At 52.3% G+C, this 56,608-nt stretch carries 63 protein-coding genes and 1 riboswitch (2 of these 64 only partly in view); of the genes, 3 read left to right on the forward strand and 60 right to left on the reverse strand.

Translation table 11 applies throughout. The annotated features are described in order from the left end of the window. From CTH_RS09920 to CTH_RS09950, 7 genes are all read right to left on the reverse strand, one after another. Window positions 1-159, reverse strand: the 5' portion of a protein-coding gene (locus CTH_RS09920) for a M50 family metallopeptidase (protein WP_079906127.1). The gene continues 711 nt to the left of window position 1, outside the view; only the first 159 of its 870 coding nucleotides appear in the window; the start codon lies at window positions 157-159; the stop codon falls past the left edge of the window. 15 nt (window positions 160-174) lie between these two features. After that, a complete protein-coding gene (locus CTH_RS09925) occupies window positions 175-999 on the reverse strand; it encodes a M23 family metallopeptidase (RefSeq protein WP_079932865.1) in 825 nt (274 codons plus the stop codon). A 58-nt stretch (window positions 1,000-1,057) separates the two neighbouring features. Next, complete coding sequence (locus tag CTH_RS09930; RefSeq protein WP_078666360.1) at window positions 1,058-1,969, reverse strand: FUSC family protein; 912 nt, start codon at window positions 1,967-1,969, stop codon at window positions 1,058-1,060. Beyond that, on the reverse strand, window positions 1,966-2,676 hold the full coding sequence (locus CTH_RS09935) for a c-type cytochrome (RefSeq protein WP_107753763.1): 711 nt from the start codon (window positions 2,674-2,676) through the stop codon (window positions 1,966-1,968). The genes CTH_RS09930 and CTH_RS09935 overlap by 4 nt, the downstream gene beginning before the upstream one ends. Continuing rightward, window positions 2,669-4,276 carry a sensor histidine kinase gene (locus CTH_RS09940; RefSeq protein ID WP_078666362.1) on the reverse strand — a complete coding sequence of 536 codons (1,608 nt, stop codon included), beginning with the start codon at window positions 4,274-4,276 and terminating at the stop codon, window positions 2,669-2,671. Before CTH_RS09940 ends, CTH_RS09935 begins: the two co-directional genes overlap by 8 nt. A gap of 91 nt (window positions 4,277-4,367) precedes the next feature. After that, on the reverse strand, window positions 4,368-4,787 hold the full coding sequence (locus CTH_RS09945) for a ferritin family protein (RefSeq protein WP_078666363.1): 420 nt from the start codon (window positions 4,785-4,787) through the stop codon (window positions 4,368-4,370). A gap of 102 nt (window positions 4,788-4,889) precedes the next feature. Beyond that, window positions 4,890-5,747 carry a nitrilase-related carbon-nitrogen hydrolase gene (locus CTH_RS09950; RefSeq protein ID WP_079932867.1) on the reverse strand — a complete coding sequence of 286 codons (858 nt, stop codon included), beginning with the start codon at window positions 5,745-5,747 and terminating at the stop codon, window positions 4,890-4,892. Between the two features lie 41 nt (window positions 5,748-5,788). Between CTH_RS09950 and CTH_RS09955 the strand changes: the two genes are divergently transcribed. Beyond that, on the forward strand, window positions 5,789-6,454 hold the full coding sequence (locus CTH_RS09955) for a GNAT family N-acetyltransferase (protein ID WP_078666365.1): 666 nt from the start codon (window positions 5,789-5,791) through the stop codon (window positions 6,452-6,454). On the opposite strand, the gene rodA is transcribed toward CTH_RS09955, so the two are convergent. The 27 genes from rodA to CTH_RS10090 all read right to left on the reverse strand — a co-directional run bounded on the left by rodA (window position 6,451) and on the right by CTH_RS10090 (window position 32,899). Beyond that, the gene (rodA, locus tag CTH_RS09960) at window positions 6,451-7,584 is read right to left on the reverse strand and encodes a rod shape-determining protein RodA (RefSeq protein ID WP_078666366.1); all 1,134 of its coding nucleotides are present in this window, start codon (window positions 7,582-7,584) and stop codon (window positions 6,451-6,453) included. The two genes, CTH_RS09955 and rodA, sit on opposite strands and share 4 nt — an antisense overlap. A 94-nt stretch (window positions 7,585-7,678) precedes the next feature. Continuing rightward, window positions 7,679-7,963: a cell division topological specificity factor MinE gene (gene minE, locus CTH_RS09965; protein ID WP_078666367.1), complete on the reverse strand. Its 285-nt coding sequence runs from the start codon at window positions 7,961-7,963 to the stop codon at window positions 7,679-7,681. Window positions 7,964-7,987: 24 nt separating this feature from the next. Continuing rightward, window positions 7,988-8,782 (reverse strand): septum site-determining protein MinD, encoded by a 795-nt coding sequence (minD, locus tag CTH_RS09970; protein ID WP_078666368.1) that lies wholly within the window; start codon window positions 8,780-8,782, stop codon window positions 7,988-7,990. 23 nt (window positions 8,783-8,805) lie between these two features. Beyond that, window positions 8,806-9,219 (reverse strand): septum site-determining protein MinC, encoded by a 414-nt coding sequence (minC, locus tag CTH_RS09975; protein ID WP_078666369.1) that lies wholly within the window; start codon window positions 9,217-9,219, stop codon window positions 8,806-8,808. A 94-nt stretch (window positions 9,220-9,313) separates the two neighbouring features. Then, on the reverse strand, window positions 9,314-11,326 hold the full coding sequence (gene mrdA / locus CTH_RS09980; protein WP_078666370.1) for a penicillin-binding protein 2: 2,013 nt from the start codon (window positions 11,324-11,326) through the stop codon (window positions 9,314-9,316). A gap of 18 nt (window positions 11,327-11,344) precedes the next feature. Then, on the reverse strand, window positions 11,345-11,854 hold the full coding sequence (gene mreD / locus CTH_RS09985; protein WP_078666371.1) for a rod shape-determining protein MreD: 510 nt from the start codon (window positions 11,852-11,854) through the stop codon (window positions 11,345-11,347). After that, entirely contained in the window at window positions 11,854-12,681 is an 828-nt protein-coding gene (gene mreC, locus CTH_RS09990) for a rod shape-determining protein MreC (protein WP_159071920.1), read from the reverse strand. Before mreC ends, mreD begins: the two co-directional genes overlap by 1 nt. A 24-nt stretch (window positions 12,682-12,705) precedes the next feature. Beyond that, entirely contained in the window at window positions 12,706-13,725 is a 1,020-nt protein-coding gene (locus CTH_RS09995; protein ID WP_078666373.1) for a rod shape-determining protein, read from the reverse strand. Between the two features lie 15 nt (window positions 13,726-13,740). After that, a complete protein-coding gene (radC, locus tag CTH_RS10000) occupies window positions 13,741-14,430 on the reverse strand; it encodes a RadC family protein (RefSeq protein WP_078666374.1) in 690 nt (229 codons plus the stop codon). Between the two features lie 48 nt (window positions 14,431-14,478). Then, a complete protein-coding gene (locus tag CTH_RS10005) occupies window positions 14,479-15,066 on the reverse strand; it encodes a Maf family protein (RefSeq protein ID WP_107753765.1) in 588 nt (195 codons plus the stop codon). 10 nt (window positions 15,067-15,076) lie between these two features. Further along, complete coding sequence (locus CTH_RS10010; protein WP_078666376.1) at window positions 15,077-15,334, reverse strand: DUF4321 domain-containing protein; 258 nt, start codon at window positions 15,332-15,334, stop codon at window positions 15,077-15,079. A gap of 80 nt (window positions 15,335-15,414) precedes the next feature. Then, complete coding sequence (gene aspA / locus CTH_RS10015) at window positions 15,415-16,824, reverse strand: aspartate ammonia-lyase (protein WP_107753767.1); 1,410 nt, start codon at window positions 16,822-16,824, stop codon at window positions 15,415-15,417. 100 nt (window positions 16,825-16,924) lie between these two features. Further along, entirely contained in the window at window positions 16,925-17,443 is a 519-nt protein-coding gene (locus tag CTH_RS10020) for a CGGC domain-containing protein (RefSeq protein WP_078666378.1), read from the reverse strand. Then, on the reverse strand, window positions 17,440-18,231 hold the full coding sequence (locus tag CTH_RS10025; RefSeq protein ID WP_107753769.1) for a class I SAM-dependent methyltransferase: 792 nt from the start codon (window positions 18,229-18,231) through the stop codon (window positions 17,440-17,442). The genes CTH_RS10020 and CTH_RS10025 overlap by 4 nt, the downstream gene beginning before the upstream one ends. Before the next feature lie 100 nt (window positions 18,232-18,331). Beyond that, window positions 18,332-18,973 (reverse strand): redox-sensing transcriptional repressor Rex, encoded by a 642-nt coding sequence (locus CTH_RS10030; RefSeq protein ID WP_078666380.1) that lies wholly within the window; start codon window positions 18,971-18,973, stop codon window positions 18,332-18,334. Beyond that, complete coding sequence (locus CTH_RS10035; protein WP_079932869.1) at window positions 18,960-20,285, reverse strand: bifunctional folylpolyglutamate synthase/dihydrofolate synthase; 1,326 nt, start codon at window positions 20,283-20,285, stop codon at window positions 18,960-18,962. The genes CTH_RS10030 and CTH_RS10035 overlap by 14 nt, the downstream gene beginning before the upstream one ends. A 59-nt stretch (window positions 20,286-20,344) precedes the next feature. Beyond that, a complete protein-coding gene (locus CTH_RS10040) occupies window positions 20,345-21,418 on the reverse strand; it encodes an ABC transporter ATP-binding protein (protein WP_107753771.1) in 1,074 nt (357 codons plus the stop codon). Beyond that, complete coding sequence (locus CTH_RS10045; RefSeq protein ID WP_159071921.1) at window positions 21,411-22,199, reverse strand: ABC transporter permease; 789 nt, start codon at window positions 22,197-22,199, stop codon at window positions 21,411-21,413. The genes CTH_RS10040 and CTH_RS10045 overlap by 8 nt, the downstream gene beginning before the upstream one ends. Continuing rightward, complete coding sequence (gene modA, locus CTH_RS10050) at window positions 22,196-22,990, reverse strand: molybdate ABC transporter substrate-binding protein (RefSeq protein WP_107753773.1); 795 nt, start codon at window positions 22,988-22,990, stop codon at window positions 22,196-22,198. Before modA ends, CTH_RS10045 begins: the two co-directional genes overlap by 4 nt. Window positions 22,991-23,052: 62 nt before the next feature. After that, window positions 23,053-23,186: riboswitch (molybdenum cofactor riboswitch) on the reverse strand. A 44-nt stretch (window positions 23,187-23,230) separates the two neighbouring features. Next, window positions 23,231-24,202 (reverse strand): 4Fe-4S binding protein, encoded by a 972-nt coding sequence (locus tag CTH_RS10055; protein WP_107753775.1) that lies wholly within the window; start codon window positions 24,200-24,202, stop codon window positions 23,231-23,233. 13 nt (window positions 24,203-24,215) lie between these two features. Continuing rightward, the gene (locus tag CTH_RS10060; protein ID WP_078665580.1) at window positions 24,216-24,854 is read right to left on the reverse strand and encodes a response regulator; all 639 of its coding nucleotides are present in this window, start codon (window positions 24,852-24,854) and stop codon (window positions 24,216-24,218) included. Beyond that, window positions 24,847-26,283: a HAMP domain-containing sensor histidine kinase gene (locus tag CTH_RS10065; RefSeq protein ID WP_078665581.1), complete on the reverse strand. Its 1,437-nt coding sequence runs from the start codon at window positions 26,281-26,283 to the stop codon at window positions 24,847-24,849. The genes CTH_RS10060 and CTH_RS10065 overlap by 8 nt, the downstream gene beginning before the upstream one ends. Next, window positions 26,273-27,205 carry a substrate-binding domain-containing protein gene (locus CTH_RS10070; RefSeq protein ID WP_078665582.1) on the reverse strand — a complete coding sequence of 311 codons (933 nt, stop codon included), beginning with the start codon at window positions 27,203-27,205 and terminating at the stop codon, window positions 26,273-26,275. Before CTH_RS10070 ends, CTH_RS10065 begins: the two co-directional genes overlap by 11 nt. A gap of 75 nt (window positions 27,206-27,280) precedes the next feature. Beyond that, on the reverse strand, window positions 27,281-28,501 hold the full coding sequence (locus tag CTH_RS10075; RefSeq protein ID WP_107753777.1) for a NapC/NirT family cytochrome c: 1,221 nt from the start codon (window positions 28,499-28,501) through the stop codon (window positions 27,281-27,283). Between the two features lie 29 nt (window positions 28,502-28,530). Beyond that, window positions 28,531-28,947, reverse strand: a complete 417-nt coding sequence (locus tag CTH_RS10080; protein WP_078665584.1) for a hypothetical protein — start codon at window positions 28,945-28,947, stop codon at window positions 28,531-28,533. 16 nt (window positions 28,948-28,963) lie between these two features. Further along, on the reverse strand, window positions 28,964-32,164 hold the full coding sequence (locus CTH_RS10085) for a molybdopterin-dependent oxidoreductase (RefSeq protein ID WP_107753779.1): 3,201 nt from the start codon (window positions 32,162-32,164) through the stop codon (window positions 28,964-28,966). A gap of 15 nt (window positions 32,165-32,179) precedes the next feature. Continuing rightward, window positions 32,180-32,899, reverse strand: coding sequence for a 4Fe-4S dicluster domain-containing protein (locus tag CTH_RS10090; RefSeq protein ID WP_078665586.1), 720 nt, complete (start codon window positions 32,897-32,899; stop codon window positions 32,180-32,182). Between the two features lie 206 nt (window positions 32,900-33,105). Here CTH_RS10090 and CTH_RS10095 point away from each other — a divergent pair, with 206 nt between their 5' ends. After that, on the forward strand, window positions 33,106-33,315 hold the full coding sequence (locus CTH_RS10095; RefSeq protein WP_078665587.1) for a helix-turn-helix transcriptional regulator: 210 nt from the start codon (window positions 33,106-33,108) through the stop codon (window positions 33,313-33,315). A gap of 24 nt (window positions 33,316-33,339) precedes the next feature. On the opposite strand, the gene CTH_RS10100 is transcribed toward CTH_RS10095, so the two are convergent. The 21 genes from CTH_RS10100 to CTH_RS10200 form a co-directional block, all read right to left on the reverse strand. Then, window positions 33,340-33,552, reverse strand: coding sequence for a hypothetical protein (locus CTH_RS10100; RefSeq protein WP_078665588.1), 213 nt, complete (start codon window positions 33,550-33,552; stop codon window positions 33,340-33,342). 96 nt (window positions 33,553-33,648) lie between these two features. Then, a complete protein-coding gene (locus CTH_RS10105; protein WP_078665589.1) occupies window positions 33,649-34,833 on the reverse strand; it encodes an MFS transporter in 1,185 nt (394 codons plus the stop codon). A gap of 77 nt (window positions 34,834-34,910) precedes the next feature. After that, window positions 34,911-35,201 carry a CC/Se motif family (seleno)protein gene (locus CTH_RS10110; protein WP_078665590.1) on the reverse strand — a complete coding sequence of 97 codons (291 nt, stop codon included), beginning with the start codon at window positions 35,199-35,201 and terminating at the stop codon, window positions 34,911-34,913. A gap of 11 nt (window positions 35,202-35,212) precedes the next feature. After that, window positions 35,213-35,878 carry a phosphate signaling complex protein PhoU gene (gene phoU / locus CTH_RS10115; protein WP_078665591.1) on the reverse strand — a complete coding sequence of 222 codons (666 nt, stop codon included), beginning with the start codon at window positions 35,876-35,878 and terminating at the stop codon, window positions 35,213-35,215. A 30-nt stretch (window positions 35,879-35,908) separates the two neighbouring features. Next, entirely contained in the window at window positions 35,909-36,667 is a 759-nt protein-coding gene (pstB, locus tag CTH_RS10120; protein ID WP_278308370.1) for a phosphate ABC transporter ATP-binding protein PstB, read from the reverse strand. A 17-nt stretch (window positions 36,668-36,684) separates the two neighbouring features. Further along, window positions 36,685-37,524: a phosphate ABC transporter permease PstA gene (gene pstA / locus CTH_RS10125; RefSeq protein ID WP_078665593.1), complete on the reverse strand. Its 840-nt coding sequence runs from the start codon at window positions 37,522-37,524 to the stop codon at window positions 36,685-36,687. Continuing rightward, a complete protein-coding gene (pstC, locus tag CTH_RS10130; RefSeq protein WP_078665594.1) occupies window positions 37,525-38,385 on the reverse strand; it encodes a phosphate ABC transporter permease subunit PstC in 861 nt (286 codons plus the stop codon). It abuts the gene before it with no gap. A gap of 70 nt (window positions 38,386-38,455) precedes the next feature. Beyond that, window positions 38,456-39,337: a phosphate ABC transporter substrate-binding protein gene (locus tag CTH_RS10135; protein WP_079906110.1), complete on the reverse strand. Its 882-nt coding sequence runs from the start codon at window positions 39,335-39,337 to the stop codon at window positions 38,456-38,458. A gap of 92 nt (window positions 39,338-39,429) precedes the next feature. Further along, window positions 39,430-41,082 (reverse strand): peptidoglycan D,D-transpeptidase FtsI family protein, encoded by a 1,653-nt coding sequence (locus CTH_RS10140; RefSeq protein ID WP_107753781.1) that lies wholly within the window; start codon window positions 41,080-41,082, stop codon window positions 39,430-39,432. A 30-nt stretch (window positions 41,083-41,112) separates the two neighbouring features. Further along, window positions 41,113-41,373 (reverse strand): DUF4911 domain-containing protein, encoded by a 261-nt coding sequence (locus CTH_RS10145; protein ID WP_079906108.1) that lies wholly within the window; start codon window positions 41,371-41,373, stop codon window positions 41,113-41,115. Between the two features lie 19 nt (window positions 41,374-41,392). Further along, a complete protein-coding gene (locus tag CTH_RS10150; protein WP_079906107.1) occupies window positions 41,393-42,610 on the reverse strand; it encodes a peptidase U32 family protein in 1,218 nt (405 codons plus the stop codon). A gap of 2 nt (window positions 42,611-42,612) precedes the next feature. Next, window positions 42,613-43,680 carry an endolytic transglycosylase MltG gene (gene mltG, locus CTH_RS10155; RefSeq protein WP_159073859.1) on the reverse strand — a complete coding sequence of 356 codons (1,068 nt, stop codon included), beginning with the start codon at window positions 43,678-43,680 and terminating at the stop codon, window positions 42,613-42,615. Window positions 43,681-43,783: 103 nt separating this feature from the next. Continuing rightward, window positions 43,784-44,524, reverse strand: a complete 741-nt coding sequence (locus CTH_RS10160) for a hypothetical protein (protein WP_078665600.1) — start codon at window positions 44,522-44,524, stop codon at window positions 43,784-43,786. Window positions 44,525-44,592: 68 nt separating this feature from the next. Beyond that, window positions 44,593-45,963, reverse strand: a complete 1,371-nt coding sequence (locus tag CTH_RS10165) for a VanW family protein (protein WP_159073860.1) — start codon at window positions 45,961-45,963, stop codon at window positions 44,593-44,595. A gap of 72 nt (window positions 45,964-46,035) precedes the next feature. Beyond that, the gene (locus CTH_RS10170; protein WP_078665602.1) at window positions 46,036-46,299 is read right to left on the reverse strand and encodes a DUF1292 domain-containing protein; all 264 of its coding nucleotides are present in this window, start codon (window positions 46,297-46,299) and stop codon (window positions 46,036-46,038) included. 56 nt (window positions 46,300-46,355) lie between these two features. After that, window positions 46,356-46,769: a Holliday junction resolvase RuvX gene (ruvX, locus tag CTH_RS10175; protein WP_078665603.1), complete on the reverse strand. Its 414-nt coding sequence runs from the start codon at window positions 46,767-46,769 to the stop codon at window positions 46,356-46,358. Between the two features lie 14 nt (window positions 46,770-46,783). Beyond that, window positions 46,784-47,731 (reverse strand): aldo/keto reductase, encoded by a 948-nt coding sequence (locus CTH_RS10180; RefSeq protein ID WP_107753787.1) that lies wholly within the window; start codon window positions 47,729-47,731, stop codon window positions 46,784-46,786. Window positions 47,732-47,743: 12 nt separating this feature from the next. Then, window positions 47,744-47,998 carry an IreB family regulatory phosphoprotein gene (locus tag CTH_RS10185; protein WP_079906105.1) on the reverse strand — a complete coding sequence of 85 codons (255 nt, stop codon included), beginning with the start codon at window positions 47,996-47,998 and terminating at the stop codon, window positions 47,744-47,746. After that, on the reverse strand, window positions 47,991-48,527 hold the full coding sequence (locus CTH_RS10190) for a ferritin-like domain-containing protein (RefSeq protein ID WP_107753789.1): 537 nt from the start codon (window positions 48,525-48,527) through the stop codon (window positions 47,991-47,993). The genes CTH_RS10185 and CTH_RS10190 overlap by 8 nt, the downstream gene beginning before the upstream one ends. Beyond that, on the reverse strand, window positions 48,524-48,775 hold the full coding sequence (locus CTH_RS10195; protein WP_078665607.1) for a ferredoxin family protein: 252 nt from the start codon (window positions 48,773-48,775) through the stop codon (window positions 48,524-48,526). The genes CTH_RS10190 and CTH_RS10195 overlap by 4 nt, the downstream gene beginning before the upstream one ends. After that, entirely contained in the window at window positions 48,775-50,067 is a 1,293-nt protein-coding gene (locus CTH_RS10200) for an FAD-dependent oxidoreductase (RefSeq protein WP_078665608.1), read from the reverse strand. The genes CTH_RS10195 and CTH_RS10200 overlap by 1 nt, the downstream gene beginning before the upstream one ends. A gap of 43 nt (window positions 50,068-50,110) precedes the next feature. Between CTH_RS10200 and CTH_RS10205 the strand changes: the two genes are divergently transcribed. Next, complete coding sequence (locus CTH_RS10205) at window positions 50,111-50,338, forward strand: CLC_0170 family protein (protein ID WP_078665609.1); 228 nt, start codon at window positions 50,111-50,113, stop codon at window positions 50,336-50,338. On the opposite strand, the gene CTH_RS10210 is transcribed toward CTH_RS10205, so the two are convergent. From CTH_RS10210 to alaS, 5 genes are all read right to left on the reverse strand, one after another. Beyond that, window positions 50,339-51,475, reverse strand: a complete 1,137-nt coding sequence (locus CTH_RS10210; RefSeq protein ID WP_107753791.1) for a Ger(x)C family spore germination protein — start codon at window positions 51,473-51,475, stop codon at window positions 50,339-50,341. It lies immediately after the preceding gene. Then, window positions 51,472-52,572: a GerAB/ArcD/ProY family transporter gene (locus CTH_RS10215; protein ID WP_107753793.1), complete on the reverse strand. Its 1,101-nt coding sequence runs from the start codon at window positions 52,570-52,572 to the stop codon at window positions 51,472-51,474. Before CTH_RS10215 ends, CTH_RS10210 begins: the two co-directional genes overlap by 4 nt. After that, a complete protein-coding gene (locus CTH_RS10220; protein ID WP_078665612.1) occupies window positions 52,569-54,062 on the reverse strand; it encodes a spore germination protein in 1,494 nt (497 codons plus the stop codon). Before CTH_RS10220 ends, CTH_RS10215 begins: the two co-directional genes overlap by 4 nt. 178 nt (window positions 54,063-54,240) lie before the next feature. Further along, window positions 54,241-54,426 carry a hypothetical protein gene (locus CTH_RS10225; protein ID WP_078665613.1) on the reverse strand — a complete coding sequence of 62 codons (186 nt, stop codon included), beginning with the start codon at window positions 54,424-54,426 and terminating at the stop codon, window positions 54,241-54,243. Between the two features lie 74 nt (window positions 54,427-54,500). Further along, window positions 54,501-56,608: the 3' portion of an alanine--tRNA ligase gene (gene alaS / locus CTH_RS10230; RefSeq protein ID WP_107753795.1), read on the reverse strand. The gene runs 556 nt beyond the window's last position; only the last 2,108 of its 2,664 coding nucleotides appear in the window; the start codon falls outside the window, past its right edge; its stop codon occupies window positions 54,501-54,503.

Raw genomic sequence — 56,608 nt, forward strand, 5'->3', positions numbered from 1 at the left:
TATCTCTCTGACTCGAATCCCCAGCAGCCTTGCTACGAGAGCATGGGCCAGCTCATGGCCTGTTACCAGCAAAAAAACCAGCAAAGCCTTGTACAACAGCCCGGTAAAAAAATAGAAGGCCAGGAGGGCCAGAAACCAGGGATTGATCCTGAAGCGCATCTGTATCCCTCCCGGCTAGATGTTGTCTTTCCCCAGTTTCTCCAGGGGGTCAATTACCTGCCCTTTCTCAGAAAGCTCAAAATGCAAATGGGGCGTATCGGCCACCCCGCTTTGACCCACTGTGCCGATGACCTGGCCTGCCTCTACCCTGTCTCCCATTTTTACCTTGATTTCATCCAGATGGGCATAATAACTGCTCCAGATCTCATCGTGTTTGATCATTACATATTTGCCATAAACCCTGTCCTCGCCGGTTTTAGTGACAGTACCGGCCAGAACAGACTTCACTTCCGTCCCTGTCGGAGCCAGAATATCTATCCCCTGGTGGAATCTGGGATAATCACTGTTGGGCTCCATCACCCAGCCAAATTTTTTGCTGATCTGACCGGAAAGGGGAAGCACAAAGGTTTGGTTGCTTACGGCCGGTTTAGTCTCCTCAGGTTTGGTAGTTAGGGCAGTTAATGCCGGCCATTCGTTAAATTCACCGCTTAGCACCACCTTGACGATGCGCCCCAGTACTGGTTCCAGTTCAGTATCAGTGTTAAGCAGATACCTGATAGCTGCACTAGCACTCTGACTGAGGGGATCCTGCCGGTCATTAACTCCGATGGCTACAGCAAAAATCAGGAGGGCCAGTATCGATTGAATTAAAAGCCTGTTGGCCAGCAAACGCTGGTACCAGGGACGCTGCGGACCAAAACCGCCGCTCCAGGTGAAAATACCAGAGCTTCTGCGCCCTGGCGGTTGCCGGTAATAGCGTTCCTCCGGGCGGGCCCAGTAGAACTTTTCCCTTTCCTCTATTTCTTCCTGCCAGCCCTGTTCATTGCGTTTATAGCGCATAAACAAGCACCCCCATCTTCATTTCACAATAATGAATATGGGGGCCAGTCCTGTTTTATTACAATTTTTGCAGGTCACGGGCAATTTGCAGTAAAGTCTGCCAGCCCAGGGTCGTTGTAGTCCCATCAGCCTGTGCCGCTTGTTCCGCCAAATAGCGAAGATCTATTGACTTGAGACCGGGGCGCTGGTTTACGGCAATGGCCCTGGCAGCCTGCCTGAGTTCTTCTCCGACTGCCCTGAGAATAACTTGCCCTTCCGGCCACAGGCCAATCCGTTGCAAAATGAGCAAATTATGATAGATGCTTTCCACGGTATCAAACCAGAGCTGCCAGTGGTCATCTCCCAGCAGTTTTTGTTCCATTTCCCGCCGGTTTTCCTGCCAGAAACGCCAGGTGCTGCTGATTTTCTCCCCCAGCTGGCGCCATTGTTTCCACCCGGCTTCTTCTCCTTGCCCTGTAGTAGTTGCCAGCTGCTGCACAAGTTCTGCCATCTCCAGTAATACTTCACTCAACCGGGTGCGTACCACTTTCTCCAGGCGTGGTGGCCATAACAGGGCATTGACCAGCCAGGCTACAAAAATGCCCATCATAGTATCGAGAAATCTTCCCCAGGCAAAAACCCAGGGGTGGGTAGCCTGTTCCAGCACTACTGCTGTTAGAACTATCCCGGCTATGCTGATGGATTCCACCAGCCCCAGGAGATTACAGAGATAAATGGTCACCAGCAGCCCCAGGCCCAGGGCCCAGGGAGTGCTGCCCAGGCTGATGGCAGCCAGCGCCCCCGTAATGGCACCTACCACTGTTCCCAGCAGGCGGTTGATGCCCGCATCCAGGGAACTGCCCAGAGTTGATTGCATGACGACAATAACAGCGATTACCGCATAAAAAGGATAATCCAGATGAAAAATTCGGGCTATAACCATCGTCAGCGCTGCAGCTATTGCTGTTTTAATAATCCGTTTACCGATCACTGTTTCGCCTCCAGGTACTTGATCATTACTGCCATTTCCTTTTCCGTTAGCGGGATGACAGGCATCATTCCCTGGGACTGCCCGCTCCCGGAAAGTTTAGCTTTCAGCCCGGCAGCACCATTGCGCTGATAGGCTTCTCGCAAATCAGGGCCAATTTCCCCTCCTGTCCCGTCCAAACGATGGCAGAGTAAACATTGCTTATCGCGAAAAATAGCAGGTATTTGCTGGTTTTCCATCTCAGCCGTCCTATCTTTGCCCTGCAGCAGCCCTTGCTCCAGGAAGTACTCCATCAGCCTCTGGGTCTCTTCTTCCCCCAGGGGTACACTCACCATCAGCTGGTTGGCTGGCCTTTTCAACAGTTGCTTGAGCCGCTGCGGTGTGTAATCCCGCAAAAGCTGGGAAAGATCGGGAGCTATCTCTCCCCACTGACCCTGCCAGCGATGGCAGTTCAGGCAAAAGTGTTCCAGCACCTCTCTGCCATCCTTGAAGGAAGGAGTCCGGGGCCGGACCATGGCTTTCAGCTCCAATCCCTGGTACAGCTGCCAGCCAATAGCCCCCAGGGGCAAGAGGGACAGAATCAGCATGGCCAGACCGAAGATCTGTTTTCTATCTTTCCCGAACAAAGCAAATCCAAGAAAAACCAGGCTGTTTAATAGTACAATGGCCAGGGAAAGCAGGGCCAGTTGCAGAAAAAGGGTATTACTCATGTTCCCACCTCCCGGCCAGGCGTATTACAGTCCCCTGTCCTGGTTCACTTTCAATGGTAAATTCCAGTCCGGCTTCTGCTGCCCGCTCTGCCATAATGGAAAGCCCGTAGGAGTTGGCTCCGGTCTGCTCCAGGTCAAAGCCCTGGCCATTATCAGCCAGCATCAACCACCAGCGCTGTTCCGCACAGCCCAGGCTGATATCCACCCGGCTGGCCCGGGCATGTTTGGCCACGTTATGCAGGGCTTCCTGCACAATCCGTACCACCTGTTGATAGGCTTTCGCCGGCAGCCGGGGTTCCTGGCCGGAATGATGGAGCTCCACTTGCAGGCCGTGGCGGCGGCCAAATTCCTGCCCATAGGAACGGAGAAAGGTCAAAAGTCCCTGGGTTGCATTAGTTGCTTTTAAGCTCCAGATAAAACTGCGCACTTCCTGCCAGAGGTCTTCTACTACCCCTACCAGTTCCGCAATCTCTGCCGCCGCCTCCTGGTGCCCCTCTAGAGGCAGGCATCGTCCCAGCTGATTCAACCTGATTTTGATATAAGCCAGTCCCTGCGCAATGCCATCGTGCATCTCCCTGGCTATTCGCAATCTTTCCCCGGCCAGGGCATTTGCTTCCTCATCCTGCCGCAGGCGCAGGTTATCCAGCAACAGGGCCAGGTTTCCTGACAGGGCCTGGATCACATAGGAACTTTCCCGTCCCGGCATCTGCTGCCAGCGGGCCACCAGCACCCCCTGTACTTTACCCCGGCTGAACAGGGGAAACAGTTCATATGTTGCTTCCTCAGCCGGCCACTGCCGGACCTGATTGGTTTCCGCTGCCCGCCAGACCTGAGGCCAGAGGCTGTCCCAGCTCTGCCAGCTATCCTGTTCAGGCAGCACCAGCCAGTTCCAGTTATCATCTTCCATTTTACCAGCTACCGCCAGCCCGGAGCAACCGGCCAGGGCCGCAAAATCCGCCAGCAGGCCGGCCAGCTGCTGATTTAGCTGACTATAGGTCAAGAGCTGCTGGCTTAAGGAGGCCAGCTGTGCTGTCAGTCGGTTTTTTTCCTCCAGCCGCTTTAAAAACCAGGCAATCAAGGCCAGCACCATCAGAGAGGAAACTAATCCCAGAACAGCTAGAACCAGGAGGCGTTCCCGGCGGTTTTTACTTGCCTGGCTGGCATCCAGCTGGATTTTGAGAGCAGCAATGGGAAAATGCCCCACATGCAGAGGGGCAATCAGCTCCTGCTGTCTCCAGGTGCTGCTGCCAGATTTCAAATCCATCAGTTCCAAAGTTGATACCGGCCGGCCGATCTGAGTGCGGTCCGTCGCCGCCACCACAAAATATTTTCCGTGAATGGGTGCCAGGAGCTGGATCTCCCTCAGTTCCGGATTCAGCTCCTGCAGGGAACGGAACAGCTGGTTATAACGGACTGTTTCCCGTAAATCCGCTTCCGTATTAACCTCAGCATCAATGGCCCGTACCAGGCCCAGCAGCTGGCTTTCCCGCTGCTTGCTTTCCCCTTCACCCCAGAGAATATTGATGAGGGCAAGAATAGTCCCCTGTATAATCAGAATACCAGCAGCTGTCAATAGTAATATGCGTTTCTTAGTAGTCATAAAAAACCCCCCTCAGGCAGTAATTCCTGCCCAGGGGGAAAAATCCTTTTGCCAGATTGAGAATAGTCCAAAAATAGTCCAATCGGACCGGTTAGAAGGTCAGCAGATAAATGAGGCGCAGGGCATGTTCAATTTCATCATTCATAATCCGGAAGAAAATATCCCGCAAATAATAGTTATGAGTTGCGAGATACAGTTCCCGATAAAATTCCACTGCGTCCGTTTCCGCTTTCAGGCGCTGCCGCAGGGCTTCCGTATATTCCCCTACCTGGGGCGGCTGGGGTTCAGGGGGTGGATTCATTCCCGTCAGTTCTTTGTAAACCATTTCCAGAGTGTGAGCGTGACAGTGCTCATCCCTGGCCATGTTTTTAATAATCTGTCTGGCCTCATCGGTAGGAGCTTTTTCTGCCAGCTGGTCATAGTACATGCCATCGGTGTGTTCCATTTTTATGGCTTCATAAATTTTTGTTGCCAGTTCATGGTATTCATGACAACCCATTGCAGGATACATAGGATAAGCCTCCTCTCAAAATCTTCGGCTAATCCAGTGTATCCCTTTTGGTTTTCTTGCGTGTCACCCTTTTAAAAAATAGGCAAAAGCCCAGGTATCATGTTATAATTTCCTTACTGGTAGCTGCATTAAATCCTGGCGCCGCACATCCCAGGGCCTGACACTGCCCTGCTGGCGACTGGCCCGAATTTGAGCTAGAGGCAGTTCCGCGATCAGGATCTGTTCCAGGCCAGGCTGACCTTCAGCCTGGATGCCCCGGGGTGGAAAACCGAGATCACAGGGGGTAAGCAGAGCCGCCCGGCCATGATGCTGTTCCAAACCCGGCACTTCCGGTAAAAAACCAATGGTAGGGCTGGCCACCACCCCTAGCTGCAATTCCACTGCCCTGGCCTGCAGACAGTAGCGCACGCGCCAGAAACCGGCCTCATCTTCCGTACAGTAGGGGCAACAGAGCAAGTCGGCCCCGGCCTCAGCCAGCGCTGCTGCAACTGTGGGAAACTCACTGTCATAACAAATCATCACTCCCACGGTGGCGTCTGGCAGGCTGGCCAGTACCAGCTCCTCTCCCGCAGTCAATTGCCAGTATTCCTGCTCCCAGGGAGTCAGGTGCAGTTTGGCCTGGGTCAATAGCCCTTTACCGGGTACAGCCAAATGGCAGACATTATAAAAGGCCTGTCCCTGGCGTTCTATCTGGCTGCCGGAAATGATCGCAATCTGATAAGCCTCGGCCAGTGTTTGCACCAGCTGACGAAAGGGTTGGCTGTATTCTGCCCAGTGAAAGGGCAGGTCCCGTTCCTGTTTCAGGTTATGCCGGGCCAGTAAGCCCCCGGTTACATATTCCGGAAACACCACCAGCCGGGCCCCGCTCTGGGCAGCAAAAGCTATCGTCTGACTATACTTTTTCTCAAACTCAGCCCAGGTTAATGGCTGCATCAACCACTGTACTGCTGCGATTTTCACCGTTCTTTCCCCTTTACTTTAAAACTAAGGAGGCAGGTAGCATGAAACTAACCCGTCTGGTCCCTACTGACCAGGGCTTTCGCCCGCTCGTGATTCGCAATTACACCCTGGCTGATATTCCCCAGCTGATCGACATCCAGCGGGAGTGTTTCCCGCCCCCTTTTCCCTCGGAACTGTGGTGGAATGAAGAGCAATTGACCAATCATGTCACTATCTTTCCCGCAGGCGCCCTCTGTGCGGAAATCGATGGCCAGCTGGTAGGGTCCATGACCGCCGTTCGCACCATGTTTGATCCCGACCAGCCGGAAAACTGGGCCACTGCTACTGACCAGGGCTATATCAAAGGCGCCTTTCATCCCCAGGGTAACGCCCTGTATGTAGTGGATATCAGTGTCCGCCCCGGCTGGCGCAAAGCGGGAATTGGCCGGGCCCTGATGGAAGCCATGTATGCCACCGTGGTTCACCTTGGGGTAGAGAGGCTGGTGGGAGGTGGCCGCCTGCCTGGTTATCATCACTACCAGGACCAGCTTAGTGCCCGGGAGTATATCGACCAGGTGCTGGCAGGAAAAATTGCCGACCCGGTCATCACTTTTCTCCTTAAATGTGGCCGTACTCCCCTGGCCCTGGTCCCCGACTATCTGGAAGATGATGAATCAGGCAATTACGGCCTGTTAATGGAATGGCGTAACCCCTTCCTCCAGACCTAAAACAGGATTTTCTGCCGGCGCATATAAATACTCTGCAAAATTCCTATACCCAGCATATTGGCCAGGAGATTGCTGCCCCCATAGCTGAAAAAGGGCAGCGGTATACCGGTGATGGGCATGATGGAAATAGTCATGCCCACATTTTCCAGAATATGAAAGAGGTACATGGATACGACCCCGGCTGCCATGGTCACTCCGTAAATATCCCGGGCCTGGGCAGCAATGCGCAGGCCCCGGAATACCAGTAAAAAGAGAAGGATCAACAACCCTGCTGCCCCGACAAAGCCCAGTTCTTCCCCCACCACAGAAAAAATGAAATCGGTGTGCTGTTCCGGCAGAAAATTGAGCTGGTTCTGGGTGCCCTGATAAAGCCCCTTGCCCCATAAACCGCCGGAGCCAATAGCGATCTGGCTCTGCCGTACATGGTAACCAGCTCCCACCGGGTCCAGGTCAGGATTGATGAATATAATCAAACGCTTGAGCTGGTAGTCTTTCAGCGGCAGGTGGATATAACCCTGCAGATGGGCCCACACTCCCCCGATAGCCAGAGTCAGACCGGTGATGATGATAATAACCAGCAGCAGCGGTCTGGTGCCGGCTGCATACAACATGCCCAGGGTAATGGCAATAAACACCAGGGCTGTTCCCAGGTCAGGCTGGGCCAGGATCAGCAACATGGGAATCCCGACATGGATAGCCACCGGCAACAGGTCCCGGAAGCTGTTGAGCTGCCCCTGTTTGCGCGCCAGCAAATTGGACAGAGTTATAATAATAAAGATTTTGGCAAATTCAGAAGGCTGAACGGCCACTGAACCAAACCCCAGCCAGGACTGGGCCCCGCCTCCCACTTTCCCGGCTATCTCCACCAGTAAAAGGAGAAGCAGGTTAAGACCATAAAGGTACTTGCTCATCCGCAGCAAATCCTCATAATGAATGGTCATCATCACCAGCAGGGCTACTGTACTGATAATCGCCCAGATCGCCTGTCTTTCCACATACAGATAGGGGTTATTACCCCCGCCCTGGGTGATATGGGTGGCGCTGGAAATGATAACCAGGCCATAAATGATAATAGCATAAACTACTGCCAGCAGCACAAAATCGACATTTTTCCACAACCGTCTATCCAAAGTTTTTTACCTCCAGCTTCACTACTATCCTGTATATTTATTCCCTGAATCCCAGTTTATCATTTTTTTTAGCCAAAAAAAAGAGAAAGAGCGCTTATTCAGCGCCCACTACAGCTCCCCGTTTCATTCTCTTGACCGGAATATTGGCCACCAGAGCCACTGTATTGTCCGGAGTGTTTTCAAAAGCCACTTCCAGGGCCTGTTCATCGATATCCACATACTTGGTGATCACCTGAATCAGGTCGGTTTTGAGGGCTTCCAGCATCTGAGGGGAAATGCTGGCCCGGTCATGTACCAGCACCAGTTGCAGGCGCTGCTTGGCAACATCCTTGCTGGCAGCGGTTTCCCTTCCAAACAGTTTATTGATAAAATCAAACACTCTCTTTCCCCCTCTCCGCCTGGCCTATTTCATCCCGATTAATTTCTTCAGTCTGCTCATCAAGCCTTCATTTTCTTCCAGATTCATCAATGGCACATCTTCACCCAGAATCCGCCTGACGATATTGCGATAGGCCTGTCCGGCCCTGGAATTGGGATCAGTTACGGCCGGTTCGCCCCGGTTGGTGGAAACAATGATGCTTTCATCATCAGGCACCACGCCCAGCAGCTTAATGGCCAGGATATCCAGCATATCTTCGATGGAAATCATGTCCCCGGCCTTGACCATTTTGGGCCGCATCCGGTTAATAATCAATTCCGGTTCCCGCAAATTATGAGCTTCCAGCATGCCAATAATGCGATCTGCATCCCGGACTGCCGAAACTTCAGGGTTTGTGACTACAATCGCTTTCTCAGCTCCGGCAATAGCGTTCTTGAAGCCTTGTTCAATTCCAGCCGGGCAGTCGATAATAACATAATCGAATTCCTCTTTCAGTTCTGCGGTCAGGGCCCGCATCTGCTGTTCATTAACAGCGGTCTTATCCTTGGTTTGAGCGGCAGGCAACAGATAGAGGTTCTCGAAGCGCTTGTCCTTGATCAGGGCCTGCTTTAACTTGCATTGGCCTGTTACCACATCGACAATATCATAAACGATGCGGTTTTCCAGGCCCATCACAACATCCAGGTTACGCAAACCGATATCGGTATCCACCAGTACCACCTTTTTGCCAACAGCTGCCAGTCCGGTACCGATATTGGCCGTTGTCGTAGTTTTCCCTACTCCGCCCTTACCGGAGGTGATGACTATTACTTCGCCCATCCCTGTTCCTCCTCATTGGTATTTTAGCGTTTGAATTCCCGATTTGGCTGGTACTGTTCAATCACAACCCGCCCATCCCTGATATAGGCCATTTCCGGGACTGTCGGTTCCGGATAGTTTTCATCAGGAGCACGGGTAATCTGATCAGCAATGCGCAACTGGGTAGGCATCAGTCGAAAGGCAGTAACCACTGCCGATTGATCCCCCCGGGACCCGGCATGGACCACTCCCCGCAGGGTGCCCATAACCGCTATATCACCAGTAGCGATGATTTCTGCTCCCGGGTTGACATCGCCGATTACCACCACATTGCCATCATAATTGATTTTCTGACCGGAACGCAAGGTGCGATGAATCAACATTGTCGGCCTGCTGGCTTCCGAACCCAGATTAATATTGGAATCAAGCCTGTTGTTCCGGAAATTGAATTCCCGCATGTGAACCGTCCTTCCCCAAGATGTTCCCTCCTGGACATAACTTAAATTCTCCAAATAGCTAATAATTCCTGCCAGTGGAAGCCAAAAAAATTTCTTACTCTTCCGCACTGGTTCCGCCTTTTTTCAACATTTCCTGCGGGACCTTGAAATAGGCTGCCAGTACATCCCGGGCCACCACCCCGGCAGAAGTACCGCCATGGCCGCCATGTTCAATTATAGCGGCAACAGCGATTTCCGGCTTGTCGTAAGGGGCAAAGCCAACAAAGAGGCCATGGTTGTCCTTGCCGAAAACCTGGGCGGTTCCGGTCTTACCAGCTACCTTCACCGGGAAACCGGCGAAGCGGCCAGCTGCCGTACCGCCAGGCTGGGTTACAGCCAGCATGCCCTGGCGCAACAGGGAAAGGGTTTTATCCGAGACATTGACTTTGCGAATCAGTTCCGGTTTAAATTCCTTGAGAGTGCGGCCGGAATGGTCAACTATTTTTTTGACCAGCTGCGGACGATAGAGATAACCGCCATTGGCAATGGCTGCTACATAATTGGCCAGCTGCAGGGGAGTATACTGGTTCGACCCCTGCCCGATAGCCATATTGAGAGTATCATAGGCATGCCAGGCGGTATTGTACTCCAGCTCTGCCTGGTAAGAGCGATCCAGCCGCTTTTTATCCTTTTCCTTCTGTTTCAGGATTTTGTCCTTTTCTTCCTCGGTTTTAGCCTGAGCCAGTTTGTTTTTGTACTTTTCCTCCAGTTCGGCATAGAGAGCATCATAACGCCATTTCAGCAAGCGAGTATTCAGAGCCTTTTTCCATTCCTCAGTAGGTACAGTCCCGCTGGATTCCCCCGGCAGAGTAATGCCTGTTTTTTCTCCCAGTCCGAATTCTTTGGCATAGCGGGCGATCTGGTCATTGCCCGCCGCCAGCCCCGCCGTAAAAAAGAAGGTATTGCAGGAAACCTGGATGGCCTTTTTCAAATCCACCCGGCCATGGCCGGAAATTTGCCAGCATTTGAATTTGCGATTGCCCAGCTGGTAATAGCCGGGGTCATAAACAGAAAAGCCGGGACCAATGCTGCCGGTTTCCAGGGCTGCAGCTGCAGTCACCATTTTAAAGGTAGAACCAGGAGCAAAAGGGGAAATGGCCCGGTTAAGCAAAGGCGGAAAAGGCAGTTTGTCGGAAAAGGTTGTTTCCCATTCCTCTTTGGAAATCGGCCGGTTAAAGCGATTGGGGTCAAAGGAAGGTTTGCTGGCCATAGCCAGCACTTCCCCGGTGCGAACATTCAGCACCACTACCGCCCCGCCTTTGGCATCAGGGAATTCCCGCTGCACCTGGGCCATGGTGCGGATCAGAGATTCTTCCGCTACCTTCTGCAACTGGCTGTCAATGGTGAGGATAAGGTTATTCCCTGGCACCGGCTCCACTACGCCCAGATCGCGGACGGGCCGCATACGGGCATCCACTTCCACCTGGCGGGCGCCATCCTTGCCATGTAATTCCGTTTCAAACCAGCGTTCAATACCGGTAATACCCAGTTTATCATTTAATTTATAGTCTTCTTCCGGATACTGTTCAATCATTTTTTGCAAAAATTCCTGACTGGGCTGGCGTACATAGCCCAGGACATGGGAAAGGAAATCCCCGTAAACATATTCCCGCTGGGGTTTGACCTCCACAATTACTCCCGGCAACTCCATGCGCCTTTCTTCAATTTTGGTGACTACTTCAAGGGGCACATCTTCTGCAATCGGGACCGGAACATATTTTTTCGGTTGTTGCTTGACCAGATTTTCGATATCTTCTGCTTTCCTGCCCAACAATGAAGCCAGCCGGCGAAAAACCTCTTCCTGGTCCTCTTTTTTCAAATCCACCAGGGCAACAGAAATATTAAAAGAAGGCCGGCTTCTGGCCAGAACTTTGCCATTACGGTCCATGATTTCCCCTCTGGCCGCCGTGACAGTGGCCAGCTGGATACGGTTGGACTGGGCCATCAAGGTGTATTTTTCCTGCTCGATCAATTGCATGTAGGCCAGCCGGGAAAGCAAAACCACAAAAATGATCCCGGCTATGGCCTGCATGACCCCCATCCGTTTTTCAATCCCTTTCATGGTCATGGCACCGTTCCTCCATCATCAATACTCCCTGGGCTTTAACCAGCCCGTACGGGCTGAACGGGCAAAGGGCCGATAAAAAAGCCAGGCAAAAAAGGCCGTATAGCTGGCCCTTAATAAACTATCAATGAGTGTACCTGTTCCCCAGGCATCCGCCGGATAAAAAGGGGAAACACCGATTAACAGAATCAGGTCATTGAAAAGGGCACCAAAAAAAACAAAAGTAGCCGGAATAAAGGAAATCTCTTTGTAAATTATTTGATCCAGCTCACCGACAAAATAGGCAGTCAGCCACTTGGCCAGAGCCGACAGACCGATAAAATAGCCAAAAAGCATATCCTGTAATAACCCGGCCAGCAGGCCAAACCAGGCCCCCCGCCGGCGGCCATGGTATAAGGCAACAAAAACCGTCAAAATCAGGACAAAATCAGGCCCGCTTCCATAAAAACCCAGAAAAGGCCAGAGGGATTTTTCCGCCAGCAATCCGGCCAGCAAGGACAAGAGCAGCACTAACCAGCCTGCCAACGCCATCAGCGCCGCCCCCTTACCACAAAGACCTCTTCCAGACGCAAAAAATCAGCATGGGGCTTGATCAGGGCATACTTGAAAAGCCCATCCCCGGCAGGTTTTACCTCGGTAATGGTACCAATAGGCAGCCCGGGGGGCAAATCACTGCCCAGGCCGGAAGTAATAACTTCCTGGCGGGGGAAAACAGGGGCATCTTTGGGCAGGTAAATCATGCGCAGCCAGTCAGAGCGTTCCCCTGCACCTTCTACCACACCAGGCACCCGGTTGCCCTGAATCAGGGCTCCGATAGCGCTGCGCCGGTCCAGCAGCAGCGTAACGGTAGCGGTATGTTCGGTAACCTCAGTGATTCTGCCTACCAGGCCATAGGTGCTGACTACGGCCATGCCCGGCTTGATACCATCTGCACTGCCCCGGTTGAGCATGGCCCAGCTGAACCAGCGATTGGGTTCGCGGGCAATGATATTGGCAGCCAGCAGGTCCAGGCTTTTTCCCTGCTGCCGGGCAAAACCCAGAGCTTCCCGCAAACGAACATTTTGATACTCCATTTCTCTCAGTTCCAGTACCTTTTTCTTCAATTCCGCATTTTCCTGTTTCAAACGGCGATTTTCCTCTACCAGCAGTTCCCAATCGGTAAACCGCTCACCAACAGAGACAGCCCCCCTGGTCAGGGAGGCAATGCCTGCTTGCAAAGGAGCCACCGCATCGCGCCACCAGCGTTCTAATGCCGTCAACTGGGTTCGATCGGTTGCCGTCCATTTATTCAGGAACAACAATGCCAGCACAAGCAACAGGGCCAGGAATCCCCATCCCCTTCGTCTATTCTGCCTCAAACCATTCACCTGCCTTGCCCAGCTTTAGCCACGATCCAGCACCCGGCGCCAGGTATCCAGATTTTCCAGACACTTACCTGTACCCATGGCAATAGCAGCCAGGGGCTCTTCGGCAATATGCACCGGCATGCCGGTCTGTTCGCTGACCAGCCGATCCAGCCCTTTGAGCAGCGCCCCGCCACCTGCCATCATAATACCCCGGTCCATGATATCCGCTGCCAGTTCGGGGGGAGTTTTTTCCAGGGTAAATTTAATAGCTTCCAGGATAGCTGTTACCGGCTCCGCCAGGGCCCGGGCTATTTCTTCAGAAGTAACCAGGACATTTTTGGGCAAACCGGTAACCAGGTCCCGGCCTCGCACTTCATAGGTCTCCGTCTTGCCTGTGGGATAGCAATTGCCGATATTGATCTTGATTTCTTCCGCTGTGCGTTCACCAATAGCCAGATTATAGGTGCGTTTGATGTGAGCCATGATAGCCTCATCCATCTCATCACCGCCAATGCGGATGGAGCGGCTGGTGACAATCCCTCCTAAGGAGATCACCGCCACATCAGTTGTCCCACCCCCGATATCCACCACCATATTGCCGGTAGGTTCTTCCACCGGCAAACCGGCCCCAATGGCCGCTGCCATGGGTTCTTCAATCAGGTAGGCCTCCCTGGCCCCGGCCTGCAGAGCCGCTTCTTTGACCGCCCTTCTCTCCACCGGTGTCACCCCGGAAGGGATACTGACCACAACCCGGGGGCGCACCAGGCTGGCTTTGCGCTTCAGCGCCTTGTTCATAAAATGGCGCAGCATCTCCCGGGTAATGTCATAATCGGCAATGACTCCGTCTTTCATGGGGCGAATAGCAACAATATTCCCCGGCGTCCGGCCAATCATCTGCTTGGCCTCTAAGCCCACAGCCAGAACTTTGCCTGTCTCCTTCTGGATGGCTACCACCGAAGGTTCCCGCAGCACAATCCCTTTGCCGCGCACATGCACCAGTGAGTTGGCAGTCCCCAAATCTATACCCATATCTCTGGAAAATAAGCCGAATACCATTTTTCCGTCTCCTTTCTAACTGCCTAGCAACCCTTCTTCTTTCAGGCTACAGTATTTATTATCCCCGATGATGATATGATCTAATATGACTATGTCCAGAAGCCGTCCCGCCTGCATCAATTGCCTGGTTAAATGGATGTCCTCTGTACTGGGCCGGGGGTCACCACTGGGGTGATTATGGACCAGGATTAAGGCCACGGCATTTTTGCGCAAAGCCTGTTTGAACAAGGCTCGCGGGTCTGCCAGGGCCCTGGTCATGCCACCAATGGACAATTCATCAATCCCCAGCACCCGGTTTCTCACATCCAGCAGGATCACCCGAAAATGTTCCTTTTCCAGGGCTGCCATCTCAGCCATAACCAGATCAGCGGCATCCTCAGGTCCGCTGATTACAGGTAAACGGCTGGAGGGAGCAGTAGCTACCCGGCGTCCCAGCTCAAAAGCAGCGCAAATCAGCGCCCCTTTGGCCGGGCCAATACCAGGTAAATGCAGAATGTCCTCCACCGTTTTTTTGGCCAGATTTTTTATCCCTCCGGCCTCAGCCAGCAGCCGGTGGGCCAGCTGCAAGGCCGACTCCCCTTCAACTCCGGTGCGCAAGAGAATAGCCAGCAGTTCCGCATCACTGAGGACCCGCGGACCTTGCTGGAGCAAACGCTCCCGCGGCCTTTGCTCCGGGGGTAAATGACGCATGGAAAGATTTTTCATGGCGGTCACCTCTTTTGTTTTTGTCCCGGCAACCCGGGCGGTGCCCGCTCAGCTCAAAATCCGCCAGCCTGCCTGCCGCAATAACTGCATGGTTTTGACCAGCGGCAAGCCGACTACATTGTAATAGCAACCATTGATTCTATCCACCAGTAAGCTGCCCAGACCCTGGATACCATAAGCACCGGCCTTGTCCAGCGGCTCGCCAGTGGCCACATAGGCCCTGATTTCGTTAGCAGTCAAAGGGCGAAAGGTAACCTCGGTAACGGCATAATCACTATAACAGCTCTCGCCATCAGCCCGTAACAGCACCACACCGGTCATAACCTGGTGAGGGCGGCCGGACAGGAACTGCAACATGGCCTCGGCCTCCCTGGCATTTGCGGGTTTGCCCAGAACCTGTCCCTCTAAAACTACCACTGTATCTGCCGCCAGTATGTACAGATCAGCAGGCCGCTCGGGCAATTGCTCTTGCACCGCCCGCGCCTTTCTCCTGGCCAGGTCCTGAATGGCACTGGCCAGAGGCTGAGCGGAATCCAGGGTTTCATCAATATCGGCAGTAAGGACCTGAAAATCCAGGCCCAATAGCTTTAGCAGCTGCTGTCTTCTGGGTGAAGCTGATGCCAGAACCAGTTTCACTGTATCCCTCCTACAGCTTGCGATAAGCCATATAGGCCAGAAGGGCTCCTAACAGGGTAGCGATGGAAATGCGCAATTGCAGGCCCAGGGTGATTCTAGCAAATGATAAATCCAGGGTAGTGGTGGGAAAACCGATGGATTGACTGATATTCAGGAATGAGAGATATTCCCCCAGAATGGCACCTAAAGCGGTGCCCAGCAGGGACCCGACGATTATCAATAAAAACAGCAGCCAGGGGCTGCCCGGGCCATTTCCCTTGTATCCCACTTGATCCCGCCTCCTCTGAACAAAAGTTTATCATTAAGTAAAAAAAAGAGCAAGGGACAGCCCCTTGCCTTTCTCACTTTTTATCCCAGCAGGTGTTTGGCCGGAATCCCGGGCCTGGTCATCTCATAGGGATTCAGAATTGCTTCCAGTTCTGCCTCCGTCAGCAATCCCTGTTCTAAAATCAGCTCCCTGACCGGCCGTCCGCTGTTAATGGCCTCCCGGGCCAGACGGCTGGCTACCTCATAGCCCAGGTGAGGATTGATAGCAGTAATAATGCCCACACTGTTTTCCACCAGCTGCCGGCAGCGCTCTTCATTGGCGGTAATGCCTGCTATACACTTGTCCCGGAACACCTGCATGCCATTGCGGAGAATATCCAGGCTTTGCAGAAGATTGAAAATCAGCACTGGTATCATTACATTCAGTTCCAGCTGACCCGCCTCCGCCGCCCGGGCAATGGTGACATCATTGCCATTGACCTGAAAAGCAATCTGGTTAATTACTTCGGCCATAACCGGATTGACTTTGCCCGGCATGATAGACGAACCGGGTTGTCGGGGAGGAAGATTGATTTCTCCCAGGCCGGCCCGCGGACCAGATGCCATCAGCCGCAGGTCATTGGCAATCTTGGAAAGATTGCCGGCCAGAGTCTTTAAGTCCCCGGATAGCTCTACATAAGCATCGGTGTTCTGGGTAGCATCCACCAGGTCTTCGGCATTGCGCAAGGGCAGGCCAGTGATTTCAGCCAGGATCTCCACTGAGCGCCGAATGTACTCCGGGTCAGCATTTAGCCCGGTGCCCACTGCAGTCGCTCCCAGATTCACTTCCAGCAGGTTCTCCAGGGCCCGTTCGATCCGGATTTGGTCCCGGCGCAACATACGGGCCCAGGCCCCAAACTCCTGACCCAGCCGGATGGGCACCGCATCCTGTAAATGGGTACGACCCATTTTCAGCACATGGTCAAACTCCCGGGCCTTGGCTGCGATGGCTTCTATCAGTTGCTCCAGGGCCTCCAGTGTCCCCTGGGCCAGCCGGTAGGCCGCAATGCGGAAGGCCGTAGGCACCACATCATTGGTGCTCTGGGCCATGTTAACATGGATATTGGGGTGAACCAGACTATACTGCCCCTTGTTACCGCCCAGGATTTCAATGGCCCGGTTGGCAATAACTTCATTGGCATTCATATTCAGAGATGTACCGGCTCCACCCTGAATCACATCCACCACGAACCATTCCTGCCACTGTCCGGCCCTGATTTCCCTGCAGGCCTGGCAGATGGCATCTGCTACCCTGCCAGGCAGGGCACCGATTTCGGCATTGGCTCTGGCGGCTGCCTCTTTTACCGCAGCCAGAGCCACGATCAGTTCCCGGTGAGGCCGATAGCCGGTAATAGGGAAGTTCTCCAGAGCCCGGGCTGTTTGCACTCCATAGTAAGCTTCAGCCGGGATTGCCATTTCTCCTAAAAAATCTTTTTCCATTCTGTATTGCATAATCACGCCTCCGCCCTGTCTATGTATTTTGTATACATATACAGGCATTCGACAAATTTAGGCTTTTTCCTGCCTACTGGTCTAATAATTTCCTTATTACTCAGTGATGGGTACCTTCCACAACCCTTACGCCCTGGCCCAGAATGCCTTCCTTGATAATCTGCTTGAAAGGGCATTTGGGATAATCGCCATCCATCAGCATACAGGAACTGAGGTGAACCACATCCAGGCCATAATCCTTGAGTTTCTTGACCAGACGATAAACCCGGCGGCCGGAACAACCGCCACAGGTAAAGACGCCAATCAATTCGGCCTCAGGCCCATATTGCTCAAAATGCACTTTCCGCTTATTCCAGGCATTCATGCAACCTACACCGGGACAGGTTTCGGAAACAATATCACAGCGTACGATCGCAACTTTAGTCGGTTTCGGCTCCCCGGGTTTGGGCTCTTCATCCACTCCCGCCAGGAACTTTTCCCGGGCCGCCTTAACTTCTGCTTCGGTAATAGTACCAATACCATGTTTCTTGCAATATTCCTCGACCGCCTTTCGGGCCATGGGGCGTACGAAAAAGGGCACTTTCTCCAGGGCTGCTTCTGCTTCTTTAGTCCAGTTCATTTTGTCATCTCCTCTCCATCTAGCTTGTAAGCTACAATAATCAAGTCTTTTGCTTTCAGCTCCTGATATGGTTTGCCCTGATAATCTCCATACAGCTCAATCCGGGTAAAACCCTGAGAACGAAAAACCGGTAGCAGTTCCCGGGCCAACCAGCCCCGCAGGCGGGTAGTCTCTACCTGTTGCTGCCAGGTCCCCCCCTGTTGCCTTAAGACCACCAAATTAAAATCCAGGTAGTTTTCCGGCAGGAAATCATAGAAGCGCAAAAAAAGCCTCTCTCCCTCCTGGGTTTTGCGGCTAACTGGAGCCAGAAAGCGCTCAGCCTCACTGAATATCCGCTGGTAGTTAAGCAGCTGGACCACCGCTACTCCTCCAGATTTTAATACCAGAGCGAAATCCCCGATAGTCTGTTCCAGCTGGAGGCGCTCCAGCACATGCGGCAGGCTGTTTCCCAGGCATAAAAGAGCATCAAACTTCTCTTCCCCGAACTGGCGTGCCAGCTCACCAAGGCGCAGCTGATAAAACTTCAGGTTGGGCCAGCGTTCAGCCCTGGTACTGGCAATGGCCACCATTTCCGGACTGGCATCAGTACCAGTAACCTCCCAGCCCAGTTCCGCCAGGGCCAGACCATGGTTACCTGTGCCACAGGCAGCATCGATGACCTTTTTGCCAGCCTGTTTTTGTAAAACGCCAGTAAGAAAAGGCAATTCCCAGGACAGCCGGGAAGGCCAGTCCACCATCAGATCATATTCCTCACTCAGGTTACGGTAGAAATCCTGCCGCTCTTGCATGGGCTTTCACTCCTATCCGGTTACTAAGTTCATTATACCGCTGTGGCTGTCATTAGTATGTGACCGCTCTCACAGAAAAAAAACCGGCTGAAGCCGGTTTCTATAACAAGCCATTTTCCCGCATACAGAGATTGAAGGTCAGAATCTCCAGGGTAACGGCCAGATCAATATTGCGAATTTCCACTGCATCCGGAACCATCAGCGCTTTCGGGGCGAAATTCATAATCGCCTTAATCCCTGCTTTTACCAGCAAGTCAGCCACATCCTGGGCGATGGTGGCCGGAACAGCAATAACACCAATGGCAGCATTTTTCTTAGCGATTGTCTCTGGCAATTCCTCCATGGACTGCACCACCATGTCGCCAATGGTTTTACCGATTTTGTTAGGGTCATTATCGAAGATACCGACAATTTTAAAGCCCCGTTCCCGAAAACCCCTGTAACTGACCAGAGCCGTACCCAGATTACCTGCCCCTACTACCACTACTGGCCATTCCCGGGACAAACCCAGGATTTTCAGGGTATGATGCAGGAGATCCTTGACATTATAGCCTACACCCCTGGTACCAAATTCCCCGAAATAGGCCAGGTCTTTCCGGACCTGGGCCGGGCTCACTCCTACCCCTTCTGCTATCTCCCCGGAAGAAATGGTGACAATCCCCTTTTTGTCCGCCTGTTCCAGAAAACGAGAATAAACCGACAAACGAATAATAGTAGCCTCTGGTATCTTAAATACTTTCAACCCCGGCGCCCCCCTTTGACAATTTTTTTAACAAATAGGAGCGAGCATCAGCTATCATATACAGAGAACCAGTGATTAGTAAAGCCTGTTGTGCATCAGTGATGGCCAACCCTCGCTCTATCGCCTTTTCCACCTGTTCATATAATTCCACTCGCTTGTCCGGCAGATACTGTCTGGCCACAGCAGCCAGTGCCTGCCAGTCCCCGGCCCGGTAGCTATTGGGCCGGGTGATGATGAGATGCTGGATACAGGGTGCCAGTAAAGCCAGCACTTTTTCCCTTTCCTTGTCAGCCAGCATCCCCAGAACCAGATTAAGCCTCCGCCCGGCAGTAACCAGCGGCAAGGCTTCCGCCAGCGCCTGAGCCCCGGCCAGGTTGTGGGCTCCGTCCAGAATCACCAGCGGTTGCTGGCTGATGATTTCCAGGCGGCCCGGCCAGCGGGTTTCCGCCAGGCCCGAGCGCAAATGTTCCCCCCGCCATTCTGCCCCCCGCTCCCGCAGGTGCAAGAGGGCCGCTACCGCCAGGGCAGCATTAGCAGCCTGATGGGCGCCCAGTAAAGGTACCTGGATGAAATATTCTCCCCGGGGTGTCTGTACCCGACAGGCTGTGCCGGTAGCACTCAGGTCAATGTCCCTGACCTGGATTTCCTGTCCCAGAGACCAGAGAGGAGCTGATAACTCCCGGGCCCTGGTCTGGATGATCTCCAGAGCCGTACCGCTGGCCCCTGTCACTACCGGGCACCCGGGCTTGATGATGCCCGCCTTGGCCCGGGCTATATCGGCAATGGTGGGCCCCAGATAATCCATGTGATCCATGCCCACATTGGTGATGACCACTACTTCCGGCCTAACCACATTGGTGGAGTCGATTTCTCCTCCCAGGCCTACTTCCAGTACCAGCCAGTCCACCTGCTGCCGGGCAAACCAGAGGAAGGCCAGCGCAGTGCTGACTTCAAACTCCGTGGGTGCTTCCATCCCATCTGCCACCATTTGCTCCAGCACAGGTCGTAGCCCGGTAATCAGCCGGGCTACCTCTTCTTCAGCAATAGCCTGGCCATTAATACGATAGCGCTCCGTATAGCTATGCAGGTGGGGACTGGTAAATAAGCCGGTTCTGTAACCTGCGGCCCGCAATACCGAGGCTATCATGGCTGCCGTTGAACCCTTCCCATTGGTACCACCGATATGGACTACCTTCAGGCCATCCTGGGGATTACCCAAACGGCGTAAAAGTTCCTGAATGCGCTCCAGCCCCAGATTGATGCCAAATTTTGTCTGTTGAGCCAGATAGTCCAAAGCCTCCTGATAGTTCATGCTTCTGCTCCTTGTATTTGAAATTCACATTCACTTACTTTAACATTAACTGAAAATTTTTAAAATGGCAAGAGGGGAAATATATGAATGTTATTTTTTTTCAAACTCAGCCGCTGCTGCCGCCGGGTAGCCAGTTCCAGGCGGTTATAAACATGGCGGGGTAAATCAATAAGCATCCTCTCTGTGGCCTGATTTGGACAACCAATTTCCACCCAGAGCAAATAGGTGGTACCCCGGGCCATCTCCTCCACAATGGTCCCTTCCACTATATTTTCCCCCAGATTGGCGGATAGCTGGCGTTCCGGCCGTACCAGCATCACATTTTCCGGCCTGATGCCGAATTTCAACATTTGACCTGCCGTCACCGGCCAATTTCCTGTCACCCGCAGTTGCCAGCCCTGCCAGTTAAGAACGGTCTCCGTTTCACTGTGGGCTTCAACCAGTGCCGGGAAGAGGTTGCTCATACCAACGAAGCGGGCAATCTCCTCTGTAACGGGATGCTGAAAGACTTCCTCCTTGCTGCCGACCTGAACCAGTTTGCCCTGGTTGATAATACCAATCCGCTCAGCCAGCACATAAGCCTCGGTGAAATCATGACAAACATGAATGACGGTCAGGTGCTGTTCCCGTTGCAACCTTTTCAGTAATAGCCAGAACTCGGCCCGGGTCTGGGGATCCAGTGCCGCCAGCGGTTCATCCAGCAGTAAAATCCGGCTACCCGCCGCCAGGGCACGGGCCAGGGCTACCCGCTGTCTTTCCCCTCCACTCAAGCGCAGGGGATAGCGGTCCAGCAAGCAGGTTATTCCCAGCCTTTCTGCCCAGTAATAGGCCTCCTCCCGGGATGCGGCAAAAGCGATATTTTCCCGACAGGTTAAATGGGGAAAAAGGGCATAATCCTGGGGTACATAGGCAATCTGTCGCTTCTCCGGTGGCAGGCCGCTGACATCCCGCTCCTGCAAAAAAACGCGCCCTGTTTCCGGCAACTGCAACCCGGCAATGGTTTCCAGCAAGACGGTTTTACCCTGTCCCGAGGGACCCAGCAAAACAAAATACTCGCCCCTGTGAACATGAAGTCCAGGCACTTCCAGGCGGAATTTGCCCCGGGTTACCCGGATATTTTCCAGTCTAATCACTGTTTTCCCTCCCTATCCCGGCTGCCAGTCGCAACAACCAGAGGGCCAGAAGCGCCAGGAAGATTAGAATCAGGGCCAGTGCCACTGTTTGATCTATATCCACTGAAGATAGACTGAGATAAATAGCGGTAGGCAAAACTTCCGTCTTAAACCGGGTAGCACCGGCAAAGGTAACAGTAGCCCCGAATTCCCCCAGGGCTCTGGCCCAGGTGATCACAGTGGTGGCCAGGATGCCCGGCCGGGCCAGGGGCAGGGTTACCCGCCGGAAAACCTGCCCGCTATTACAGCCCAGGGTACGGGCCACCTGTTCCAGACGAGGATCGATAGTCTCAAAGGTGGTTTTCAATAAGCGCAAGGCGTAGGTTGCTACCACCGTAAACTGGGCCAGAATGACACCTCCAGCAGTAAAAACCGGGGAAAGGCCCATGCCCTCCAGCCATCGCCCCAGGGGGCTACGGAAGAAGAGAAGCAGGGCAACACCTCCCACAATGGGAGGTAGTACCAGGGGCAGATCCAGAAATGTTTCCAGCAAGCTACGGCCGGGAAATTGCCGGCGAGCCAGAAAATAAGCTGCAGGCAAAGCCAGAACTAGGCTTATGATGGTGGTAGTTGTAGCTGTCAGCAAACTGAGGCGAACGGCGAACAGCACTTCAGGGGAAAGAAAAGCCTGAACCAGGGCTGCCGGCCGGATATTGAAGGCAATCGCCCCCAGCAAGGCAGCCACAAAAAAGAGGTAGAACAGCAGATTAATTCTGGCTACTCGCTCAAAGCTGTCTCTCAAAATTTCACTTCCTTCTCATCTACCGCATAACCATGTTTTCGGAAGATTTCCTTTCCCCGTTCTGAGGTGAGGAAATCAATAAATTTCTGTGCTGTTTCCGGCTGCTGGCTGAAGCGGCTGATAGCCACCGGAATATTGCCGATCTTGACCAGCTGTTCTTTTGGCAGGGGAATTACTTCCAGTTTCTCGGGATTCCAGTTATCAAATACCGTCCAGCCGATAACTGCATCTACCTGGTTTAAAGCAGCAACCGTTGCGGTATCCTCACAGCTTTTAGGAGTAACGACGATGTTTTTTTCGATGGCAGCCGTCAGCCCGTTTTTGGCAAAAATATCCTTAGCATACAGGCCTAAACAGACGGTTTTCGGTTCGGCAATGCCCACTTTCACACCCGGCCGCGCCAGGTCCGCCAGGGTCTTGATGCCTTTAGGGTTGCCTTTGGGCACTACAATGGCTGGAACCAGGTAGGCGACAATTTTTCTGCTTTCCGGTTTGACTGCCTGTTTGGTTTCTGCTATATCCATAAAATCATGGGAGCCCGGGATGTAAAGGTCACCCTTTTGGGCCAGCAACATCTGGGATAACATGGTACCAGAACCACCATAACTGGCCTGCACCGGGATACCGGTCCGGGCAGTAAAGGCCTGGATCACTTCTTCCAGGGGCGGTTTTACCGCTGAGCCGGCAAAAATGGTCAGGGGCTCTTTTGCCTTTTGAGCTGCGGTACAGCCAGTTAGGATGCCGGCCAGTAACATTAACACCAGGAGCAAAACGGTTTTTCTTGATTGCATACTCTAACCTCCTTGTCCTTTTGCGCTAAATAAAAAGACACTTTTCCCCCTGTTGAAAAGAAAAGTGTCCAAACGAAACTCCTTTCCAAACAGGGGAGGCAGTCAGGTTTCCCCGGCTACCCCGGACCGGCAAGCGGTCGTCCCGGCGCCATAGCTTTCAGCCTTAGGCTTTCCGGGCTCGGAGTTATTTATTTATTTTCTTTGCCTGTGTATTTTCGACAGAAAAACACATTTTCCTGCTTAAGCTGTGAAAGTGAAATTTATTTCTTGCAGCAGGTTCTGTTTTTTGATACAGGCAGGGCATTTTCCTTCCCTGGTCGAGGATATCACCTGGCCGCAAACCTGACAGTATATTACTGGTATTTCCTTTAATATTATCGGTTTTATTCTCTCCTTCCATGATCCGGGCTGCCAGCTTAACGCCCGCACAGGACAGAGACCGCTACATACATGACAATCCCGGCATTTACTCCCCTGCCACAATAGCCGTCTGGTTTTACCATCCACTTCACTAAAAAAGGCTTGCTGTGGACAGACCCGGATACAAACACCACACTGATCACATTTACCGGGATCAACTGCCAGTATCTCCGCACTGCGTTGCCAGGCCGCTTCCGGTAATCGGGGTAACAGGTTGGACCAGCTGGGACGGGGCTTGTTTTCCCCGGAGTCCTTCAGTACCTGTTCCACCTTTTCCAGCAGTTTCAGGCTAAGCCAAGAAAAAAGCGCCCGTCGACCCAGTTTTTTCTCTTTCGGTGAAATTTTAAACTGACACCGTTCCTGCCAGCCCGTAGCCCTTAACCAGTCTTTAACCTGCTGCCGGGTTTTCTCCGCATAGATACGCCAGTTGGAGCAGGCACAGCTTTCACAATCGCCGCAATGTATCTCCAGTCTTTCTTCTCCGTGTTTTTCCAGCCAGTCTAAAATTTCCTCGACAGTAAGCACTGCTAGACAGGGTATATTAATAGCCCCCTCGACAGGTCCCGTTTCCTGACAGGCCAACACCGGGGCCTGCAGCCAGGCTGAACCGCTGGCTGCAGCGGTGGGACACTGGGCCCGGCAGAAACCGCAATTTTGACAACCCTGCTTTTCGACCACCGGCAAGCCATTTACTAACTGAATCGCCTGACCAGGGCAGTTTTCCAGACACACCCGGCAAGCCTGATTGCGATATCGGCGCAAACATTTTCCTGAATCAATTTGTGCCGGCATACTCTCACTCCTATCAAGGGCTAATCCCCAGTTCCCGGGCTGCGCGAACCAGTTCAGACCGCCCTTTTGCCCGCAGTTTTTCTTTCAGTTTAGCTTTATATACTTCCACTGTTTTTACACTGATGAAAAGCTGGTCGGCAATTTCTTTGTTGGTATAGCCCCGGGCGATCAAAGCCAGGACTTCTCTTTCCCGTTCGGTTAAAAGAGGATCTTTCCGTTCTTTCTCCGGTTTGCGACCCGCTAGTTCTTTCAGCAAAAACCCAGCAATAGCCGGATCAACAAAAATTTTGCCTTCATAAACACTGCGAATAGCTGAAAGCAGCTCAATATCAGCTGCCTTTTTCAGCAGATAGCCATGAGCTCCGGCCTGTAACACCCTCTTTACATACCCTTCATCTTCATGCATAGTCAGGACAAGCACCCGGCACGCAGGATTCAACTTCGACAACTGCTCTACCAGCGCAATCCCGCCCATACCTGGCATGCTCAAATCAACCAGGGCTAGATCAAAATCCAGGGTTAAGGCCAAATCCAGAGCTTCTTCTGCCGTAGCTGCTTCACCAACTACTAGCATATCCTTTTGAGCTCCAATTAACATTTTTAAACCCGAGCGCAATACAGCATGATCATCTACCAGTAAAATTTTAATCATTTACCTCGCTCCCCTCCAACAGCGGCAAGCGGAGATATATACTACACCCCTGTCCCGGCTCAGTCTCAATTTGAAATTCTCCCCCCAGCAGTGTAGCTCTTTCCTGCATACCAAACAGCCCTAGTTTTTTCTTGAAGATATTGTTTTCCAGAGCTTCATCCAGACAAAAACCCTGGCCATCATCTTCGATTATTACTTTCAATTGTTTTTCTTCCCGCCTAACAACGATACTGACATTTTCAGCCTGTGCATGTTTGGCGATATTGGTCAGAGCTTCCTGGATAATTCTGTAAACAGCTGTTTCTATATGAATCGGTAGCCTTTTATCCAGCCCATCGATGAGCAGGTCAACATCAATCCGGTGTCTCTCCCCCCATTGTTTAAGATAAAATTTAAGCCCTTCCTCCAGTCCCAGATCATCCAGAACGCTGGGTCTCAATTCTAACGCCAGAGAGCGCAACTCGTCCAGGACATTATCAGTCATTCCCAGAATTTCCGCCAAATACTGAAGATGTTCCGGTTCTTTTTCCTGCTGATAAAAAGTGCGTAATGCTACTTTCAAGGATGTCAGGCTCTGACTGGCCTGATCATGTAACTCCCGGGCGATCCGTTTCCGCTCTTCTTCCTGAGCTGCAATTAGTTTGGCCAGTAATTGCTGACGGATAATTTCTTTTTGGCGCAATTCCTCGCTATATTGTTGTAGTTGTAGCTGGTTTTGCCGAATTTTGGCCACCATCTCATTGAAAGCCGCAGTAAGACTGGCCAGGTCATCACCGCTGTTTTCTACCGGTACCTGAATGGCCAAATTACCTGCTGCCACTTCCTGGGTAGCGTGTACCAGGCGCTTTAAGGGTTTGGTAACCACCCCGGTTAGCCAGATCGCCATTAATATCCCAAAAAAGCTCACTCCACCGGTAGTCAACAAAAGCCGGCTGCTGACATGTTTTAGGCCTTCCTGCAGATAATATTCTGTCATACCAACCCTTACCCAGCCTGCGCTTCCTTCCAGAATAGGGATGGCAATGTCTTTAATCAATCCGTCCGGACTGGAAAAAACCACGATATTTTTTTCCTGCCCTGGTCGAATAGAGTTTATATTCCTTAAACCTGCCGGCAGGCGACGGCCAAAGGTGCTGTGTACCAGATTACCTTTCTGATCAAAGACCAGAATGTACTTAATGTCCTGGTTATTCTGGCGTGTATCTTTTAACAGCTCATCCAGAGCATAGAGATTACGGGTAAAAAGCAAATCAGCACTGCGGGCGGCCAGGTCCCTGCCGATGGAAATCCCCCGCTGGGTTAATTGCTGCCCCATTATTTTATGCAGGGTCATCTGCACATCAAAAAAGGCAAAAACAGCAGTAAGAAAAATCAGGGCAATGATCATGATAATTATTTTACCGGACAGACTGATTTTTTTAATATCCATTGTTTTTCACCTGCTGGGCTAATTTTCGAATAACCTCATAATCCTGATCATTGCCAGGCTCAAACCTTTCAATCTGTAATCTGCGTAAAATTGCCTGTCCGTCCTGGCGTTGATGCAAATTCAACATGATTTCAGCAATTCTTTCTTTCAATTTCGCATCAAGCCCTGGCCGGGCCACCAGTGGTGGCATCCCGGCCGCTGGAGAAACATTGATAATGCTGGTATTGGCCCTGATACTCCTGTCCTTGGCTGCCATATATTCATAGATTAGCCCATCTACTGCTGCGCCGTCTACCAAGCCCTGAGCCACTGCTTTGATGGCATTATCATGGCTGCCCATAAAATAGGTTTCAGCAAAAAATCGTGCGGGATCAGTATGTTGTTGTCGTAAAAGTGCCAATGGATAAAAATACCCTGTAAAGGACATAGGATCGGTAAAAGCAAAACGCTTATCTTTTAGGTCTGAAAAACTGTTTATATTCCCATCTTTTCTTACTATAATATACCCCTGGTAAGTATTTTTGCCATTTATTCTGGGAACCGCCAGTAACTCCAATCCGAATTCTTTCTTTCCCATTACATAGGCATAAGAGCAGATAAATGCAATATCAACCTGTTTATCTCTTAGTAAATCATTAACTTCCTTATAGGAAGCCTTCTGGATAAACACTACCGGCATCCCCAGTTCCCGGCCTAGTTCTTCAATCATTTCCTGATAAAGAAAATAGGTTTCCCGGGGCGAAGTCATAGAAGAGACCGCCACTCGCAATGCGGTTGTCTCCCTTTTTTCCTGAGGAACAGGCTCCAGTACATCCCAGCGAACTCGGGGCAAGTCTGTTCCACAGCCGCTCAGGAAAAGTATCAAAACAATTATACTTAGAAAATATTTTTTCATAATATCACCCAGTATTAAGTATAACATTTTTAGAACCGGAATGGAGATACCAAATGATAGCAGAGCAGGAGGAGTCCAACCGCCTCCTCCTGCAATAGTACATTAGTCATGACATTTAGCACAATAAGACTGGAGATTATGGCAGGTGCGGCAATCATTCAGTCGACTGAATGCAACCCCACCATGGGTCCCTATCCAGCTCTGGTCATGAGGATTGGTTTTCTGATGACAGCTGTTACAGAAACGGTTATTGATGGGTTGAGCTGAGCCCTGGTGACAAAGGGTACAGTTAGCACCTGTAGCCCGACTGGCCTGGGCATGCTGGACTGGTAGCCAGTTACCTGGATGGGGATTGGTTTTCTGGTGACAGCTACTGCAAAAGTCCGGTTTGGCCCAGCTGGCACCCGGGTTAACCGGGTTTTGCGAAGAATGGCAGAAAGCACACTGCTGGGTCGTTTTCAACCCCTGGCCATGAGTTTGCTGCCAGTTCTGCGGATGAGGCATGGTCAAACCATGACAGCTCTGACAGGAAACAGCTTTTTTGGTTCCGGCTGTGACGGTGGCCTCATGGCATTTGAGACAATCGGCAGCATTGCCGGTCTGTTTAACCTGAGCAGTATGCTGGGCCAGCCAGCCCTGGGGGTGGGGCATTGTTACCCGGTGACACTGAGCGCACAGCTGATTTTCTACACCTTTCTGGTGACAGTCCAGACAGGCCTTCTGATTGGCCAGGTAGGCTCTGCCGTGTTCAACTGCCCAGGTCTGCTGAGTGTGAGTCGCCGGTTTCAGTTGTTTCCTATCCTGGTGGCACTGACTGCAGTTATCCACCGGCGCTTTGCCCTGACCTTTTGACTTATGACACTCCAGACAATCTTTCATTTTCAGCGGCTTGGGCTGTCCATGTACCAGTTTGGCATGACAGGTCGTGCAATCAAGCTTTGCCTTTTGCATATGGGTCTGATGGTCGAAACTGATACCAGGCAGTTTTTTCAACTGCTGCGGCCATTTATCGTGACAGGCCTGGCAGCGGGCTGAAGGGACATCTTCCCGGGGATTGGCGTCTAATTGCATCACTGTTATCGCCAGTTCCCTGAGACCATTGATTTTGGCCTTAGCTAGCCCAAGCGCGCCCGGGTCGGTATGACAGTCATAACAATGCACCTGCTGGTGCGTGGATAGCTTCCAGGAATCGTAGTATTTATCCATGATATGACAATTGTTGCAGAAATCAGTCTGCCCGGTATAATAAACCGCACCGCCTGTAAAAATCACTATACCTACCAGCAAAAAGAGAACCATCAATAGCAACCGTTTATTGTGCATTTAGCATCCCCTCCCTTGAGCCCGGGGCGCTATTGAGCGCCCCGTTTAGCCCAGGAGTGACACTGGGCACAGCTGAGTTTGTCGGTGTATTTCTGTACATTCTGATGCTTGGTGGCCCAGGACTGGGGTTTTACCTTTTTCGCATGACAGGAGGCACAGAAGTTGGTGTTGCCATGGCATTTCAGACAGCTATTCGCCCCCTGTTTGACCACAGTGCTGCCGTGTTTGGCCAGGAAACTGGCACTATGGGGACCTTTGCCTTGAGCTTTGCTGGTACTGGTAGTGCTCTTGCTGGTTGTAGCGGTTTTGGCCGGGCTGGGAGTGTGACAGGCCAGACAGTTGCCACCCCGGCTGGGCCGCGCATCTGCCACATTGTCCTGCTGATAAATAGTTACGAAAGCCGCCAGGAGCAGTCCAAAGAGTACGATGGAAATCCACTTTTTCATGTCACAACCCCCCTTCTTAAACCTTGACCAGTTTGACTCTGGTGTCGTAGAATACCGCAGAGCCTCCGGCGAGGTCGCTGATACAGGTATTGTTAATTACCGGGTCCAACCTCATGGCGGCATTGCCATGGACACCCTGACGGCGGCGGCTGTCGCCCTTGATTACTTTACCATCAACGGTGACATCCTGTGAGCCGTAGGACCAGTGGCCCCAGCCCAGACTGAAGGCGATAACTCCATCGCGGATGCCTTCCGTTACTTTGACTTTACCGATCATCTCTTTCTTCTGGCCGTTTTTCAGGTCCCAGACCCCGCTGGTATTGGAAGCGGATACGATCTTGACCCGATCCCCCGTTTTCAGGCCATAGCGGTAGGCATCCCTGGGATTAACCCAGATATAGTTTTCGCTTTCTACCGCCAGGTTCCAGTAGTTGCTGGCTGTCCGGCTCTTGGTATGGAGAATATCCTTGTAGGTGATCAGGGTAAGATTATATCCTTCACTGAGATCATTGATCGGCCGACCCAGCGCATCGGCATATGGTCGGATATACTGGGGTAACCCTGGGAAGGCTTTCCCTGTCATGGAGTTCTTGGTCTTGTATGTTTTTTCCTGATAGAGGTTGATCTGCTTGCCATATTTGTTTTTTACTTTCTCGCCATCATAGGCTTTCTCGAAGTCCTGATACAAACCGCCCCGGTTCAGCAGATAAATAATGCGCTTGAACCAGCTTTCTCCCACCAGGGCCTGCCAGCGCTGCGGGTCAAAAACTTCTTTGGGCAGATGCTTACGGGCAGCATAGAAGACAGCGATTTCTTCAGCACTGGCTTCAGGTACAGTTTCCTTGCCGGTAGCATCATCGCCGAAAGCTAAATTGGCCAGCATAGGAATATACATATCATCCTGGTGTTTTAGGTGGCGCCCCGGCCCAAAGGCATCGGTGCCAAAACCGGGCAGCTTCATCTCTTCAGCGATGGCCAGCAGTACCGTTTCCAGTGAAATGGGCATGGTCTGACCATACACAGTCACTTTTTCCGTCAGGGGGGCAATTGCCGGCTGTCTGACAGGCTGTACTTTCTGGGCCACATTGGGATGGGAGCCGTGGAATTCCCAGCGCTCCAGATAAGTCAGATCCGGGAAGATATAGTCGGCATACATAGAGCTTTCCCCGACAACAATATCGAAGGCCACATATAAAGGCAGCTTGTTAACATCCGACAGTACTTCGATGTTCTTATGCCCACCTGGCAGTGAGTAAACCGGTGAACCCATATACTGGAACAACACCTTCACCGGATAGGGGTAGGCGTCACCGATTGATGGAATGATTTCCTGATAGACATCCGAGGCCAGGGTATACCAGTGCCGCTTGGCCGGATAGCCATTGAATATGGTGGTATTTTCATATTTCACATTGTGCCTGATGCTGCTAATACCAAAGTTGGCGATTTTGCCAGGGTTCTTGGTCATGTCAAAGGGTTTGCCAGTCTTGGTCCCATCATAGTTATAGGTGGAAGCCTTAATCATGCCGCCCTTCCAGTCAAAGTTACCGATCAGCAGGTTGAGGGACATCCACACTCCAACATTATAGAAACCATTGGTGTGCTGGGAAACACCCCGATGAACATCGGCAGCTGCTTTTTTACCGTGAGAGGTGAATTCCCGGGCCAGGGCGATCAGGTCTTCCGGCTCCAGTCCGCAAATATCGGCCCACTCATCAATGGTCTTGCTGAGAGCGTGATCCTTCAGAAGTCGGAAGGAGCTCTTGACGGTAATGCCATTGATTGTGGTCTCCACATCCAGCTCGCCCTCGACCGCCTCGGCAGTGCTGTTGGGATCAACGGCTACCGGCTGCCCATCCTTCCAGACTACCAGAGGATCCAGTTCATAGTCATAGGTGGTGCCGCTGATGGTCTCGCTCTTGCTGATCTTGGGCAGACCGATCTCGGAGCCCCGCAGGAATTCCGTCGGCTTGCCATCCACTATTTTCACCAGCCAGCTGGCATTGGACCAGGTCGGTTCCCCATCTGCCGTGGCTGCCGCTTTGTTGGCATTGGCCAGGTATCTGGCATCATACTTGTTGTTGCTGATAATCCAGTTGATCATAGCAAGGGCAACAGCTGCTTCGGTACCCGGTTTGTTGGGCAGCCATTTCCAGGCTTTGCTGGCAGCTTTATTGTAACGCGGGTCGACAACGGCAATTTTCAAGCGGCCGCTTTCCAATCCTTCGGTGATTTTCGGCACCCGCTGGGCTGGACCGTAGTTGGCCTCAAAGGGTGATGCCCCAACAAACAGGATGAACTCCGAGTTGGGTGTATCAGCCTGCCAGTAAAACTTGTCCCCACCGGTCCAGTCAACTTTGCCTTTTTTGCTATCAAAGGCATACTGTTCGCTCATGGCCTTGCCGGTAAAGTAGAGGGAACCCTGACAGACAGTGGTATGGCCATGGGTGTTGATGGAGCCCAGACCGTCATTGGTGAAACGCTTGATAAATTCACTGCGCCCCCCTTTGAGTCGGCCCCAGGCAAAAACGAACTGGTTGTTTTTGGGCCCCAGATCCGGGTGAGCTGGATCGATCAGCTTATCCAGCTGGTCAGCCCATTTACTCTGGAACTCGGCCAGAGTCATCTTCTTGTTCCAGAGGTTCTCCACATCAGCAGCCATCGCTTTCGCCACCTGCGGGTCGCGCAGGGCCCAGACATCCATCAATCCCGGAACTACCCGGTTTTCTTCTCCCGGTACACTGGCGAACAGTTTACCGCCATAGACGATTTCCTTGATCGCCTGGGAGAAGGGAATAGAAACCCACTTGTTGCTGCCCCGCTTGCCGGCCCGCTTGAGTACCCGGCGGATCCGATAGGGGTCGTAGACAGTTTGAATACCAGACTGACCCTTGGGACAGATAGCCCCGTCGATTTTAGCTGCCTCTTTAATATCGGTAGCATATTTGATGCTGGGATACATGGTCCAGGGGCTGTAGGGATTGCCATCGATTTTAACTGCCTGACCATTGAGCAGCTTGACCTTGATGCCACAGCCGGTATTGCATTGCAAGCAGACGGAGTAAATCATATTTTCCGGATTATCCAGCGGATATTTGTCCTGTGGTTTTCCCGTAGCTGCTACGGCCTCCGTCAACGGCTCCGCTTGTCCGGCCAGGACCGCTACCCCACCAAGCAGAGCAGAAGTTTTCAGGAAATCTCTTCTGTTTATATCCATGTTCGCTTCCCTCCTTTACAGCAAATAATAGACGCGGGGATTTGTTCCTTTATTCTCTAACAGGCGCATATATTTGCGCTGCTTCAGCAGTTTGCTAACAAGAGCATTGGGGTCAGCCAGATCGCCAAAGTAGGTGGCCCGGCCAACACAGGTGACAGTACAGGCCGGCAATAAGCCCTGGCTTACGCGATGGATGCAAAAGGTGCATTTTCTGGCTCTGCCTTTAGGGGCGGCAAAGGCGCTGTCCCTTTTCCACTGCTGGTTGTACTCGAAATTGGGCCGTTTTTCATAGCCCTGGACGGCAGGTGTGCCTTCGGTATAGAAACTGCCATCATCGAGAGCACGGGCAGAATAGGGGCAGGCAGTTACACAGCGGCCACAGCCGATGCATTTTTCATAGTTTACCGCCACCACTTTATCCGCCTGCTTAAAAGTCGCCCCCACAGGGCAGGCCGGCACACAGGGTGGTTTATCGCAATGCATACAAGGCCTGGGGATAAATTGTTTCTTAACATTGGGAAATACCCCGCTTTCCTGTTCAAGCACGGGCCGATAGATGACATGGGGCGGAAGCACGTTTTCCGCAATACAGGCGATGGTACAAGCGTGGCAGCCAGCGCATTTTTTTAAATCAATTACCATTGCCCACTGCCGCTGACTCAGAGGCCTGGCCAGCGCTCGCTTCACATCTTCCTGCATTATCAGCAGTTTGTCACCGCTTACGCTTGAGCTCATACTTTTTCCCTCCTCATTGAAAGTGTTTGAGAAAACGATTGCAAACTCGGCAAGCTTGCCCTGATTCCATTATAAAAAATAATTGATAATAAAATAATCGGTATGATACCCTAAAAAAACTGAACAGACCTTAGGGATTTCCCCTATTTTGTATGTATAATTTCATCCTATTTTCAAATATTAATTAAGAGAGGAGGTAGATAGTGATGAGAGGAGCCCCCTGGGATACCCAACCTGCCCTCAAGGAGATGTGTGCTGAAACAGGAGTTAATTTGGACCGCCTGCTGGCCGGCATCAAACGCGGACGCAGTGATGAGGAAATCGCAAGTGAAATGGGTGTGCCCCCGACCACTATTACCCGCTTGCGACGTCACTTTGAAAAATACGGTATTGCATCAGTAGAAGGGCAAGACTAAAGCGGCAGCTCAAGCTGCCGCTTTCTATATGTGCCAGGGCGCATCTACCTGTAATTGTTGCAGGTTGGTCTTGAATTCTTTCGGAGAAGCACTGGGTACAATCAGCCGATGACCACAGCGCTGACAGACAAACTTCTTGCGTCCGGAAAATTGTTCACGCAAGATTAGAACATTCTCAGTATCTCTATGCACTGTTCCACAAAATTTACAGGTCAGTCCAAACTTGAAGGCCAGCATATACTCACCTCACTTGAGTCTTATCTCACTTTTATTATCTCCCGAGATAGCTCAAGTGAAAATCAGCAAAATCCCTAGTTTTAATGGGGATTATCCCTAAAAATCTTCCCCCTTTCCCACCACCACAGCTTCCTGGCCCTTTACCAGCAGTAGTGCAAGCAAAACTAATGCTACTAAGGCAGTCCCGTAAATGGCATAGAAATTCATAAAATCAACTGACTTGAGTAACTTTCCTCCTGCAGCTGTCCCAATGCCACCTCCTCCCATAAAACAAAATGCTACCAGTGACATGGCCGCCCCTCTAGCCTGTACGGCAAACTCCGTTGCCATCGTCAATAAGGTTGAATGTGCCAGCATAAAACCGAGGCCCAGCATAGTGATTCCGGCAATCAACAGGGGTAGCTGCCTGGCTCCAAGGATAAAAGCTAGATCAGCCAGAGCAGCTAAACTCAAACCGGTCAAAAGTATTTTCTTCCTGCCATATTTACCCGCCAACTTACCGCTTAAACGGCCGCCAATAACAGCTGCTATCCCGAAGAAGGTCATCAATAAGCCGATAGCCAGGTAGTTATAGTGATAATTATCTTCAATAAAGGCTCCCAGATAGGAGAATGATCCCAGTAAAAACATACCTTCCAGTAAAACTATAACATATACTGCCAGGCTCTTTCCAGTACTAAGCAGCTTCAGGTAGGGAGTTAGAAACTGGCTTTCCGGATTTTTGGATGAGGGAATTTTTTTACCTGTTGTCAGAAAAAGAAAAGTAACAAAAGCTGCCACCACTGTATATACCCAGAAAACCCCTCGCCAGTTTAGCCAGTAAGCTATTGTCCCACCTAAGGCCATACTAATTCCCTGGCCTAAAAAAGAAATGCCCATAAAGCTTCCAATTGCTGCCTGGCGCTCCGAGAGGGGAAAAAGATCTCCGATTAAGGCTAACGAAATTGGCATAACTGAGGCAGCAAAAATACCGGTCAGGGCACGGTAAAATGCTAAATCAGCCAGCCCTCTTCCCATTGCTGTTAATGCGGTGGCGAAAGTGAAGAAAAACATGGCAAAGGTCAGAATTTGTTTTTTCCCGTAGCGGTCTGCAAGGGGCCCGAAAATCAATTGAAACAATCCGAAAGGGATCATGTATGAGGTGATCAATAATCCAGCAGCAGTAGCGGATACTCCTATGTCTCTGGCGATAGCCGGCAGAATGGGAGAAACCACCCAGTTATCAGCCATGACTGTAAAACCGGCTAATCCTAGAATAATAATAATTTTCCTCAGATCCATCCTCAATCACTCCTCGTATCGTGATATTACAATATTATTATATTACTATTTCATTAAAAAGTCTATAAAAAATACTCCTACCTGGTAGTAGTAGGAGTAACAGTCCAGTTCTTCAACTTCCATAGACCCTGGATATCAATTTTCAGTCCATTGATGGCACCGATTATTTTTTTGTCAAGATAAATTTTGACATCTTCAACCTGGAAAAGCTCATATTGCTCCAGCTGTTCCAAAGGCCGACGGGCATCGGCCATCAAAGCTGGCACTTTGCCCACACAGCAACCGGAGTATTCCCCTTGAAATATTGTCAGCACTTTCCCTCTCTGTCTCAGTTCATGCAGCGCCTCCTGACTCAGCAATATCTCCACCTTGATCCTCCTTACCGGTTCAAATCCTCTCTCTCACCGGTTTCCAGGTAGATAACTCCTTCACCGATGTTGGTGGCATGGTCGCCTATTCGCTCCAGGTAGCGGGCCACAAAGAGCAGATGAGTGGCCTGAGTGATGGTAGATGGATCTTTTTGCATTATCTCCACCAGCTCATCAAAGACCAGCCGGTAAAGGCGATCGATTTCATCATCCTTTTTGCAGGTTTCCTTGGCCAGCTCCACATCCCCACGTACATAGGCGTCCAGCACGCCCCGCACTTCCTCCTGGGCCAGTTTGGCCATCTTGGGGATGTCGATTAGAGGCTTGATCAAGGGCTGATTGGCCATACGCAGGGTCACCTTGGCAATATCGGTAGCGTGGTCAGCAATGCGCTCTAAGTCTACGATTATTTTGAGCCCGGCCCCGATTTTACGCAGGTCTCCGGCGATGGGCTGCTGGGTAGCAATCAATTTCATGCAGCGGTCATCGATTTCCTTTTCCAGCTGGTCAATAGCTTCATCTCCATCGATGACTTCCTGAGCCATTTTCACATCCTGGCGAGCCAGACTTTCCACCGCTTTGACGATTGCCGTCTCCACCATAGAACCCATTCTCAAAATATCTTTTTGCAGTTCTTCCAGGGCCTGATCAAAATTGTGACGAACGGAACCGCTCATTTTACTACACCCCTTCCAGAATGCTTGACCTTAACCGAAGCGACCGGTGATGTAATCCTCAGTCCTTTTATCCTTCGGTTTGGTGAAAATCTCATCAGTAGGCCCGAACTCAATCAAATCCCCGCTGAGGAAAAAGGCGGTAGTATCTGAAATCCGAGCAGCCTGTTGCATATTATGGGTAACAATAATAATAGTATATCGCTCTTTCAGCTCCTGAATCAACTCCTCGATGCGCATGGTGGAAATAGGGTCCAGGGCCGAAGTGGGTTCATCCATCAACAGCACTTCCGGTTCAATGGCCAGGGCCCGAGCGATGCAAAGGCGCTGCTGCTGCCCGCCAGAAAGGCCCAGGGCTGGTTTGTGCAAACGGTCCTTAACTTCTTCCCAGAGAGCTGCACCTTTCAGACTCTTTTCCACAATCTCATCCAGCTTGCGTTTATCCTTCAGGCCATGGATACGGGGGGCATAGGCCACATTATCATAGATGGACTTGGGAAAAGGGTTGGGCTGTTGAAAGACCATACCCACTCTTTTCCGCAATTGAACCACATCGGTTTCCGGAGCATAAATATTTTGCCCATCTAACAGGATTTCCCCCTCAATCCGTACATTCTCTATTATATCATTCATTCTGTTCAAAGTGCGCAAAAAAGTTGATTTGCCACAGCCAGATGGTCCTATTAAGGCTGTCACCCGGTTTTTTCCGATGTCTATGTTGATATCATGCAAGGCATGATAACTGCCATAATACAGATTAAGCTGGCGAACAGTAAACTTATTTTCCTGCACGGCTGTTACCCCCATTCTTAGCGCTGTCTGGCAAAATAACTGCGTAACAAGGTGGCGGTCAGATTCAGCCCCAGCACCAGCATCAACAGGACTACCGCTGTACCGTAGGGAATTTTATCCTCCACTCCCGGCACCTGGGTTGCTATCACATACAGGTGGTAGGGCAAGGCCATAACCTGGTCAAAAATACTGGTCGGCAGTTTGGGCAAGAAGAAAGCTGCTACTGTTAGCAGAATAGGAGCTGTTTCCCCGGCTGCCCGCGCAATCCCCAGGATGGAGCCGGTGATAATCCCCGGCATAGCCTGGGGCAAGACGATTCTGATAATGGTCTGCAGTTTGGTCGCCCCCAGAGCCAGACTGGCCTGCCGGTAGGACTGGGGCACAGTGCGCAGGGCCTCTTCAGCAGTAGTGATAATTACCGGCAAAGTCATCAGTGCCAGTGTCAAAGAACCTGCCAGAATGGATGCCCCAAACCCAAAATAGATAACAAACAGACCCAGTCCAAATAGCCCGAACACCACTGAAGGTATACCGGCCAGATTCATGATGGCCAGGCGAATCAGGCGGGTAAGCCAGTTATCCCTGGCGTATTCTGAGAGATAGATAGCGGTCATTACACCGGTAGGGAGAGCAAAAACTATCGTCCAGAACACGAGATGAAGTGTACCTACTATGGCAGGAAAAATTCCGCCTTTGGTCATACCCCGCCGGGGTTTATCAGTAAGAAAATCCCAGCTGATAGCGGGCAATCCTTTGCTGAGAATATCATATAAAAGCCAGGCCAGGACCGCAATAATCAGGATGGTGACCAGCCGCAAAACCGAAAAGGCAATTTTTTCTTGCAGTTTTGGACTCATCTACTCCACCTCCTTGACTTTGCGGGCCACATAGTCGGCAATTAAGTTAATCACCAGGGTAATGATCATCAGCACCAGACCGATCAAAAAAAGAGCATGGTAATGTTCACTGCCTCGAGGCACTTCCCCCATCTCGGCGGCTATGGTAGCAGTCATAGTCCGCACCGGCACCAGAAAACCTTTCGGAATCACCGCCGCATTACCAGTAGCCATCATCACCGCCATGGTCTCCCCGATCGCTCTTCCCATACCCAGCATGACAGCAGCGGTAATACCGGAAAATGCCGCCGGAACGATCACATGTTTGATGGTCTGCCAGCGGGTAGCCCCCAGGCTGAGAGATGCTTCCGCATATCGCCGCGGTACAGCATTGATTGCGTCTTCAGAAACAGAGACAATGGTGGGTAAAGCCATAATGGCCAGGATGATCGAACCAGTCAAGGCAGTAAGACCGGTATCCAGATGAAACAGGCTCTTGATTTTCGGAGCTAGTACCATCAGAGCAAAAAAGCCATAAACAACAGAAGGAATCCCTGCCAGTACCTCGATGGCAGGCTTCAGTATTCCCCGGATAGTAGGATGGGCGATTTGGCCCAGATAAATGGCTGTTGCCAATCCCAGCGGGACAGCAATAACCAGCGCCCCCAGAGTAACCAGGAAAGAACCTGCCAGCAGGGGCAGCAGGCTGAATTTAGGTGGAGTATCAGTAGGAGCCCAGATCTTGCTGGTAAAAAAGTCACTAAGGGGAACTTTGGTTAAAACCGGCAAGGATTCTTTGAAAAGGAAAAGAAAAATTAGTCCGATCACCAGAATCGAAAGGAGAGCTACGGCTTTCAATAAAAATTCAACCGCTCTTTCCATGTTTTACCTCCTCGTACAAACAGGCCAAGAGGAGCCGGGAATCCCGACTCCTCTAGCCGGAAGGTTAACTTTATTTTAAGGGAATGAATCCCATTTCTTCAACCGTTTTCTGGCCATCAGAGCTGAGAGCATAGTCAATAAAGGCTTTACCTACTCCTTTAGGTTCTCCAGCGGAGTAGAGATAGAGTTTGCGGGAAATGGGATATTCTCCGCTCTTTACGGTTTCCAGGTTAGGAGCCAGCCCGGCATCACTGGCATCTTTTGCAACTTTCACAGCTTTGACAGTCTCATTGACATAGCCAAGACCCATATAAGCGATTGCACCTTTATTGCCCTGAATTTCCTTCACTTCCGCAGAGGTAGAGGGCAGGAGCAGAGCATCAGGACGGAAGTTTTCATTATTCAGAACGTGTTCCTTAAAGAAAGCATAGGTACCGGAGTTGCTTTCCCGGGACAGGACCACAATCTTCAGGTCAGGCCCACCCACTTCCTTCCAGTTGTTGATTTTGCCAGTATAAATGTCCTTGATCTGGGCCAGGGTCAGTTTATCTACAGGGTTATCCTTGTTAACTACTACAGCGATGCCATCCAGAGCTACAACGGTTTCCTTTACATCAATCCCTTTGGCTTTGGCGTCACTCACTTCTTTTTCTTTTATTTCACGGGATGCCATGGCGATGTCGGTAGTACCATTGATGAGAGCAGCAATGCCGGTACCGGAACCGCCGCCGGTAACAGCCACACTGGCATCCGGGTTTTTATCCATGAAATCTTCTGCCCAGGCTTGTACCAGGTTAACCATAGTGTCAGAGCCCTTAATCTGCACAGAACCGGCGATAGCTCCCTGCTGGCCTTCAGGGGTTTTGGCCTCCTCCTTTTTGGCGCAGCCCGTTAGCAGCAGGCTGAACATCAGGGTACCGACCAGAATTTTAGTTCCCACAGCTTTCAGCATAATTTTCTCTTCCTCCTCATGTTTTTTCTTATCCCATCTTTATTGTAGCAAGCCATTGTTAACTGAAGAATGGCATGTATGTAAAGTTATTGTTAATACAGGTTAGCCAATCCCTGTAAAATTTCCCGCGCCACCGGTGCTGCCGTTTTTCCCCCTGATTCTCCGCCCTCGACCAGCACTGTTAATACCACCCGTGGCTGCCGGGTGGGATAAAAGGCGGTAAACCAGCAGTTGAGCTGGCCATTACTGCGCTGGGCTGTACCTGTTTTTCCCGCCACCCCAGGTGCCAGTTCCGCCAGCTGGCCGCTGCCCTGGCTGACTACTAATCTCATCATGCCCTGCAGCTGGCGAGCAGTTGCCTCCGAAAGCAGGCGCTGGGGCTGCGCCGGCGCAAAGCGACTTTCTACCCGACCAAAATCGTCCCGGATTTCCTGGACCAGGCGGGGTTGAATGTCTATCCCTCCGCGGGCAATCAGGGCAGTCAGACGGGCAACTTGCAAAGGTGTCAACTGCATCTGCCCCTGACCGATACTGAGATTGGTGAGGTTATCCTGCCAGACCCGGTTCCAGTCCGGCTGCTGATAGGCATGGGGATAACCGGTGACCACCGCTGTTAACAGCTGTAATTTACGCTGATAGCTATAAAGTTTATCCGCACCCAGGTTGCGTCCCAGCCAGACAAAATAGGGGTTACAGGAATAGGCTAGAGCCTCCTGTAAAGTATGCCCTCCTTTAGGATGGGGAACATTGACCTTTACCCCGGGCACTTTGCTGCATTCGATCCAGGTCTGAGGAGTGACCAGTCCCTCTTCCAGAGCAGCAGCGGCCACCAGCAGTTTAAACACCGACCCGGGCTCAGTTGGCCACATGGTACGGTCAACAAATTGTAGCGGTTCCGGTTGGGCAGGCAATTGAGCCGGGTGAAAGGTGGGCCGACTGGCCAGTGCCAGCAAATCCCCGTCCATTTTCATCACCACCACCGCTCCTCTGAGCTGGCGGTGGTCCAGCACTGTTTCCACCAGCCGCTGCACCCTGGCATCAAGAGTCAGAACCAGATGGCGACGGCGTTTGCTGGGCTGATAGCCGCCATTCTGCCCCTGCAGACCTTTGATCATCCTGCCCTGACCATCCTTGACTACTGCTGCCACCCCTTCCGGGCTCACATCCCGCAGTTCCCGGTCATATAAGGCCTCCAGCCCGGCCCGACCCAGCAACTCCCCGCGGCGGTAATCCCCGCGGGGCAGCTGGCTTAAGCGTTTCTGGTCCGGATAACCCAGATAGCCCAGCACATTGGCAGCCAGGGGGTGGGGTCCATAGCGAAAAGTTACGGGCTTTAACATTACACCTGGCCAGCGGTAGGCATGTACTGATTGCCATGCCTCCTGACTGACGGGATAAGGCAAAATTACTGCCTCACCATTAAACCGGGCCAGAATCTCCTCCAGAGGTTGGCCCAGAAGATTGGCCAGCCGCATAGCGGTATGTACTTTGTTTTTAACCAGGGCTGGAAAAACAATAATCCGCCAGTCGGTATAGGAATCAGTAAGGGGTTTGAGATTGCGGTCATAAATCTGTCCCCTGGGTATATCCTCCAGCCCAACCGCCCAGGTCTGCTGTTTCCAGGCCTGCCGGGCCAGTTCAGGCCCTCTTACCACCGTCAACCAGCCCAGGCGCAGCAGTAGCGGAAGATAAAAAAAGAGGAAAAAGACCAGGCCGAGCTTAACCAGCCGGCGCCTGCGCTCCATGGCTGTCGCCTCCTGTCCTTTTTCCTCTCATTATTCCTCATTTTTCGGTAAGCTATCCAGTATTTCCACCGGAAAAGGGCAATGCCGTAAAAGCTCCAGAGCTTCTGCCCTTGTATCAGGGGTACAGTGAATAACCACCAGCCCCTGTTTGCCATCAGCGGTACTGACAATGCCTATACTGCCATGCCCTTCAAAAATCCGGTCCAGCAAAAGTATGTCAGCCGGGTTAAGGCGGGCATAAATCTTGCATTCCGGATGGTGGTCAGCTGCCAGCTGCACCCAGGTCGCCATTTTTTATCCCTCCAGACTGTCACTGTTTGGCACGTCTTAATAAACTACCAGCCGGAATTCCTGCTACGCCCGGGAGCAAAACCAGCTGCCGGGGATGAGGAGCCCGGTCGATTGCTTCGCCGGCTTCGTTGAACATCTTTTCTACTCGCAATTGCCGGTTGGGCCCAAAGGAAGTAAGCACTTCCAGTTCCTCCCCTGTGGCAAAAGGGCCGCGCTGTTCCACCCACAGTCCCTGTGGGGTTTCCTCCCGTACTATGCCAACAAAATCGTATTCCCGAATATAGCCGGCAGAGAGATAATGCTGTCCGGCCTGTTGCGGGGGCCAGCCCAGGAAAAAACCGGTAGTATAAGGCCGATGGCTGACTTTGGCCAGTTCCTCCAGCCACTCCTCCCGGCACTGCCAGCCCTCAGGATCAGCCAGCCAGGCATCGATGGCCTGCCGGTAAACTTTTACCACCGTACCCACATAGTGAACACTTTTCATTCGACCTTCAATTTTGAGACTGTTCACTCCTGCTGCCATTAGCCGGGGCAAATATTCCAGCAAACAGAGGTCAGCAGAGTTAAAAATATAGGTCCCCCGTTCATCTTCCAGAATGGGATAGTATTCTCCCGGCCGGGTTTCCTCCACCAGGGCATAGCTCCAGCGGCAGGCCTGGGCGCAATCTCCCTGGTTGGCATCCCGCCCTGTCATATAGCTGGAAAGCAAACAGCGACCGGAATAGGAAATGCACATGGCTCCATGGACAAACACTTCCAGTTCTGTCTCAGGGCAGTAGCGTCTGATTTCGCCAATCTCCTGCTCAGTCAGTTCCCGGGCCAGTACCAGCCGCTCTGCCCCCTGGTCAGCCCAGAAACGAGCCGCTTCCTTATTGGTAATATTGGCCTGGGTGGAAATATGCAAAGGCAGGCGCGGGGCATAGCGCCGGGCCAGGCTGAATACCCCCGGGTCGGCGATAATCAGCCCATCCACTGCCAGTTCCTGCAATTCCTCCAGGTAGGCCGGCAAATCCTCCAGATCCCGGTTATGGGCAAAAATATTCACTGTTACATATACTTTCCGTCCCCGCTGACGGGCATAATTCAGCCCTTCTTCCAGCTGGAAGCGGGAAAAGTTGCCGGCCCGGGCCCTTAGCCCAAAGCGCTGTCCAGCCAGATAGACGGCATCAGCGCCAAAATCAATGGCAGTTTTCAGTTTTTCCAGATTGCCCGCCGGGGCAAGTAATTCTGGTTTCATTCCTATTTCTCCTCCAGAGGTGTATCCAGATTGGCCAGGTATTTGGCCTTGTTGCGCAAATGCTCAGCCCAGGTACGACTAAAAGCATGTTCCCCATTGCGGGAAACCACAAAATAGAGGTAATCCGCTGCTGCCGGGTTAACTGCCGCCTGCAAGGAAGCATGGCCAGGAGCAGCAATGGGTCCAGGCGGCAAACCTTTGATTTTGTAGGTGTTATAAGGAGAAGCCACTTCCAGATCTTTATAGTAGAGACGGGCCCTGGGTTTACCTAAAGCATACTGCACGGTAGCACAGGACTCCAGTTTCATCCCCTGGCGCAGGCGGTTGAGGAAGACCGCTGCCACTTTGGGCCGTTCCCGATCCACTTTAACTTCCCGTTCGATAATAGAGGCCAGAGTGATGGCCTGAGCGGGAGTCAGCCCCAGGGCCCGGGCTTTAGCCACAAACTCCGGGGTGATTTCCGCTGCCATGCGCTGGGCCATAATGCGGATAATCTCCTCGGCCTTCGTATTTAAAGGAAAATCATAGGTGGCTGGGAATAGATAGCCTTCCAGGCGCTGTGGGCCCTGTAAGTTCCCCGGTTGCCAGTAGTCATAGGGCAACTCAGCCTGGCTGGCAGCCTGCAGAAACTCCTCCGCCTGCACCAGACCTTTCTTTTCCAGTAATTCGGCCATCTGCGCCAGGGTATAACCTTCCGGAATAGTCACTTTCACAGTCGCTACCTTACCTGAAGTCAGAGCTGACCAGATTTCCGGTACTGACAGATTTGCCGCCAGCAAGTAGGGTCCCGGTTTGACTTTGCGGTCCAGGCCCTGCCACTGCCCATACCAGCGAAAAGCCAGTGCTGATTTGATCAGCCCCTGCTGTTGCAAGCGTCGGGCCAGTTCCGTCACACTATCTGCCGGCTTGATTTCTACTACCTGACCCTGCCCGGAGGCTGCTGCCGGTGCCAGGGCCTGCTGCCACCAGCTGTTCAGGCCCAGCAAACCACCGCTCCCCAGCAAGCCGATAAACAGGAGCAGAATTAAGAGTTTCCGTCCTTTCTGAACTACAACTACAGGTGCTGTCATTTGCTTTCCCCGCTTTCTCTCCCTGTCTGCCTTCATTATACAGGTTTCGGCAGGCGGGGACAAGCTGTCGACAAAAAGAAACAGCCCTCCCCGGGCTGCCTTGCTATTTTTCCCGCTCCGGCGGTGCTGCCTCTTTGGCCAGGTCCAGCATGAGCTGAGCCTCATGCAGTCGTTTGGCCACTTCTTCCACTACCAGTTCCATGTGGACCCCTTCAGTGGCTACCACCGGGATAATGGGTTTGTGGCGATAGATGCGTTGCAGAAGTTTAATATTGGAGCTGCTGACACTGCGAGGAGTCTCGTCGATCTTGGTAACCACGATAATATCCGCCTCATCCAGCAGCACATTGGATGGCTCCATGATGATCTCCGCCTTGATACTGGCTGGTACTACCGTTACCAGGATATCGGCCAGCCGCCGGCTTTCCGCTGATTTATAGCCATCATTGATACCCACTGCTTCAATCAGGGCCACATTGGGTTCTGCCGCCACTTTCGGCAGGTCCCGCTGGGAAACGTGGCCTAACTCCAGCACCGACCGGACTTTATTGAGTTCATCCAGCGCCTTTCTGGCGTGTTGAATCAAGCGATTTTTCTCTCTGATCTGGTTGACGGTCTGCCGCACCACCCGTTCGATATCCTCAATCACATCCTGTCCCGGTGGCGGTACCGCAATGGTGAGATAGGTGGCATCAATACCTTTGAGCAGATAGGGTTTTTCATCCTGAATCCCCGACCCCACCGCCAGCGGCTGCCAGTTGCGCTGCTTCAATCCCCGGTACAGTTCCCCCAGTATGGTGGACTTCCCGGCATCATTGCGCCCGGCCACCACTATCTTTTTCATGTCCCCGACCTCCTTTGCCATCTTCCTTAAAAGATTATATGCCAGAGGTGGGACTGACTTGCCAAAAATTATAGTTCTGGAGCCGGTACCGCTGCTGGTGCAGCTGGTCCTGTACCGACGGCATAGACCCAGTTTTTCGGTTTATAATAACTTTTAGTCACTACTTCCCGTTTCAGCACCTTACCTTGCCGGTTCTTGATAATACGAACAGTATAATGCCGGTAACCCCGGTGGCCTTCTTCTTTAACCACCTTTTGCCCTTTCGGCAGGTTAGGGTCTTTCACGGTAATGACTTTCGGTTCAATTACCTGAGTAATCTGATCTATCAGTTCCACATTGACATTTTCCGCCGGATCGCCAAAAACCTTGAAAATCAGGCGATTGCCCGCTATCTGGGATTTGAGGTATAACCAGTGATTGCGGTTATTGCGAAACTTGAAATCCAGGCCACCATAGGTAACTGTAGCATCCCGGCCAACAGGTACATATTTGACAGGAATAGAGTGATTGGTGCGCTCGACGATTTCCAGTCCGGCCAGGAGAACGCTATTATAAAGAGTGGTTGAAACCTGACAGACACCACCACCAACCCCTGGAACCAGTTCATTATTTATAATTACTGGCGCGTCCCGGTAACCCGCTTCTTTGGAACGAGGTCCAACGATTTTGTTAAAGGAAAAGACCTGGCCCGGAGCCAGCAGGACACCATTGACAGCATTGGCTGCCACCATTACATTATAAGCTCTGTCCACATTTTTCGGATCAAAGGTGGTAGAAAACTGACTGATAATCGCCTTGATCCGCATATTATCCAGGGTTTCCCGGTTTACCGCCGGTTCTACCGGTACCCGTGCCAGCTGGATGGGTTTGGCCTGACGTTCCAGCAATGCCGGTTCCAGCTGACGCAGGGCTGCCTCCATGTCCAGCTTGCTGCCCTGTTTCCCCGGAATATATACCACCTGGTCAGCAGCATTGACGGTCAGTTCCCAGTCCACGGGCTTGACATATACCGCCTCTGCTACTGTTTCCAGCTGCTTGCGGGCCAGGGTTAAATCCACTTTTTCTTTGAGGGGTACTTCTGCCGGTTGCTCCTGCAAGCGCCGTCGAGCCTGCCATTCCTCCCAGGGCCAACCGCCGCGCCCCTGGGCCCAGGCCCAGTCCAGCATGGCCTGCAAGTCCCAGCCATAGCCCAGTTCTTTTTTGCTGAACTGCCAGCTGCGGTCTTCCAGGCGTAAAGTCACCAGCCGTTCCTGTTCCTTGTTCTCTTCGGTAGCCAGCAACCGGGCTGCTTCCTGCCGGCTTTTCCCTCCCAGGTTAATGGTACCAAAATAAACTCCCTCCACAATGGTATCATTCCCCAGCACTTTCTGTACTGCCAGCCAGGTTCCGGCCAGGGTGCTCGTTAGTACCAGCAGGACAATGACTGCCAGCTTTTTCATCCCTTTTCTCCCCCATCTTTCTAAAAAATGAAACAAAGACGCTTTCATATAGAAAGCGTCCAGTGCTCAGCTTTAGTCTTCAAAATCTTCGGCCTCAAGGCTGGCTTCCCAGTATTCCGCTGCCCGGTCGAACTCCTCATCATCTTCGATGTCTACCAGGATATCTTCCCCATCTTCAGTGATTACTTTGAGGATAACAGCTTCTTCTTCATTGTCAACAGCCTGCAGTACAGCATAGCGGTTATCGTCCATTTCAAAGACATCGATAATTTCAAACTGATGCTCATTGCCTTCCTCGTCTTCCAGGATGATCACATCTTCTCTTTCATCTACCATTTTGATTCACCTCTTCTATCAGAATAATTGTATTTTACTCCAGCCGGCAGCTTTTGTCAATTGCGCTGCCTGTCCAGATATCCCTGCAGGATGACAACCGCTGCCAGCTTATCCACCACCTGCTTGCGCCGGGCCCGGCTCACATCGGCAGCCAGCAGGGTCCGTTCCGCCGCTAAAGTGGATAGGCGTTCATCCCAGGTTTCTACCGGTAGCCCCAGCACCTTTTCCAGATTTTCTTTAAACTCCATCACTAATTGTGCCCGCGGACCGTAGGTTCCATTCATATTCCGGGGCAAACCCACCACGATTTTTTCCACTTCCTGCTCCTGGCAGAGCCGGGCCAGTTCCGCCAGATCCTGCTGCAGACTGGTCCGGCGCAGTACCTTCAACGGCTGGGCCGTCCAGCCCAGCGGGTCACTGAGGGCAATGCCGATAGTCTTGTCCCCTACATCCAATCCCATTATCCGCATATAGCCAGCTCCTCTTAAAAGATTTTCAAACAAAAATCAGGACAAACCGCTGAGCAATAACCGCAGAGCAGACATTTGTTCCGATCAACTTCCACCTTTTCGCCCTGCAGGTACAAAGCCTGTTGCTGACAGCGTTCAACACAGCGTCCACAACCCTGACACCAGTCCTCAATATGCAGGCGGCGGGGCTGGCTGCTGATCCGTACTGCCGCCTCGTGAGGTGGTGTTTGGCCACTGAAAAAGGCCAGATTATATTCCACTTCTGCCTCACTTTGCATGCCGATGGCTACCGCCGCAATCCCGGGGGTAGACAGAACAAACTGCAGAGCTTCTTCCCGCCGGCTTAACAAATTGCCACCGGCCAGAGGTTTCATGCTGTAAATGCCTTTTCCCGCTGCCGCCGCCCGGGCAATAGCCTCTGCCATGGCCGCAGCATCCCCGTCACCGATGCCAATTCCAGCCAGATTATACAGAGGATGAATAACTGTCAGCTCAGGAAAAGCCAGAGCCGCTTCCACCCCGGCAATGCGGTGAGTGGACAGGCCTACCTCCCTAATCAGCCCTTTTTCCCGGGCCTGCAGCAGATATTCCACTGCCTCCCAGTGACCTCTGACGGTGTGGATGGATTCCTGTTCATGCAGGAGAAAGATATCGATCACATCCCGGTCCAGTTCCCGGCGGGCTTCCTCCAGAGCCGCCGCTGCCCCTTCCCTGGTATAGGCATAGGTTTTGCTGGCAATCACCACTGGCTTATCCCAGCCCCTCAACGCCTGGCGGATATAAGGATAGGTTCGGTATAGCTGGGCGGTATCGATAAAATTAACCCCCAGCTCCAGGGCGTAGCGCAACACCGCCGCACCCCGGTCCAGGGGAAGATTTGCCTGCAAGGGCCCAATGGTAAGAGCCCCGAAACAGAGGCGGGATACTTCAATTCCAGTTTGACCTAACTGCCGGTATTCCACGTCATCCTCCTGTTAGAGCTGATTTAAATAAGTCTTTACAAGTTCTTCCAGCAACTCATCCCGCTCTACCCTTTTGATCAGGGAACGGGCCTGGTTATGGTTGGTAATATAGGCCGGGTCACCGGATAGCAAATAGCCAACCAGTTGATTGATGGGGTTATAGCCCTTTTCTTTCAGAGCCGCATATACCTGTTTCAGGATCTCCCGGGCCTGGTTCTCCTCGCCATCCCGCTGGAACATCATGGTTTCATCATGGATATTATTCATTCTTTTCAGCCTCCCTTGCCGGTTGCCCAGGCTCTCTTATCATAATATTCGCCACAATTGTTTTTTTTCCTCTTTGTGTTGCACAAAATTCCAGCCAGCAGGCATGCAGTTCCTCATCAATGAGATTAAACCAGAGGATGGCTTCTATTTCCCTGTCTCTCACCTGGCGCAACAACTGCCGATAGGAGGAAATGGCCTTTTCTTCCCCCAGTACCGCTCCCCGCAAAACCGTTTCCCAGTTAGCCAGTATCCTGGTCCCGCTGATCAGGGCGGACAGCCCCATTCGGCTGAGCCAGTAACCCCACTGACTTTCCATAAACTCTGGCAACCCCTGGACTTTACCGCCGATGGTTAGCAAGAGACCATTGATATTGCGGACATGCTCTTCTTCAATGGCCGCCAGGCGCAGTAAACCCTGGCGCTGGTGCCTGGTAGGGGCGGCCCTGGCCATCATCTGGTAGAGAGCAACCTGGCCCTGTTCCAGAAAGAGAAATTCATTGAGCTGGTTAATCAGTTCCCTGGTTTTCACCAGTGATACACCACCCCGAAACCGCCCGGAGGCAAGGTCCAGTTGATATTGCCCTGAGGGCAGGCCAGTTCACAGGCTCCACACTCCACACACTGCTCCTGTTCAATCCTGATTCTGTCTCCCTGCCAGTGGAAAACCCCGCTGGGACAGATGAAGGTACAGGGATGTTCCGGGCATTTTTTGCGACAAAGAGCAGGATTTTTCAGAGAAATATGTTCTACCGGGGACGGATGAATTTCGGTTTGCATTAAAATACCCCCCAGTTTTTGATCCCGGCATAGAGATCCTTTACCGTTTTGCCCAGTTTCTGATAATTGACAAACATCCTGACAATCCTTTCCTTTTTCTCCTTTTCGGTGATTAAACCCTCGGTAAAAAACTCATAGGCACTCTGATTGGCCAGTCGGCTGATGAGAAAATCGCTGTCGGAATAATGTTCATAATAGCTGAGGGCATCCTTCCCTGCCTTGATGTCCTTCATAAAGAAAGTGTCATTAAGTTTGCGGGCATAGGCTCCCAGCATTTTGGCAGTAAAATCCCCCCGGGCTTTGGCCTGGATAATGGTTTCCGCCGCATACTTGCCGGTAAGCATGGCCAGGTCCGAGCCCCTTCGCCCGGATATCATCACGGCTGCATCCCCCGCTACCAGCAAGCCATCCCGGTATAGTTTTGGTATCCCCTTATATCCGCCTTTGGGAATCAAGTGGGCCTGGTATTCTATTGGTTCAGCCCCTGCCAGCAGCTTTTTCATAATGGGATGCTGCTTGAAGCGGTCCAGCAGCCATCTGGGACTTAGGCCCTTTTTAATCAGGTCATCCAGAAAACCGCCCACTATAATGGCCACCGTGTCCTTCATCGTCCAAATGCCGGCTTTACCAATGGCCCCGCCGGTGGGCCAGCCCAGCAGGCCGATAGTAGCACCCAGGCCGGCAGGCAGATTAAAGCGGTCCTCGATTTTTTCCGCCGGCAGGGCCAGCACTTCCCGCACATAAAGGGTAACGGCATGGGGAGGAATCTGGGAACGCAGACCCGCTTTTCTGGTCAGCATTGCCATGACTCCCTCAGCCAGTACTGTCACATCCGCCAGAATGCGCTCCCCACCGTCCACTTCCACCCCGATTACCTGCTTGCCTTTTAAGACCAGATCCCGGGCAGTGGTATTGCAATAAAGCCGGGCCCCCGCTCTGACCGCCTGGTCCGCCAGCCAGCGGTCAAACTGGCTGCGGTGTACACAGAACTTATTGTAGGGCGCACGGCCAAACTTCAGACCGGTAAAACCCACATTAATCGCCGAGTCTTCTTCCATCAACCAGAGTTCATCCTTTACCACCGGCCGCTCTAGCGGAGCTTCCTCCCAGAAAGCCGGTACCAGCAACTCGGTGGGCTGACGATAGATGGTCCCGCCAAAAATATTCTTAGCTCCGGGATACTGCCCCCTTTCCAGGAGACAGACAGAAATTCCGTTACGGGCCAGGGTCAAAGCTGTGGCAGCTCCGGCAGGTCCGGCCCCGACCACTACTGCATCATAATGCTCAGGCATATTTTACCTCCCCTGTTGGCAGACTATTGATGAGGTGATGAGCATGGATTTTACTACAACTTCCTGGTTTACCTTTCTGGTTAACCGCTTCAATTTATATTTTTTCCTCCTCTGCCTTTTCTGTGGCCTGGCCCTGCTGCTTCAAGGCCAGTGGTTGCTTCATCAGGGCCAGATCAGGGAAGCCAAACTCTCCGTATACGGGGGCTGGTTCTATCTGGGTCTGGGTCCCGGTCTGTATCTGGGCTTGCGACTGCTGAAAATGATTTTTTGATTATTCCCGTACCCCACTGCGCCGGATATGGGCTTCCACCCGAACTGTTATCGGCATCTCCGCAAACAGGCGCGGCCATTCTTTCTGCCGGGCCTGCCAGTATTGCGGCCAGCGCCGGTACACCTCATTACATAATTTCAGAGCATCGGTTTCATGCCTTTGCATTTTCTTTGCTGTTGCCAGGCAGGTTTGGCGGATATCTTCAGCCAGTACCTCTTCGATGCGGCGCAGCATCTGTACATCTTCCCCGTGTTTCCGAACATGGGTAATTTCCGCCAGGTCCCCTTCCGTACGAATGCGAAACTCCACTTCTGGCCCTGTTTCCGTCAGCGACACCCGGCGGAAAACGCTGGCATCTGTGATGCGAAAGGAAACCTGATGCTCGGGATGGCCCGGTTCATTAATGGTAACCGTTCCTCCCTCCACCCGTCCCATCAGCCAGGCATAGCCAGCCACCTCCTGGCCATTGAGCCAATCCACCAGCTTTCCCTCTTTCAATAAAGCAGCCCCTCGCAGGGAAAACTGTTTGCCGGTGGCTATCACCCGGGGAACTACCACACCTTGCTTTTCCAGTAAAGCATGCAACACCTGGCCCACATTTTGCCGGGGTGCCATGGTCAGGGTATAGCGGCGGTTATCCAGGCTCTCGGCAATGGCCAGAGCAGCCGGTTGCCGGGTCTCCATGCGAATTTCCAGCACTTTTCTGGCATCCCCTTTGGCGATGAGCATATCAGTCCCCAGCCTGACCTCGGGATTGCGGGCAAAAAAGTCCAGCAAAGGTCCCACTCCGCTGCGGGCCACCTTTTCTCCGAAAATGATCACTTTCAGATGTTCCAGTGAGGGTGGACGATTGCTGGTATCCACCAGCAGGCTAAAAACCTGTTGCAGACTCTGGCCTGTACCGCTGATATTCAGACCCGGACTGGGTTTGGTTCCTCCCTCGCCACCACCTCCGGCCATGGCTTCGGTAATAGCCCGCTGCATGGTGACCTGAAAAACCTCTTTGTGCTCAACCGTCGGGGGCCGATCAATGGCCAGGCCCAGCACAAATCCCCGTTCCTCGATCTCCCAGCGGTCCCAGCAACCGCTGAGAAAAAGCAATATCCCCAGCGTTCCCAGAATTGCCAGTTTTCTCATGCTCTTTTCCTCCTCTGCCACCAGGCCAGAGGCAGGAGCAGACCCAGGGGATAGAGAAAAACGAAAATCCCGCCTGCATAACTGAGCCAGTGCAGCAAATAGGCCCGTTGCTCGATATTCTCCGGCACCATGGCCAGAAAATAGAGAACCGGCAATTGCAGCCAGGCCACCGGCTGGAGCTGGCGCAGGCCCAGCAATCGATTCAGGGTCTGTAAAGCCAGAAAATAGGTAATGGCTATACTGTTAAAGGAACTGAGGATCCAGAAAATGATGAAGAATAAATCTAGGCGCTCCAGAAAGGCACTGGCCGGTAAAGTGGCCGCCATAGACAGGGATACAATGGGATAGAGCAGAAAATGTATCTCTTCCCGGCCAAAAACGGCCTGAGCTACAATTACCAGTACGGAAATTACCAGCCAGGGCAGCATAATGCCCCCCAGCAGCCATGCTCCCAGCTTCTCCTGGCTTGACCGTTTCACATTGGGAAAGAAGAAATAAAGGACCCCCACGCCGATAAAACTGGTTATCGCCAGGGGCAAACCGCGTACCACCGGCAGCCAGCCCTGTTCCAGCAGGGGCATCAATTCACCGAAGTCAGCATTGTACAAAGAACCCAGGATGATGGTAAGAAAAAAAACCAGTATCAGAGGTACAAACAGCTGGACAATCCGAGCGATACTCTCTGCCCCGCCAGTGATGAGGGGCAGACAGGTGAGCAACATAGCAATCACCACCACATCCAGAGGGGTACGGCTGAGCAAAAAGACCTTGATGACATCACTGAACATCCGGGTATTGATGGCAGTTATCATCAAAGCAAAAAGGGCAAAGAGCCAGCCCATAATCCAGCCCGGAATTTTTCCCAGAATTTCCTGGCCATACTGGATAATATCCTGGTCCGGAAAATAGCGGGCCAGGCGATAGGCCAGCCAGACCAGTAAGGGCAGGAATGCACCACTGCCCAGGACAGTCAGCCAGCCATCCGCTCCGCTCAACCGGGAAATGTCCCGGGGCAGGCTCAAAAACCTCACCCCGAGGATGGTAGCAGTCATCAGCATGGCCAGGCCTTTGCCACAAATTTTTTCCTTCTGGCTCATGGTTTGTCCCCCATTCGCACCTCATCTCTGGCATTAAAAGTCGAAGGCCTGAGTTTCATAGCCTGCCAGGGCAAACGGAAAATTACATCCTTCCAATCCCGTAAATTAAACGGCACTGCCGGCTGAATATACACCACTCCAAAGCTCTTCAAGCGGACAAAATGGATATTGAGTAAAATAAAACCCAGAATAACTCCGTACATACCCAGCAAGGCCGCCGCAACCATGAGGGGAAAGCGCATCAGTCTGAGGCCAGCGGCCACATTGTAATGAGGGATAGCAAAGGAAGCGATGGCGGTAATCGCCACAATGATGATCATGATCGGACTGGCAATGCCTGCCTGTACCGCTGCATTGCCGATGACCAGACCGCCTACAATGGATATAGTCTGGCCAATGGCCCGGGGTAAGCGGGCCCCCGCTTCCCTTAACAGCTCAAAGGAAATCTCCATCAATGCCGCTTCCACAAAAGCTGGAAAGGGCACCCCGCCCCGGCTGGAAGCAATTGCCATGGCCAGTTTGGTAGGCAGCATCCCCGGATGATAGCTGGTTATGGCAATATAAGCCGCTGGCGTCAGGACAGAAAAGAAAGAAGCGATGAAACGCAGAAATCGAGCAAAAGAGGCTACCTGCCAGCGTTCATAATAATCTTCCGGGGACTGGTACAATACCGGCAGGGTAGCAGGTAACAGCAAAGCAAAAGGGCTATTGTCCACCAGAATGGCAATCCTGCCTTCCAGTAATCCTCCTACCACTTTATCCGGCCGTTCCGTGTGTTGTAACTGGGGAAAAGGCGACCAGAGGTTATCTTCAATGAGCTGTTCCACATAACCTGCTTCAATCAGGGCATCCAGATTGATTTTGTCCAGTCGGCGGTTAACCTCCTCTACCAGCTCCGGAGGAGCCAGATCCTTGATATACATCACTGCTACATCAGTCTGACTGCGTACCCCTAGCTGGCGTAAATCCACCACCAGGCGGTCATCCCGTATCCGCCGCCTCACCAGGGCGATATTGACCATCAGGGTTTCCACAAATCCGTCCCGGGGACCCCGAATCAAGGCCTCAGTAGCTGGTTCAGTGATGCTGCGGGCTGACCAGCCCCGGGTGGAAACAATCAGACAGTGGGAACAATTCTGCAGCAGAACCAGGGTATCCCCGGCCAGCAATGCTGTGACGGCCTTGTTCACATCTTCCTCCCGTTTAACTCCGCCAGCACTGAGTAAATGGTCCATGACTTTTTCCAGCCCAAAGGTGCCGCGAAATTCCCGGCCTGCGGGGTAGTCAGTGGACAGAATTACCAGTGGTTTCAGCACCTGTTCCTGCAAAGTGGTTTTGTCCGTCAGGCCATCCACATAAAGCAGGGCTCCCCTGGCCCCACTGGCCCCAATGGTAAAGTTACGCCAGATTATATCCTTCCCTTCCCCCAGCCGTTCTTTTAGAAGTTGCAAGTTTTTCTCCAGATCGGCACCAAACTTTGCAGCTACCATGTATCCCTCCCCCTTTCCTCTGTTTATGTATTTTGCTACTTTGCGCCAGATAGTATGCAGGCAAAGGAAAAGGGACAGTCCCTCAACTGTCCCCACCTGCTCAGATAACTTCTTTTGTCCAACTGGCAGAAAAAAGCTCCTGAACCGGCATGTAGGCCAGTCAGGAGCCTTTTCCCTATCAGTGAGCTGTCCGCCTAACCGTTGAGCTATCGAGAAAAGCCAGCCACTCCTGAAAAACTTCCTGCCGCCGCCGGTCTTTTTCCCGGCCAATGCATTCCATCAGGAAGTCCAGTTCCCTGTTGTCCATTTCTTCTAACTGTTTGCGGATGGCTGCTACCCGCTCGCTTTCGTAAACGATTTTCATCTATGCACCTCTCCTCGACCTGACTTGTTACCGCAATATTATTCGTCGAGAAGAGGCAAAATCCTTCAGGTAATTTAAACCAGCTGCTGGCTCAGCTGTTGTTCCACCAGACTGTATACCAGCTGTAAGGCAGCATCGGTTCTGGCGGGATCCTTGCCCCCGGCCTGGGCCATATCCGGCCGTCCCCCGCCCCCGCCACCGGCGGCTCTGGCCACTTCCCGGATGATATTGCCGGCATGCAGGCCCCGGCCCAGCAGGTCTCTGGTTACCATGGCGACAAAATTGACCCGTTCCTGGTTGGTTGCTGCCAGTACGACCACACCGCTGCCCAGCTTATCCTTGAGTAAATCTCCCAGATTGCGCAGGGACTCGGCATCAGGTACTGCCACCCGGGCTGCCAGTACCTTGACATCCCGGACCTTGCTGACCTGATTCAGCAAGTCAGCCACTTCCCGTACGGCCAGCTGCTGTTTCAGCTGCTCGACCTCCTTCTCCAGTTCCTTGATCTGAGCCTGAACCTGTTCGGCCCGGCGTACCAGTTCAGCAGGCTGGGTTTTCAGCACTGCTGCTAACTGTTCCAGCTCTTCTTCCTGCTGACGGACCAGAGCCAGTACCCCGGTACCGGTTACCGCCTCAATCCGGCGCAAACCGGCACCAATCCCGCTTTCGGAGACGATTTTAAAGAGCCCGATCTGGGCGGTATTGGTCAGGTGAGTGCCCCCGCACAATTCCAGGGAGTAGTCCCCCATTGCTACCATGCGAACCACATCGCCGTATTTTTCCCCGAAGAGCGCAGTAGCCCCCCGCTCTCTGGCCTCAGCCAGGGAACATTCTTCTGTACTTATGGGCAGAGCCGCCAGGATCTGAGCATTTACCTCATCTTCAATGCGCCGCAGTTCCCCGGCAGTCACAGCCTGCAGATGGTTGAAGTCAAAGCGCAAACGGTCAGGAGCTACCAGAGACCCGGCCTGATTGACATGGTCTCCCAGCACCTGCTTCAGAGCCTTATGCAACAGGTGGGTAGCACTGTGGTTGCGGGCAGTAGCCAGCCGGCTCTCCCGGTCCACCCTGGCCTCTACCAGCATACCTTCCCGAATAACCCCCTCTTCCACTTCCCCGATGTGGACAATCAGGCCATTGACAGACTTCCTGGTGTCAGTGACGCGCACCTTCAGGTCAGGAGCTGTGATCCAGCCCCTGTCCCCTACCTGACCGCCGCTTTCAGCATAAAAGGGGGTTTCATTGAGCACGATCTGCACTTCCTGACCGGATGCAACGGTCTCTACCTGCTGTTCCTCGACGATGAGAGCCACCACATTGGCGGTAGCCTCTAAATGCTGATAACCCAGAAAAGGAGTAGCCCCCATTTTATTGCCCAGTTCAGCCCAGAGTTCCTGCACCCTGGTCAAATAAGCCCCCTCTCCCCGGGCAGCGCGGGCCCGTTCCCGCTGTTCTGCCATGGCCCGGGCAAAGCTTTCCTGATCCACCGTCAGTCCATGTTCGGCAGCAGCATCCTCGGTCAAATCCAGGGGGAACCCGTAAGTATCGTAGAGCAGGAAAGCCTGTTGACCGGAAATCTCCTGGCCCCCGGCGGCCTTGATTTCGGCAATCATTTGCTCCACCAGGGCCATGCCTTCATTCAGTGTGACATGGAAACGTTCTTCTTCCAGTTTGATCACCCGGGCGATATAATCGGCCTTTTCCCGCACTTCCGGATAGGCATCCCCCATCTCCCGGGCCACTACTGCCACCAGTTCATACAGGAAAGGACGGTTAATCCCCAGGATCTTGCCGAAACGTACCGCCCGGCGCAAAATGCGGCGCAGCACATAGCCCCGCCCTTCATTGGAAGGCAATACCCCATCCCCCACCAGGAAGGTACAGGAACGGGCATGGTCAGCGATAACCCGGAAGGGGAAACCCCGTTCATCCCGCTGGTAGGGTTGTCCACATATTTCTTCTACTGCCTTGATATAGGGCAGCAACAGGTCGGTTTCGTAGTTGGAGCTGACATTCTGAATAACAGAGGTGATCCGTTCCAGGCCCATCCCGGTGTCAATAGAAGGCCTGGGCAGAGGAGTCATAGTGCCATCAGCATCCCGGTTGTATTGCATAAAGACCAGGTTCCAGATTTCCAGCCAGCGGTCACAATCACATTTTCCGATAAAGCATTCCGGGGCAT

The organism is Carboxydocella thermautotrophica, assembly GCA_003054495.1.
Classification (GTDB): domain Bacteria; phylum Bacillota.

Excerpts from the sequence above, each read along its gene's own strand:
- CTH_RS09925 (WP_079932865.1), bottom strand. The coding sequence starts at position 999 with ATGCGCTATAAACGCAATGAACAGGGCTGGCAGGAAGAAATAGAGGAA.
- CTH_RS09935 (WP_107753763.1), bottom strand. The coding sequence starts at position 2,676 with ATGAGTAATACCCTTTTTCTGCAACTGGCCCTGCTTTCCCTGGCCATT.
- CTH_RS09940 (WP_078666362.1), bottom strand. The coding sequence starts at position 4,276 with ATGACTACTAAGAAACGCATATTACTATTGACAGCTGCTGGTATTCTG.
- CTH_RS09945 (WP_078666363.1), bottom strand. The coding sequence starts at position 4,787 with ATGTATCCTGCAATGGGTTGTCATGAATACCATGAACTGGCAACAAAA.
- CTH_RS09955 (WP_078666365.1), top strand. The coding sequence starts at position 5,789 with ATGAAACTAACCCGTCTGGTCCCTACTGACCAGGGCTTTCGCCCGCTC.
- minD (WP_078666368.1), bottom strand. The coding sequence starts at position 8,782 with ATGGGCGAAGTAATAGTCATCACCTCCGGTAAGGGCGGAGTAGGGAAA.
- minC (WP_078666369.1), bottom strand. The coding sequence starts at position 9,219 with ATGCGGGAATTCAATTTCCGGAACAACAGGCTTGATTCCAATATTAAT.
- mrdA (WP_078666370.1), bottom strand. The coding sequence starts at position 11,326 with ATGACCATGAAAGGGATTGAAAAACGGATGGGGGTCATGCAGGCCATA.
- mreD (WP_078666371.1), bottom strand. The coding sequence starts at position 11,854 with ATGGCGTTGGCAGGCTGGTTAGTGCTGCTCTTGTCCTTGCTGGCCGGA.
- CTH_RS09995 (WP_078666373.1), bottom strand. The coding sequence starts at position 13,725 with ATGGTATTCGGCTTATTTTCCAGAGATATGGGTATAGATTTGGGGACT.
- radC (WP_078666374.1), bottom strand. The coding sequence starts at position 14,430 with ATGAAAAATCTTTCCATGCGTCATTTACCCCCGGAGCAAAGGCCGCGG.
- aspA (WP_107753767.1), bottom strand. The coding sequence starts at position 16,824 with ATGCAATACAGAATGGAAAAAGATTTTTTAGGAGAAATGGCAATCCCG.
- CTH_RS10020 (WP_078666378.1), bottom strand. The coding sequence starts at position 17,443 with ATGAACTGGACTAAAGAAGCAGAAGCAGCCCTGGAGAAAGTGCCCTTT.
- CTH_RS10025 (WP_107753769.1), bottom strand. The coding sequence starts at position 18,231 with ATGCAAGAGCGGCAGGATTTCTACCGTAACCTGAGTGAGGAATATGAT.
- CTH_RS10035 (WP_079932869.1), bottom strand. The coding sequence starts at position 20,285 with ATGAACTATCAGGAGGCTTTGGACTATCTGGCTCAACAGACAAAATTT.
- modA (WP_107753773.1), bottom strand. The coding sequence starts at position 22,990 with ATGCAATCAAGAAAAACCGTTTTGCTCCTGGTGTTAATGTTACTGGCC.
- CTH_RS10055 (WP_107753775.1), bottom strand. The coding sequence starts at position 24,202 with ATGCCGGCACAAATTGATTCAGGAAAATGTTTGCGCCGATATCGCAAT.
- CTH_RS10060 (WP_078665580.1), bottom strand. The coding sequence starts at position 24,854 with ATGATTAAAATTTTACTGGTAGATGATCATGCTGTATTGCGCTCGGGT.
- CTH_RS10065 (WP_078665581.1), bottom strand. The coding sequence starts at position 26,283 with ATGGATATTAAAAAAATCAGTCTGTCCGGTAAAATAATTATCATGATC.
- CTH_RS10070 (WP_078665582.1), bottom strand. The coding sequence starts at position 27,205 with ATGTTATACTTAATACTGGGTGATATTATGAAAAAATATTTTCTAAGT.
- CTH_RS10075 (WP_107753777.1), bottom strand. The coding sequence starts at position 28,501 with ATGCACAATAAACGGTTGCTATTGATGGTTCTCTTTTTGCTGGTAGGT.
- CTH_RS10080 (WP_078665584.1), bottom strand. The coding sequence starts at position 28,947 with ATGAAAAAGTGGATTTCCATCGTACTCTTTGGACTGCTCCTGGCGGCT.
- CTH_RS10085 (WP_107753779.1), bottom strand. The coding sequence starts at position 32,164 with ATGGATATAAACAGAAGAGATTTCCTGAAAACTTCTGCTCTGCTTGGT.
- CTH_RS10090 (WP_078665586.1), bottom strand. The coding sequence starts at position 32,899 with ATGAGCTCAAGCGTAAGCGGTGACAAACTGCTGATAATGCAGGAAGAT.
- CTH_RS10095 (WP_078665587.1), top strand. The coding sequence starts at position 33,106 with ATGAGAGGAGCCCCCTGGGATACCCAACCTGCCCTCAAGGAGATGTGT.
- CTH_RS10100 (WP_078665588.1), bottom strand. The coding sequence starts at position 33,552 with ATGCTGGCCTTCAAGTTTGGACTGACCTGTAAATTTTGTGGAACAGTG.
- CTH_RS10105 (WP_078665589.1), bottom strand. The coding sequence starts at position 34,833 with ATGGATCTGAGGAAAATTATTATTATTCTAGGATTAGCCGGTTTTACA.
- phoU (WP_078665591.1), bottom strand. The coding sequence starts at position 35,878 with ATGAGCGGTTCCGTTCGTCACAATTTTGATCAGGCCCTGGAAGAACTG.
- pstA (WP_078665593.1), bottom strand. The coding sequence starts at position 37,524 with ATGAGTCCAAAACTGCAAGAAAAAATTGCCTTTTCGGTTTTGCGGCTG.
- pstC (WP_078665594.1), bottom strand. The coding sequence starts at position 38,385 with ATGGAAAGAGCGGTTGAATTTTTATTGAAAGCCGTAGCTCTCCTTTCG.
- CTH_RS10135 (WP_079906110.1), bottom strand. The coding sequence starts at position 39,337 with ATGCTGAAAGCTGTGGGAACTAAAATTCTGGTCGGTACCCTGATGTTC.
- CTH_RS10140 (WP_107753781.1), bottom strand. The coding sequence starts at position 41,082 with ATGGAGCGCAGGCGCCGGCTGGTTAAGCTCGGCCTGGTCTTTTTCCTC.
- CTH_RS10145 (WP_079906108.1), bottom strand. The coding sequence starts at position 41,373 with ATGGCGACCTGGGTGCAGCTGGCAGCTGACCACCATCCGGAATGCAAG.
- CTH_RS10150 (WP_079906107.1), bottom strand. The coding sequence starts at position 42,610 with ATGAAACCAGAATTACTTGCCCCGGCGGGCAATCTGGAAAAACTGAAA.
- mltG (WP_159073859.1), bottom strand. The coding sequence starts at position 43,680 with ATGACAGCACCTGTAGTTGTAGTTCAGAAAGGACGGAAACTCTTAATT.
- CTH_RS10160 (WP_078665600.1), bottom strand. The coding sequence starts at position 44,524 with ATGAAAAAGATAGTGGTGGCCGGGCGCAATGATGCCGGGAAGTCCACC.
- CTH_RS10165 (WP_159073860.1), bottom strand. The coding sequence starts at position 45,963 with ATGAAAAAGCTGGCAGTCATTGTCCTGCTGGTACTAACGAGCACCCTG.
- CTH_RS10170 (WP_078665602.1), bottom strand. The coding sequence starts at position 46,299 with ATGGTAGATGAAAGAGAAGATGTGATCATCCTGGAAGACGAGGAAGGC.
- ruvX (WP_078665603.1), bottom strand. The coding sequence starts at position 46,769 with ATGCGGATAATGGGATTGGATGTAGGGGACAAGACTATCGGCATTGCC.
- CTH_RS10185 (WP_079906105.1), bottom strand. The coding sequence starts at position 47,998 with ATGAATAATATCCATGATGAAACCATGATGTTCCAGCGGGATGGCGAG.
- CTH_RS10195 (WP_078665607.1), bottom strand. The coding sequence starts at position 48,775 with ATGCAAACCGAAATTCATCCGTCCCCGGTAGAACATATTTCTCTGAAA.
- CTH_RS10200 (WP_078665608.1), bottom strand. The coding sequence starts at position 50,067 with ATGCCTGAGCATTATGATGCAGTAGTGGTCGGGGCCGGACCTGCCGGA.
- CTH_RS10205 (WP_078665609.1), top strand. The coding sequence starts at position 50,111 with ATGGATTTTACTACAACTTCCTGGTTTACCTTTCTGGTTAACCGCTTC.
- CTH_RS10210 (WP_107753791.1), bottom strand. The coding sequence starts at position 51,475 with ATGAGAAAACTGGCAATTCTGGGAACGCTGGGGATATTGCTTTTTCTC.
- CTH_RS10215 (WP_107753793.1), bottom strand. The coding sequence starts at position 52,572 with ATGAGCCAGAAGGAAAAAATTTGTGGCAAAGGCCTGGCCATGCTGATG.
- CTH_RS10220 (WP_078665612.1), bottom strand. The coding sequence starts at position 54,062 with ATGGTAGCTGCAAAGTTTGGTGCCGATCTGGAGAAAAACTTGCAACTT.
- CTH_RS10225 (WP_078665613.1), bottom strand. The coding sequence starts at position 54,426 with ATGAAAATCGTTTACGAAAGCGAGCGGGTAGCAGCCATCCGCAAACAG.